The organism is Mycobacterium colombiense, from assembly GCF_001953985.1.
Classification (GTDB): Bacteria; Actinomycetota; Actinomycetes; order Mycobacteriales; family Mycobacteriaceae; genus Mycobacterium; species Mycobacterium colombiense_B.
The window spans coordinates 1-55,905 of the sequence record NZ_MBEI01000049.1 but is presented as its reverse complement, the minus strand read 5'-3'; the positions used below and the strand labels follow the sequence as shown (position 1 = coordinate 55,905).

Below are 55,905 nucleotides of genomic sequence, written 5' to 3'. Positions count from 1 at the left end.
GCTGATGGGCATCATGCTGACCCAGTACCCGGAAAGGTTCGGCGCGCTGGTGTGCAGCGTGCCCCTGCTGGACATGAAGCGCTATCACCTGCTGCTGGCCGGCGCCTCCTGGGTAGCCGAATACGGCGACCCCGACAACCCCGACGACTGGGCCTTCATCTCCGAATACTCGCCCTACCAGAACATTTCGGCGACGCGCCGGTACCCGCCGGTGCTGATGACCACCTCTACCCGCGACGACCGGGTGCATCCGGGTCATGCCCGCAAGATGACCGCGGCGCTCGAGGCCGCCGGTCATCCGGTCTTCTACTACGAGAACATCGAGGGCGGGCACGCCGGCGCGGCGGACAACGAGCAGGTGGCCTTCAAGTCGGCGCTGACCTACTCGTTCCTATGGCAGATGCTCGCGCGGCCATAGGATCATCGACGTGTCCGCGATCCAACGCATCGAACTCACCCTGCTCGCGACCGGATTGATTTTCATCCTGGTCTCGGCGGCGCAGGCGCGCTATCGCTTCGTCAAGCACCGCCGGGCCGGTCGGCGGTTCTACTGGGCGACCGCGATCATCGGCATCGTCTGCTTTGCGTTCGGAACCGGCCAGCTCTGGCCGAACGGCGTCGCGGCGGCGGCGGTCTTCTCCGCCATCATCGCGTTCTCGGCCTACCTCACCACGCCGTATCTGAAGATCGGCGGGCGAATCTACGCGTCCTCGCCGGAGAACCGCCAGCCCGACCCCTGAGGAAGCTATGCCAACCAGCGACTTCCAGACGCTGCTGTACCGGACGGCCGGCCCGGTCGCCACCATCACGCTGAACCGTCCGGAGCAGCTCAACACCATCGTGCCGCCGATGCCCGACGAGATCGAGGCCGCCATCGGCCTGGCCGAGCGCGACCCGGCGATCAAGGTCATCGTGCTGCGCGGCGCGGGCCGGGCCTTCTCCGGCGGCTACGACTTCGGCGGCGGGTTCCAGCACTGGGGCCAGTCCATGATGACCGACGGGAAATGGGATCCCGGCAAGGACTTCGCGATGGTCAGCGCCCGCGAGACGGGGCCGACGCAGAAGTTCATGGCCATCTGGCGGGCGTCCAAGCCGGTCATCGCGCAGGTGCACGGCTGGTGTGTGGGCGGGGCCAGCGACTACGCGCTGTGCGCCGACATCATCGTCGCCAGCGAGGACGCCGTGATCGGCACGCCCTACAGCAGGATGTGGGGGGCGTATCTGACCGGGATGTGGCTCTACCGGTTGAGCCTGGCCAAGGCGAAGTGGCACTCGCTGACCGGCCGACCGCTGACCGGCGTGCAGGCCGCCGAGGTCGAGTTGATCAACGAGGCGGTGCCGTTCGAGCGGCTGGAGGCGCGGGTCGCCGAGATCGCGGCCGAGCTGGCGCAGATCCCGCTGTCGCAGCTGCAGGCGCAAAAGCTGATCGTCAACCAGGCCTACGAGAACATGGGGCTGGCGTCCACCCAGACGCTGGGCGGCATCCTCGACGGCCTGATGCGCAATACCCCCGACGCGCTGGCCTTCATCAAGACCGCCGAGGCCGACGGCGTGCGGGCCGCGATCGAGCGCCGCGACGGTCCCTTCGGCGACTACAGTCAGGCCCCTCCCGAGCTGCGACCCGACCCGACGCACGTCATCGTCCCTGATCGCGACTGATACTGAGATGCGCTAGCCAAATCCTGGCAGTGACCTGGGAACTCTTCCAGGCGGGCCAAAAAGTGTTACCGTAATTGCTATGTCTCGGCTGAGTACTGGCCTGCGTGCAGGCGCCGCGTTCCTTGCTCTGGGTATTACCGCTGCGATTTTTCCGTCGACCGCGGTAGCCGACTCCACGGAGGACTTTCCGGTCCCCCGTCGAATGATCAATACGACGTGCGACGCCGAACAGATCCTGGCGGCCTCCCGGGACACCAGCCCGGTGTACTACCAGCGCTACATGATCGACTTCAACAACCACCCGAACGTGCAGCAGGCGACCATCGACAAGGCGCACTGGTTCTACTCGCTGTCGCCGCAGGACCGCCGGAACTACTCCGAGAACTTCTACGCGCCCGTGTCCGATCCGCTGTGGGTGGCCTGGCCCAACCACATGAAGATCTTCTGGAACAACAAGGGCGTGGTGGCCAAGGCCACCGACATCTGCAACCAGTACCCGCCCGGCGACATGTCGGTGTGGAACTGGGCGTAACGCCTTCGAAAAATCCGCGCGTCCCTGAGGAAGGACGCGCGGATTTTTTTGTCTGCGCGCGGCGGCGGTAATGCGCCGCCGGGAGCCGATCGACGTCCACGCGCCACGCAAGATCAGCGCGGTTGTACCACTCCGCCCGGCGGGTGCTGGTCGACGTCGTTGAGGATCAGCTCGCGCACGGCGGGACGCGGTCCGTATGGCCGCAGCATGGTGCTGGCCGGCCGTGGTCGCACGTGCTGCGGCCACCAGAACCAGCGCCCGAGCATGGTGGCCAGCGAAGGTGTCATGAACGACCGCACGATCAAGGTGTCGAACAGCAGACCCAGCGCGATCGTCGTACCTACCTGGGCCATCACCAGCAGTGGGCTGAACATGAACGTGGCCATAGTGGCGGCGAACACCAGACCGGCGGAGGTAACCACCGAACCCGAACCGGCCATCGCGCGGATCGTCCCGGTTTTGAGCCCGGCGTGGATTTCCTCTTTGAACCGCGATATCAGCAGCAGGTTGTAGTCCGAGCCGACCGCCAGCAGCAGGATGACCGCCATCGCCAGCACCATCCAGTGCAACTTCATACCCAGGATGTACTGCCACAAGAGCACGGAGAGTCCGAATGAGGCGCCCAGCGACAGCAACACCGTCCCGACGATCACGACGGCCGCCACGACGCTTCGGGTGATCACCAGCATGATGATGAAAATCAATGTGGCTGCGGCGATTCCGGCGATCATCAGGTCGATGTTGGAGCCGTCGTGCATGTCCTTGTACGTCGCGGCGGTGCCGCCGAGGTAGACCTTGGCGCCCTCCCAGGGGGTGCCCTTGATCGCCTCGTGCACCGCCTGCTTGATCGGTTCGATGTGGTTGATGCCTTCAGGAGTCGCCGGGTCGCCTTCATGGGAGATGATCAGCCGGACGGCGTGCCCGTTCGGCGAGATGAACTGTTTGAGACCCCGCGCGAAATCCGGGCTCTTGAACGCCTCCGGCGGAAGGTAGAACGTGTCGTCGTTCTTCGCTTTGTCGAAGGCATCGCCCTGCGCGGTGGCGTTGTCGGACTGCGCTCTCGCCTGTTCGTTAAGACCCTGTGTGATCGCATAGTTCGACATGATGGTGTCGAGGTTGCGCTGCTGGCTCTCGATCTGCGGCGGTATCAGCGCCACCAGCTTGGGCTGGATCCGATCCAGCTTGTCGAGGTTCGCGCTGAGGTTCACGATGTTCTCGGCCACCTGGTCGATGCCGTCGAGCGCGTTGAAGACCGAGCGGAGTGCCCAGCAGACCGGGATGTCGTAACAGTGCTTCTCCCAGTAGAAGTAGCTGCGGATCGGCCGAAGGAAGTCGTCGAAGTTCGCGATGTCGTCGCGCAACTTCTCGGTGATCTGCACGGTTTCCTTGGTGAGCCTGGTGGTTTCGTGCGTGGTGTTGCTCAGATCCTGGGTCACCTGCATCTGCTCATGCAGCGTTGCCATCGTCTTGTGCAGCTCGTCCGCCTGCTTGAGCAGGTTTGCCGCCTGCTCATCCTGATAGTGCTGGGTCTGGATCCGGCCCGCAGCTTGCGCGCCCATCTGAAAGCCGAGGGTGCTGTGGTCGAGCGGCGTGCCCAATGGTCGGGTGATGGTCTGCACCCGGCCGATGCCGGGGATGTGGAAGACCGCCTTGGCGACCTTGTCCAGGACGATGAAGTCGGCCGGATTACGCAGGTCGTGATCCGTCTCGATCATCAACAGCTCAGGATTGAGCCGAGCCTGGTCGAAGTGCCGGTCCGCGGCGGCATAGCCGACATTGGCGGGGGTGTCCGCCGGCAGGAAGTGGCGATTGTCGTAGTCCGTCTTGTAACCGGGCAGGGCGAGCAGACCCACCAACGCGATCGCGATGGTCACCGCGAGCACCGGTGCGGGCCAGCGGACTACCGCGGTGCCCATGCGACGCCAGCCCTGGGTCTGCAGCTTGCGCTTCGGGTCCATGAGCTTGAAGAAGGAAGCCACCGTCAGTATTGCCGGAGCCAGCGTCAAAGCCGCGAGCACCGCGACCAGCATGCCGACCGCACAAGGCACACCCAGCGACTGGAAGTACGGAAGCCGGCAGAAGCTCAGGCAGTACATCGCGCCGGCGATGGTCAGGCCCGATCCCAGCACGACATGCGCGGTGCTGTGGAACATGGTGTAGAACGCTTGTTCGCGGGTCTCGCCCAGCCCACGGGCCTCGTGATAGCGGCCGACCACGAAGATCGCGTAATCCGTCCCGGCGGCGATCGCCATCAGCACCAGCATGTTGTTGGCGAACGTCGACAGCCCCATGACGCCGTAGTTACCGAGCGTCGCGACGACACCGCGGGCCGCTGCCAGCTCGATGAACACCATGGCCAGCATGATCAGGACGATGCTGATCGACCGGTAGACGAACAGCAGCATCACGATGATCACCAAAAAAGTGACGAGCGTGACCTTCGCGACGCCCTTCTCACCCGCGTGGGACTGATCAGCGAACAGCGGCCCCGCGCCGGTGACGTAGGCCTTGATTCCCGGCGGCGCGGGCACCGAGTCCACGATCTTGCGGACGGCCGCGGCGGACTCGTTCGCCAGCCCGCCGCCCATGTTGCCGGCGAGGTAAACCTGGACGTACGCGGCCTTTTGATCGTGGCTCTGGGAACCCGCCGCCGTCAACGGATCACTCCAGAAATCCTGGACGTGCTGAACGTGCTTCTTGTCTTGCTCGACGCGCCTGACGATCTCGTCGTAGTAGCGGTGCGCTTCGGCCCCGAGTGGCTTGTCGCCCTCCAGCAAGATCATGGCCGAGTTGTCGGAGTTGAACTCTTTGAACGTCGATCCGACCTTCATCATCGACTGAAAGGACGCCGCGTCAGTCGGACTCATCGACACCGAGTGGGTTTTGGCGACGACCTCCAGCTGCGGGGCCACCGTGTTCGTGACGAACACGATGGCCAACCACACCAGGAGGATCGGCAGGGCCAGCCGATGGATCATCCGCGGCAGGAACGGCGGGATCAGCGGCTGGTCGACGCGCGGCGGAGCCGCGCTTGGCTCGGTCATGCGGACTTGTCCAGGCAATAGACGAAGGCGTTCACGGTCTGGTTGGGATCTGAGCGATTCGGAGTCTTGATGACGTCACCGCTCCCGTCGTGCTTGTTCACCACGAATTGGCAGGCGATCCAACTGCCGTCGCCTTGGGCCACCAGGTTTGCCGGGATGCCGGGCTTCGTTGAACTCAATACTTTGCTCCAGGGCAAGGGCACGTTGAGGGCCTGCTGCGGATGGGAGTTTTCGTCGAGGTAGTTGATGGTTGCCGTGCTGCCCGGTGGACCCCAGACCTGCAGCGTGATCGTCTTGGCGTTGAACTCGTCGAGGACCTCGCCCGAGGTGCCGCCGCCGAACGAACCGCGGTGAACGCCGAAGACGCCGTGCAATCGGTACACCACGAATCCCGACAGCGCGACCACAGCCGCGATCGTGAGCACCAGCCAGAAGCGGCTCAGCAACCCCTTCTTCTTGGCGCGCTGTGGGGCAGCCTTATTGCCCTCGCTGCCCGTGGAGCCCTGCTTCATTAGCGGCTCCGTCCTTGGCTCAGTCGTCGTCATGGGTGCTTCAAGTCCTTCACCACGGGCGAAACATTAAATAGCCTATGTATCACGTTAGCGACGACCCGCAAACTCGTGTTCGCGTTGGCCACCGCCGTCCCCCTTCGGCCGCCTTCCTTCACCCGGGCGTCGCCTCCTTCTGCGTTCATGAGGATTCCGAGATCAGGCCGATGCACGTGGCCGTCAGCAGTCGGGTAAGGGCGGACGCGAAGTCCAGATTCCACTCGGGCGGAACGACTTCGGGCTCCTCGGCGTAGACATCGGTCAGCTGCTCCGGCGGGTTCGCGACTTGCCACAGGGTGGCCGCCAGCGAGTATGCGGCCAGCAAGATGTCGAGCGAGCCCGATCGTCCGAGCTCGGGCAGCGCGCTCCCGATCGAATCGGCCAGCGACAGTGTGGCCGCGGTACTGATCCGCCTGACCTCGATGACCCGCTCGGCGTCCACCTCGTGTTCGAGGTGCAGGTGCAGGTTGGCCAGCAGGTCGCAGAACAACGGGTCGTCGGCCAGGGCCTCGGCCAGCGTCTCGGCGATGCGCGAGGGTGACTTCGCGCCGGGCTCGGCCAGCTTCTCCGACACGGTATTCGACCACCGCACCCAGCCCTCGGCGGACAGGTGGAGCAGGACTTCCTTGTGGGAGGTGAAGTAGCGGCGCACCGCCGAGTAGTGGATTCCGGCGCGGCTGGCGACCGCGGTCAGGGTGACCGACGCGACGCCCGTTTCCATTGCCAGCGAGCGTGCGGCTTCCACGAGGGCCTCCGCACGTTGGCGCTTCTTTTCCTCTGTGCGGGCGCGCTGGAATGTTAGTTGCGCCACCGGCTGAGCGTAACGCACATTATGTGATTTGCATAACGCACGCCGCGTGATTTGTGGACGGGTCACTCGGGGCGTGAGAACAGGTAAAGGTGTAACCATGCTCATCGTCCGGCGCCCGTCGAGCCCCTCCGAGTAGCGCGTGCAGACCATCGCCCTGATCGGGTTTCTCGGTGGGCTGATCACCGGTATCTCGCCGTGCATCCTGCCGGTGCTTCCGGTGATTCTGCTGTCCGGGATGGACAGCAGCCGAGCCGACGCCCGCAGCGTCAAGTCCGCGACGCGGCCGTACCTGGTGATCGCCGGCCTGGTGTGCAGTTTCAGCCTGGCCACGTTGATCGGTTCCGCGCTGCTGACGACGCTGCACCTGCCGCAGGACGCGATCCGATGGGCCGCGCTGGTGGTGTTGGTCCTGATCGGCCTGGGACTGATCTTCCCGCCGGTGCAGCACCTGCTCGAGCGGCCGTTCGCGTATTTTCCGCAGCGCCAAATCGGCTCTGGGACAGATGGTTTCGGCCTGGGCCTGACACTGGGCGCCCTGTACGTGCCGTGCGCGGGTCCGGTGTTGGCCGCCATCGTGGTGGCCGGCGGGACGTCGTCGATCGGGCCCGGCGCGCTGGTGTTGACCGCGACGTTCGCCATCGGCAACGCGTTGCCGTTGCTGGCCTTCGCGCTGGCCGGGCGGCGCGTCGCCGAACGAGTGGCCGCGTTCCGCCGCCGCCAGCGCGTAGTCCAGATCGCCGGCGGGATCGCGATGATCGTGCTGGCCGTGGCGCTGGTGTTCAACCTGCCGGCGATGCTGCAGCGCGCCGTCCCCGACTACACGACGGCAATGCAGAATAAGCTGGGCGCCAACGAAATCGAGCGCAGCCTTGGACCGGGTAGCACGCCGCCGCCGAACCAGGGCGGCGGGCTGCAGTTGGATCAGGGCAAGACCAGCAACGGTCTACTGACCAACTGCACCGACGGTTCCGCGGAGCTGCAAGAGTGCGGGCAGGCACCCGCCCTCAGAGGCATCACCGGTTGGCTGAACACCCCGGACGGCAAGCCTCTCGACCCCGCCGCGGTGCAGGGCAAGGTGATCCTGATCGACTTCTGGGCCTACTCGTGCATCAACTGCCAGCGCGCCATCCCGCACGTAATCGATTGGTACAACCGGTATCGCGACAACGGATTCCTGGTCATCGGGGTGCACACGCCCGAGTACGCCTTCGAGCGGGTGCCCGAGAATGTGGCCAGCGGCGCCGCCGACCTCCACATCACCTATCCCATTGCACTGGACAACGACTACGCGACGTGGAACAGCTACCAGAACCTGTACTGGCCGGCCGAGTACCTGATCGACGCGAACGGGACGTTGCGGCACACCAAGTTCGGCGAGGGCGATTACGACGACACCGAAACCCTGATCCGCAAGCTGCTGACCGACGCAAGTCCCGGCACCCAGCTACCAGCCGGGGTGCACGGGGTCGACACCACCCCGCGGACCATGCTCACCCCCGAGACCTACCTGGGTGTCGGCAAGAGCGGAAACTACGGCGGCAGCGGCGATTACAAGTCGGGCACCTTGAGCTTCCCGCCGAACCTGGCCGACGACAAGTTCGCCCTGCGCGGCCGCTGGACTTTGGACGACCAGGCGGCCACGGCCGACGGCGACGACTCCGTCGTCCGGCTGAACTACACCGCGAAAGACGTGTACGCCGTCGTCGGCGGCACCGGCACGCTCACCGTGACCCGCGACGGAAAGACCACCACGACGACGATCGGCGGAGCGCCCACGTTGCACCGGATCGTCGCCGACGACTCCGCACATCGCGATCAGCTGGACATGCAGGTCAGCAAGGGCCTGCAGGTGTTTTCGTTCACGTTCGGCTAGGCGCGGGGCTCACGACTTCTTCGCGAGGCTGCCCAGCATCGCCACGACCACGCCGAGCCCCACCAGCGCGGCGCCGGCGAGCAGCGTGACGTCGAGCCATTGGTGCAGACCGGCTTCGGCGTGGTCGACCATCACCTCGGCGACACCGCGGACGTTGCCGGTGGTGCGGTTGAGCGCATCGTTGACGTAGCGCCCGGCGACCTCGATGCCCGCCCATCCGCCCGCACCGACGAGCAGCGCCGAGACGCCCAGGCTACTCAACGCCTTGCCGCGGCGCCGCGCGGCGGCCACCGTCAGCAGCGCGCAAACACCGCACAGCGCCGCCGCGCCCACACTCACCCACGGGCCCCAGGTCGACAGCCGGCTCAGCCGACCCTGGCGCATCGAGTGCGGTACCGAAACAGTCAGCGGGACAGTGAGTTTCGCGGGGACGGTGACGTTGTGACTGCGGAGCAGCGGCTGAATCGCGCCGTCGTTGAGCATCGGTGCCACGTCGACCGCCCATTGGTTGCCGTCGTCACCGGCCGCCGGGTCGCCGAACAGCCAGCCGTGCGCCGCCCGGTTGGCCCGGGCGAACAGCGGCGGAAACTCCGGGCCCGCGGTGAAGGCGCGGGCCGCGTCGTGCACCTCGGAACTGTCGACCGGAGAGCGGCCCCCGCTGTGCTCGGCGATGAGAGTCATTGCCCGGGTGGTCAATTCGGATGCCATGGCCGCTTGCACCGCCGGGTCGGTCGCCGCGTGCTGCGCCAGCGCGGCGTAGCCGTCGGCGTCAACGACGTGCAGTTGCGTCCACGCCGCGGGGATCGCGACCGCCAGCGCGAGCGTGGTGATGAGCCACAACAGCACGGTCGTCGCGAATCGCACGCCTGCGAATCTACGCAATCCCCCGCACGTACGCGGCCTGCCCGAGGTGCTGGGCGCAGTCGTCGATGATGCTCACCAGCCGTGCGCTGGCCGTCACCGGCGGGTCCCAGTTGGTGTCGACGACGCGGGCCAGGTCCTCGGCGGTGACCCCGGCGATGTATTCGAGGGTGAGCTTGTGCACCGCATGGTAGTAGCCGGACAGCAGGTCCGCGGGGGCCTGCACCTTGGCTACGTCGTCGGGCTTGTGCCCATAGCCGGTGTCGTCGCGCGGCAGGTCCAGTCCGAACCGGTCCACCCAGCCGTCGCGGAACCACACCTGCTCCACGCCGGCCACGTCGGCCAGCTGGACGTCCTGCACCCGCGCGCTGTGCCAGAGCAGCCAGGCGATGCTGTTGGCGTTCGGGGCCGGCCGGTAGCCGGACACCTCGTCGGTCAACCCCTCGGCGATCTGGTCGACGTGCTCGATCAACCGGGTGAACGCGTCGCGCAGGAGCTCTTGGAGAACGGCGGCATCATCGGCCATACTCGCGACCCTACGGGAGGATCCCGTGGAAGACCGCTTCGATGTTGTTGCCGTCGGGGTCGCGCACGAAGGCCCCGAAGTAGCCGGCGTGATACTCCGGCCAGAGCCGCGGCGCGTGCAACGGCTCGGCGCCCAGCTCGACGGCCGTCTGATAAAAGGCCCGCACCGCGTCCTCGTCGGCGGCCTCGAAAGCCAGGTGGACCTCCCGGTTGGGTCCCCCCGGCGCGGCCGAGATCCAGAATGTCGGCTTGCCCGCACGCCCGTACCCGATCGCGCGACCCACATCCAGCTGCCGGGAGAACCCCAGCGTCCCCAGCACCGCGTCGTAAAACCGTTGCGATTTGGCATAGTCGGCACAGTTGATTCCCACGTGGTCGATCACGGAGAAGATCCTGGCACGACCCACCGCAACGGTCGTAGATTGTTTGAATGACTTACGACCTCATCATCCGTAATGGCACCATCGTCGACGGGCTTGGGGGTGAGCCGTACGTCGGTGACGTGGCCGTGAAAGACAACGTCATCAAAGCCGTGGGCGCGATCAACGGCGCGACCGCCGCGCGGGAGATCGACGCCACCGGGCTGCTGGTCACGCCCGGCTTCGTCGACCTGCACACCCACTACGACGGCCAGTCCATCTGGTCGGAGCGCCTGACTCCGTCTTCGGCGCACGGGGTGACGACCGTGGTGATGGGCAACTGCGGGGTCGGCTTCGCGCCCTGCCGCCAGTCCGACCACGACGTGCTGGTCGACGTCATGGCCGGGGTGGAAGACATTCCCGGCGTCGTGATGACCGACGGGCTGCCCTGGACGTGGGAGACGTTCCCCGAATACATGGACGCGCTCGAGTCGGGCAAGCGCGACATCGACGTGGCCGCGTACCTGCCGCACTCACCGCTGCGGGTGTACGTGATGGGCCAGCGCGGCGCCGACCGCGAGCCGGCCACCGAGGAAGACCTGGCCAAGATGCGGGAGCTGGCCAGGGAGGCGATCGAGGTCGGCGCGCTCGGCTTCGCGTCGTCGCGGCTGACCATCCACAAAACCGAAAGTGGTTCGCCCATCCCCAGTTACGAGGCCGCCCGGGAGGAGATCGAGGAGATCGCCCGCGGCGTCGTGGACGGCGGCGGCGGGCTGCTGCAGTTCGTTCCCGACATCCCGTCGGGCGGCTACCAGCCCGTGCTGCAGACCGTGTTCGACGTCGCCGAGGACGTCGGGCTGCCGGTCACCTTCACCCTCGTCGTCGCCAACGCCGGCGATCCGACCTGGCCGGACGCCATCACGATGATCGAGAAGGCCAATGCGGCCGGCGGCGACGTCACCGCGCAGCTGCTGCCGCGGCCGATCGGTCTGATCATCGGGTTGCAGCTGTCCGCCAACCCCTTCGTGCTCTACCCCAGCTACCGCGAGATCGCGCACCTGCCGCTGGCCGAGCGGGTCGCCGAGATGCGCAAGCCCGAGGTCCGGGCCCGCATCCTGGCCGACAAGCCCGGTCAGGGTCACCCGATTCTGTTCGTGGCGCAGATGTGGGATTGGATCTTCCCGCTGGGTGACACCCCCGACTACGAACCCGACCCGTCGACCAGCATCGGGGCCCGGGCCCGCGCCCGCGGCGTGGATCCGATGGAGGAGGCCTACGACCGGCTGCTCGATGACGAGGGCCGGGCCATGCTGCTGGTCGCGACCAGCAACCTGCAGAACAACTCGCTGGACACCGTCGGGGAGCTGCTGCACCGCGAGGACGTCGTGCTCGGCCTCGGCGACGGCGGCGCGCATTACGGGATGATCTGCGACGCCAGCTACTCCACCTACTTCCTGACGCACTGGGCACGGGACCGCAAGGCCGGGCGGTTCACCGTGTCCGAGGCGGTTCGCGAGCTCACGTCGGTGCCCGCCCGCATCGCCGGGCTGGCCGACCGCGGCCGGATCGCGGTCGGGTACAAGGCCGATCTCAACGTCATCGACCACGCCGCACTGCGGCTGCACAAGCCCATCATCAGCTACGACCTGCCCGCCGGTGGGCGGCGCCTGGACCAGACCGCCGAGGGGTATGTCGCCACGATTGTGGCCGGGGAAGTCATCGCCGAGAACGGCGTTCCCACCGACGCCCGGCCAGGCAAGTTGGTCCGTGGTCGCCAGCCTGTCCCCGCAGCCTCGCGATAACGCCACCAAAAGTGGCATATACCAGCTAAGTTGGGTCCGTGACGAACCCGCATTTTGCGTGGTTGCCGCCAGAAGTCAACTCGGCACTAATTTTCTCCGGTCCTGGTCCCGGGCCACTGCTTGCTGCCGCGGCGGCGTGGGACGGCCTGGCCGAAGAGTTGGCATCGTCGGCATCGTCATTTTCTTCGGTGACGACAGATCTGGCCAGCGGGTCCTGGCAGGGGGCGTCGTCGGCGGCCATGATGTCGGTGGCCAGTCAATACGTGAGCTGGCTCAGCGCGGCCGCCGCGCAGGCCGAAGAGGTGTCGCACCAGGCGTCGGCCATCGCGACCGCCTTCGAGGTGGCCCTTGCCGCCACCGTGCAACCGGCCGTGGTGGCGGCCAACCGCGCCCTGGTGTCGGCGTTGGCGGCAAACAATCACCTGGGTCAAAACACCCCGGCCATCGCCGACATCGAGGCGGCCTACGAACAGATGTGGGCCTCCGACGTCGCGGCGATGTTCGGCTATCACGCCGACGCGTCGGCGGCAGTGGCAAAGTTGCCGCCCTGGAACCAGGTGCTGCAGAACCTCGGCTTCTCCAACACCAGCACCGCCGTCACGCGCCCGGCGAGCTCCGGCGCAGTAGCCCGCGGCTATACGTCGCGCATCGCCGGGTTCCTGCGGCCCTCGGCGCCCCAATAGCGCCGGAACCCCGCGCCTATCCTGGAAGGTCATGCGCACCAAGAAGAAGGTCGATCTCAAGGCGCTGGCCGACGCGCTGGCCGACTACCCGTATGCCTACTTGATCACGGTCGACGACGGATACCGGGTGCACACCGTGACGGTCGAGCCGCAGCTGCGCGAGGCCACCCTGGACGTCGGGCTCATCGGCGGGCGGACCCGCAACAACCTCGCCCAGCGCGCCGACGTGACCCTGCTGTGGCCACCCGCCGAACCCGGCGGCTACTCACTGATCGTCGACGGCACCGCCGAAGTGAGCGAGGCCGGCGCCGAGACCGCCCGCCTGACCGTGGCGCCCACCCGCGCGTTGCTGCACCGCGATGCCGACTCCCCCGACGCCGCCAAGGGCTGCCTGCACGACTGCGTGGTGTTCTCGCTGCCGGCCTAGCGGCGATCGCAAGCGCGGCTGTGGCGATCGCAAGCGCGGCGGAGCCGGGCGCTGCGGGTCGCCGCCATCGGGCAAGAGTCGTACAGTCTGATCCGTGAGTCGCGTCGCACCGCTCGCCCCGCCGTGGAGCGAAGAAGATGCCACTGGCATCAACAGCTGGGGTCACCCGGACCGCACCTACGAGCCGCTGCTCTTGGTGCGTTGCCTGCAGCGTCATCCGGCGCTGGCCTCCCGCCTGCGCAAGCTCGGCGAATCCCTTTATATCGCAGCGCTTTTGCCGGGCCGGACGCGGACCATCGCCATCCTTCGCATCTGCGCGTTGGTGGGCTGTGCATACGAGTGGGGCGGGCAGGCGGCATTCTGGGGCCCGATCGCGGGCGTCAGCGACGACGAGTGCGACGCGCTGGTCACCGGCGGCCCCGACGATCCGCGGTGGAGTCCGGCCGAGCGGACGCTGATCGAGGCGGTGGACGAACTCGAGCGCACCGGCTCGTGGTCGGAGGCGACGTGGATAGCCCTGGGTCGCTTCCTTTCCGACGAGCAGCGCATCGAATTGCTCACGGCGGTGGGCTGGTACCGCACCATCTGCACGCTGTGCAACGCGCTCGCGCTTCCGGTGGAGGGCTGGATGCGGCCCTGGCCCGGGTCAGCGCGCTGAGCGGTCCCTGCGCAGGCTGGGATGCTGATTCTTCAATAGCGGCAACAACACTCGCCGCGGCATGAACTGAAACAGGCGGGTGCTGACCTGGCTCGGCAGCCCGGGTATCACCGTTCCGCGGTCGCGGTCCAGCGCGTCGACTCCGGCGCGCGCCACCTCACGCGACGGCTTCCACATGAACTTCGGGAACGCATCGGCGAAGTCTCGCTCGTCCATGCCGGCGCTCTTCACGAACTCGGTGCGCACCGGCCCCGGGCACAGCAGCGCGACGGTGACACCGGTGCCGGCGAGTTCACCGCGCAGCCCCTGTGTGTAGTTGTTGACGAACGCCTTGGTGGCCGCGTAGCCGATCTGCCCCGGAAAGGGTTGGTAACCCGCGGTGGATCCGACGTTGAGGATCGCGCCGCGGCCGCGCGGCACCATCTGCTGGACCGCGCGGGTGGTCAGATCGATGACGGCCTCGACATTGACCCGCACCTGGGCGATCTCGTCGTCGACCGGCGTTTTGGTCACCGAGCCCATGGTGCCGATGCCGGCGTTGTTGACCAGGATGTCGGCGGTCAGGCCGCGGCGCTCGACCTCCGCGAAAAGGCCGGCACGGGCGGCGGAATCGCCGACGTCACAGGCGATCACCTCGACGCGCACTCGGCCGGCGAGTTCGTCGGCCAGCTCGCGCAGCCGCTCTTCGCGGCGGGCGACCAGCGTGACGCCGTGGCCGCGGTCGGCCAGCTCGCGCGCGATGTCGGCGCCGATGCCCGACGACGCGCCGGTCACGACGGCGGTGCTGGTGGGTGCGGGGGTCGGAAGGGCCACGCGTTTACCCTAGAGCGCCCAGCGTGACGGTGCCGCGCGCGGTCGTATCGGCCATCACCCCACCAGGGCAATAAGCGAATTGCCCGCCTCTGAGCGACAATTCGGCCTGTCGCTGCGAGGCGGGCAAAACCATCACCGATTCCGCCGGGGACGGGTGGTGCCAGTGGGGCGCCAGGTCCCAAACCGGACGCAAGAGCACCGCAGACACGAAAAAGCCCGGCCCCTTGTGAGGGCCGGGCTTTCCCGTAGGTGAGTCGTGGACTTAGAAGTCCATGCCGCCCATGCCACCGGTCGGGTCGCCCGCGGGTGCGGCCGCCTTCTCCGGCTTGTCGGCGACGACGGCCTCGGTGGTGAGGAACAGGCCCGCGATGGACGCCGCGTTCTGCAGCGCCGAACGGGTCACCTTCACCGGGTCGGCAACGCCGGCCTTGAGCAGGTCCTCGTACTCACCGGTGGCGGCGTTCAGGCCGGTACCGGCGGGCGAGTTGCGGACCTTCTCGGCCACAACGCCGGGCTCCAGACCACCGTTGAAGGCGATCTGCTTCAGCGGAGCCTCGAGCGCAACGCGGACGATGTTGGCGCCGGTCGCCTCGTCACCGGTGAGCTTCAGCTCGTCCAGCGACGGGGTCGCGTGCAGCAGGGCCACGCCACCACCGGCGACGATGCCCTCCTCCACGGCGGCCTTGGCGTTGCGCACCGCGTCCTCGATGCGGTGCTTGCGCTCCTTGAGCTCGACCTCGGTCGCGGCCCCGGCCTTGATCACCGCAACACCGCCGGCCAGCTTGGCCAGGCGCTCCTGCAGCTTCTCGCGGTCGTAGTCGGAGTCGCTGTTCTCGATCTCGCTGCGGATCTGGGCCACCCGGCCGGCGATGGCGTCGGAGTCACCGGCGCCCTCGACGATGGTGGTCTCGTCCTTGGTGACGACGACCTTGCGGGCCTTACCCAGCAGGGCGACGTCGGCGCTCTCCAGCGACAGGCCGACCTCTTCGCTGATGACCTGACCACCGGTAAGGATGGCCATGTCCTGCAGCATCGCCTTGCGGCGGTCACCGAAGCCGGGGGCCTTGACGGCCACCGACTTGAAGGTGCCGCGGATCTTGTTGACGACCAGGGTGGACAGCGCCTCGCCCTCGACGTCCTCGGCGATGATCAGCAGCGGCTTACCGGCCTGGATGACCTTCTCCAGCAGGGGCAGCAGGTCCTTGACGGTCGAAACCTTGGAGCTGACCAGCAGGATGAAGGGGTCCTCGAGGACGGCTTCCTGACGCTCGGCGTCGGTGACGAAGTAGCCCGAGATGTAACCCTTGTCGAACCGCATGCCCTCGGTGAGCTCGAGCTGCAGGCCGAAGGTGTTGGACTCCTCGACGGTGATGACGCCCTCGTTGCCGACCTTGTCCATCGCCTCGGCGATCAGGTCGCCGATCGACTGGTCGCCCGCGGAGATGGCCGCGGTGGCAGCGATCTGGTCCTTGGTCTCGACCTCCTTGGCCGACTTGAGCAGGGTCTCGGTGACCTTCTCGACGGCCTTCTCGATGCCGCGCTTCAGACCCAGCGGGTTGGCGCCGGCCGCGACGTTGCGCAGGCCCTCGCGGACCAACGCCTGGGCCAGAACCGTGGCCGTCGTCGTGCCGTCACCGGCAACGTCGTCGGTCTTCTTGGCGACTTCCTTGACCAGCTCGGCGCCGATCTTCTCGTAGGGGTCCTCCAGCTCGATCTCCTTGGCGATGGACACACCATCGTTGGTGATCGTGGGGGCACCCCACTTCTTCTCCAGGACGACGTTGCGGCCCTTGGGGCCCAGCGTCACCTTTACCGCGTCGGCGAGGGCGTTGAGTCCCCGCTCGAGGCCGCGACGGGCCTCTTCGTCGTACGCAATTGTCTTGGCCATTGCGAAGTGATTCCTCCGGATTGGGGATGACACGTTCTGGCCGGGTGCAGTGCCCGCGACGGACGACCGCAGCTGTCTTCTGGCTAGGTCTCACCGTCCCGACCTAGCACTCGCTGGTCGCGAGTGCCAAGTCATTCTTAGCACTCGCCTATGTCGAGTGCAAGAAGAGGTCAGCCCTATCGCCCAGCGCGTAAACCGTCGACGACGACGTCGGTCACCCGCTCGGCCAAGTCCGGGTTGTAGGCCTCCGCCGCCTGGCACCCGACCATGATCGCCTTCACTTCGCGCACCCCGATGTCCTGGCGCGCGGTGCCCGCCCGCTGCGCGGCCCGCAGCAACTCGTCGAGCATCGCCAGGAACGCGTCCTCGGCGTCGGGCGCGGCGGTGGCGATGTCGATCCCGAATCCGGCGAGCGCATCGACCAGGCCGCGATCCGCCGCGCCCCAGTGCAGCACCATCGACCGCAGCAGGGCGAACAGCGCCTCGCCGGGTCCGACGGATTCGAGCAGGGCCCGCCCGTCGTCGACCAGTCGCTGCATCCGGTCCTCGATGACCGCCTGGAACAGCGCCTCCTTGGTCGGGAAGTGCCGGTAGACGGTGCCGGCCCCGACGCCGGCCCGGCGCGCGACCTCGTCGATGGGCACCGAGAGGCCCTCGGCCGCAAAGATTTCGTAGGCGACGTCCAGCACGCGCGCACGGTTGCGCGCCGCGTCGGCGCGCAACCGGCGTTCGGGCTGCGCCATCTGTTCACCCCTCAGCGGTTGACAAAGCGGGGCGTGCGTTCCGTATAGTGACATTCAACCGGAGCGCTCGCCCCGTTTACTCTACAAGTTCGAGGAGCCTCTCATGGCCAAGTGGACCACCGCGGACATTCCCGACCAGACCGGCCGGGTCGCCGTCATCACCGGAGCCAACACCGGCCTGGGCTACGAGACCGCCCTGGCGCTGGCCGACCACGGCGCCCACGTGGTGCTGGCGGTGCGCAACCTGGACAAGGGCAAGGACGCGGCGGCCCGGATCACCGCCCAGAGCCCGCACGCCGATGTCGCGCTGGCCGAGCTCGACCTGACGTCGCTGGCATCCGTCCGCACCGCGGCCGAGCAGTTGCGGTCCGCGCACGACCGCATCGACCTGCTGATCAACAACGCCGGGGTGATGTACACGCCGAAGTCCAATACCAAGGACGGCTTCGAGCTGCAGTTCGGCACGAATCATTTGGGCCACTTCGCCTTCACCGGCCTGCTGCTGGATCGCCTGCTGCCGGTCGCCGGCTCGCGGATCGTCACGGTCAGCAGCGTCGGCCACCGCATCCTCGCCGACATCCACTTCGACGATCTGCAGTGGGAGCGCCGCTACAACAGGGTCGCCGCCTACGGACAGGCCAAGCTCGCCAACCTGCTGTTCACCTATGAACTGCAACGACGGCTCGCCCCGCACGGCACGACCATCGCCGCCGCCGCCCACCCCGGCATGTCGGACACCGAGTTGATGCGCAACATGCCCGCCCCGCTGGTCGGCGCCTTCGCGCGGATCGCACCGCTCGTCGCCCAGAACCCGGCCATGGGTGCGCTGCCCACCCTGCGCGCGGCCACCGACCCGGCGGTGCTCGGTGGTCAGTACTACGGACCCGACGGCCTCGGCCAGACGCGGGGCTATCCCAAGATCGTGGGGTCCAGCGCCAAGTCGCACGACGTCGACCGGCAGCGCCGGCTGTGGGCGATTTCCGAGGAGCTCACCGGGGTGGTCTATCCCCTCGACTAACCCAGGTCGAGCAGCTGCTCGTAGAAGCCGCCGAAGCCGCGCGGGCGATCGACGAGGTGGATCTCGAGGATCCAGTGGCAGATGCGGCCGCGCGGATCGGTGCGGCGCATCGGCTTGTTCGATCCGGGCATGATGATCCACTCGACGCCGGGGCCGGCGATCTTCTTGTGCGGGAATTCGCCGATCAGATGGCCCGCGATCCGACTGCCCCACTCGAAGCCCTCGGCGCGGGCCACCCCGACGACGTAGTCGAACAGTTCGGCGCCGGTGATCTCGGGATGGCCGGCGAAGTGGTCGCGGCCGGCCTCCCAGACCCGGGGCAGCGCATCACGAAGGGCCGTCTTGTGCGGGTCGTCGCCGAGCACGAACGTCCGCCCGAAATCGGCCTCCCACTCCTCGAAGATGGGGCCGAGATCGAGGAACACGATGTCGTCGTCGACGATCGTCCGATCCGGCGGGCGCTCCTGAAACGGCTGCAGCGTGTTCTCCCCGGCCCGCACGATCCGCCGATGCCAGTGCCGGGTCACCCCGAACATCTCGCCGGCGAGGTCGTGGATCTGGTCCGAGAGTTCCTTCTCGGCCAGCCCGGGGCGGATCATGGCCCGCCGCTCGATCTCGTCGAACAGTTGCGCGGCTTTGCACTCGGCATCCAGCAGCCGTTGCACGCGAACATCTTCGGCGGTCGATCCGTCCACAACAGCGATGCTATGCGCACACTGGAACCATGTCCCTCGTCGTGCCGCCCTACCCGCCCGCCCGATACACCAAAGACGAACCGGAGATCAGCGCCTGGCTGAAGCGGGCCGATCAACCACCCGACTATGAGACGTCCGGGGTCAAGTACCACTACCTGGCCAACCAACAGGACACCGCCGGCGACTATGGCCTCTACCGGGTCGACATCGCCCGCGCCGGCGGCGGGCCCCCGGCGCATTTCCACCGCGCCATGTCCGAGGCGTTCTTCGTCCTGTCCGGGACGATGAAGCTCTACGACGGCACGCAGTGGGCGGACGGCCATCAGGGTGACTTCCTCTACGTGCCGCCCGGGGGTGTGCACGGTTTTCGCAACGAGGCGGACGAGCCGGCATCGATCCTGATGTTGTTCGCACCCGGCGCACCCCGCGAGGCCTACTTCGAAGGCTTTGCGGCCCTTGCCGACATGACCGACGACGAACGCCGGGAGTGGTTCATCCGGCACGATAATTTCTGGGTGCAGTAAACCCTTGCATTAACGCGAAATTTCCTCTGCCGTAACGTTTCTGCGCTTTGTTCCGACCCCGGCAACGGTGGGCGTAGGGTGTGGCCGTGCGGACGAGAAAGCAGTCGAAGCGGGCTGCGGCCTGGATGCGGCAAAGAATCGATTGGTCGATGAGCGCCCCGGTGATGATCAGTCTGCGGATCAAACGCCCAAAACCCCGGAGCACACCGGATTTTCGGCCGCGTCCACCGGCGGCGGTCGCCGTGCCGGAACGCGGCACCCGCGTGAGCGGCTATCAGCGGGGCGGGCGGGGATACCGTGATCGGGCCCGGGCACGTCTGTCCCTCGCACCGCCCGCGATGGCTCGACGGGCCCGCGTGGCACGCCCTTCGGGCCGACGACCGCGCACACCGTCCGTCGCTACGTCGCGGGTGTCAGGTCGCCGTTGACGTAGCGCTGCAGGCTCGGGCCGATGGCCGCGACGGCCTCGTCGTCGGTCATCGACGCGATGGGCTCGATCTTCCAGACGTAGCGCATCAACGCCAGACCGATCGTCTGTGACGCGATCAGGCCGCTGCGGATCAGGCGCTCGTGTTCGTCGACGCCGAGCTGCGCGGCGCCCATCAGGCTGCCGGCGACGACGCGTCGCAGCTTCTCCCGCGTGGTCGCGTCGTGCGCCGCGGTCTGCAGGATGGCGTGCAACGTCGGCCCGACCTCCTCGTCCTGCCAGCTGGCCAGCATCAGGCTCAGCACCGCGGCGCCGAGCTGCTCCACCGGTGTGCCCCAGACCTTGGCGACGTTGTCCAGCCACTTCTGCGGCGGGTTGGTCGCCGCATCCAGCAGCTTCTCCTTCGACCCGAAGTAGTGGTACACCAGCGCGGGATCGACGTCGGCGGCCCGCGCGATCGCGCGGATGGTGGTGCCGGCCCAGCCGTGTTCGGCGAACTCGTCGCGCGCGGCGGCCACGATCCGGGCGGCCAGCACCCCGCGTTCATCTCGCGGACCGGGAGTTGTCGATCTCTTCGCCATGAGTTTCATCGTAGCGTGAATTTCCCCTTGCGTTGAGACTAGTTTCATCGTAGCGTGAGACTAGTCTCAACAGGCCGTGAAAATGAGGGGCAGGCCACCATGTACACCTACGACATCGACGCCGCGGCCATGTTCGAAGACCGCACCGATCAGTTCGCGAAGTTCGGCATCCCGCGCGACGACATCGAGCGGGTCCGCTCGGCCGTCGACGACATGTGGACCGACGCACCCGGCGGCTGGGTCTATGAATGGTCAAGTCTGGCAGGCGAATACGCCGAGCGCGGCGAACACCGGATGGCCTCCCTGATCTACGGGTGCGCCAAGTTTCCCTGCCTCACCGACCCGGCCCGGGCCAAGGCGATGCAGCACCAACTCGAGCAATTTCAATTGGCGGCCAGCGGTTTTCCGGTGCGCTTCGAGCGGCGCATCATCACCGTCGGATACCGCGGCGGCTCCGTCGAGGTGCCGGTGCACCTGTACTCGACCGACGGCGACTACCCGGCCCGGCCGGTGCTGATCGCCAGCGGCGGTGTGGATACCTGGAAGATGGACATCCACCCCTGGTGGGTCGGATTCAGCCAGGGCGCCGGCGTGACCACGATGGCCTTCGACCACCCCGGCACCGGTGAGACCGCGATCCCGCTCGACGAGCACGCCGACGAGGTGATCCGCGGGTTGGCCGGCTACGCCCGCACGCTCGGCGACGGGCGGGTCGCTCACTTCGGCGCGTCGTTCGGCGGCAACTTCTCCGCGATGTCCGGGCTCTCCGGAATCGTCGATGCCGCAGTCGATCTCGGCGGCCCGGTCGTCGCCGCGTTCGGTCCGGAGAATCTCGCGAGGCTGCCCTACGGCATGCACGACATCCTGGGCAACGCCATGCACCGCGACCACTCCCCCACCCTCGACCAGCTCAGCGCCGGCATGGAACGGCTGAACCGCGCGAATCTACTTGCCCAGCAGAAGAATTCGGCGATGCTGGTGATCAACGGGGCCGACGACTACTTCATCCCGCAGTCCGACACCCTGGACTTCCGCGGCCGCCGCGACACCGAGGTGCACCTGATCGAGGGCACCGGCCACGTCGCCATGAGCAAGGCTCCCGAGGTGGTGCCCAAGATCATCGCCTGGGTCCGCGGGCAAATGGCGACGCCGGTGTGACGCACCCCGCTCGTTTGCCGAACGCCAGGAAATCGCCGTCCGGATAACGGTTTTCTTCGCAGGATCAGCCCAACCGGGGCCGCCGGGACGCCACCGCGAGGCCGTCGCCCAACCCGGCGCCGTCCGCCGCCGATGAGTATGTTTTGGGCCATGGCTTCCAACGACACAGAGAACCGCAATTGGTCGGAGGGCGACGTCCCGGATCAGAGCGGCCGCGTCGTCGTCATCACCGGCGCCAACACCGGCATCGGCTATGAGACGGCCGCCGTGCTGGCCTATCGCGGCGCGCACGTCGTGCTGGCGGTGCGCAACCTGGAAAAGGGCAACGCGGCCCTGGCGCGCATCGTCGCCGCCAGCCCGCGCGCGGATGTCACGCTGCAGCAGTTGGATCTGACCTCCCTGGACGCGATCCGCTCGGCGGCCGACGCGCTGCGCTCGGCCTACCCGCGCATCGACCTGCTGATCAACAACGCCGGGGTGATGTGGACGCCCAAGCAGGTCACCGCGGACGGCTTCGAATTGCAGTTCGGCACCAACCATCTCGGCCACTTCGCGCTGACCGGCTTGCTGCTCGACAACCTGCTGGTGGTGCGGGACTCGCGGGTGGTGACGGTCAGCAGCCTCGGCCACCGGCTGCGGGCCGCGATCCACTTCGACGACCTGCAGTGGGAACACGGGTACGACCGCATCGCCGCCTACGGGCAATCCAAACTGGCCAACCTGCTGTTCACCTACGAGCTGCAGCGCCGGCTGGCCGCCAAGGCCGACGCGAAGACCATTGCGGTCGCGGCGCACCCGGGCGGATCCAACACCGAGCTGGCCCGCAACCTGCCCGGCGTCTTCCGCCCGGTGAAGGCCGTGCTGGGACCGGTGCTGTTCCAGAGCCCGGCCATGGGCGCGCTGCCGACGCTGCGGGCGGCCACCGATGCCGCCGTGCAGGGCGGCCAGTACTACGGCCCTTCCGGCTTCCTCGAGCAGCGCGGCCGCCCGAAGCTGGTCGAGTCCAGCGCGCAGTCCCACGACGAGGAACTGCAGCGTCGGCTCTGGGCCGTCTCCGAAGAACTCACCGGCGTCAAGTTCCCCGTCTGACGCGCGGATAATGGCTCCGATGCGCTCAGTCGCCGAACATCAGCGGGTCGTCACCGAGTTGATTCGCGCGCGGCCACCGGTCGCGGTGCCGCTGGCCGAGGCCCAGGGCCTGGCCCTGGCCGAGGACGTGGTGGCGCAGCTGGCATTGCCGGTCTTCGACAACTCCGCGATGGACGGCTACGCGGTGCGCGCCGAGGACACGTCGGGCGCCACGCCCGAACAGCCGGTGATGCTGCCCGTCGCCGAGGACATTCCGGCCGGGCGCACCGACGAACTGACGCTGCGGCCCGGGACGGCGCACCGCATCATGACGGGCGCGCCGCTGCCGGCCGGGGCGACGGCCGTCGTGCCGGTGGAGGACACCGACGGCGGCGTGGACGTGGTGGCGATCCGCGCGCCCCGCGACGCCGGCAGGCACATCCGCCGCGCCGGCGAGGACGTCTCCCCCGGCACCACCGTCCTGCGCCGGGGTCAGGTCGTGACGCCGGCCGTGCTCGGCCTGGCGGCGGCGCTGGGCATCGCCGAGTTGCCGGTGATCCCGCGCCAGCGGGTGCTGGTGATCTCGACCGGCTCGGAGCTGGTGACGCCGGGCACCGCGCTGCTGCCGGGGCAGATCTACGAGTCCAACTCGATCATGCTGGCCGGGGCCGTCCGGGATGCGGGCGCCGATCTGGTGGCCGTCGCGACCGCGGAAGACGAAGTGGCGCAATTCAGTTCGATCATCGACCGATACGCGGATGACGCCGACCTGATCATCACCAGCGGCGGCGTCAGCGCCGGCGCCTACGAGGTGGTCAAGGACGCGTTCGGACGCGAGGGCGACCAGGGCGTGGAGTTCGTCAAGGTCGCCATGCAGCCGGGCATGCCGCAGGGCGTCGGCCGGGTGCGCGGCAAGACGATCGTCACGCTGCCCGGCAATCCGGTCAGCGCTCTGGTGTCCTTCGAGGTGTTCATCCGGCCCGCGCTGCGCAGGGCGATGGGCCTGCCGGATCCGGACCGCCCCCACCGCACCGCGGTGCTCGCCGAGGCGCTGACGTCACCGCGCGGCAAGCGCCAGTTCCGGCGCGCGGTGCTCAACGACGACGCCAGCACGGTCACCAGCTACGGCCCACCGGCGTCGCATCACCTGCGCTGGCTGGCATCGGCGAACGGACTGCTGGACATCCCCGAGGACGTCGTCGAGGTGCTCGAGGGCACCCAGCTGCAGGTGTGGGATCTGCGCTAGCCGGCGGGCGTGGCCACGTCCCGGTGGAACTCGTCGGCCTTATCGAAGGCCGGGGAGCAGCGGATCGCGATGCCGACGATCGCCATCATCACCGGGATGGTGACCAGCGCCGCCGACAGCCCCACCCAACCGGACAGGTGGCCGATCAGCGGCGGCCCCAGCAGGTAACCCAGCCAACCGGTCGCGGCCACGATGGCGATCGCCGATCCGGCGCCGCTCGCGCCGTAGGCCGCGCTGAAGGCGGTGGGCACCAGCAGCGCCACACCGACGCCCAGTGCGGCGAAACCGAGCACGCTGACCCAGGCGCTGGCGGCCACCAGCGTGACGCTCATGCCCGCGACGGCCACCAGCGCCAGCGACGGGAGCAGCCGGCGGCTGGACACCCGGGCGTGCAGCCGGGGCGCGCCGAACCGGGTGATCACCATCGTCAGCGTGTAGGCGGCGTAGCTCAGCGCGGCCACGCTCGGGCCGGCGCCGATCACGTTGCGCAGGTAGTTGGCCGACCAGTCGGTGGCGGCGCCCTCGCAGAGAAACGACGCGAACGACACGGCCGCCAGGATCGCCACCGCCGGCGTCATCCAGGCCCGCTTGCCCCGGTCCGGTTCCGGCGACGCGGCAACGGAATCGGCGGCGTCGGGCAGCAGGCGGCGGGTCAGCGGTTCCACCACGATCAGGACGACCAGCCCCAGGACAGTCAGCTGACCGGTCAGGCCGACACCGGCGCCGACGCACGCCGCACCGATCAGGGCGCCCACCAACGCCCCGACGCTCCACATGCCGTGAAACCGCGCCATGATCGGCGCCCTGGCGAGCCGCTCCACCGTGCCCGCCTGGGTGTTCATCGCGACGTCCAGCGCCCCCTGGAACAGCCCCCACAGCGCCAGCGCACCGAACAGCGCGGCCGCGGATCCGGACAGCCCCACCGTCGCCCCGGCCGCGACATAGCCGGCCACCGTGACCGGGATCAGCCGGTGGCTGCCCCAGCGCGGCAGCGCCCAGTGGCTGAGCAGCGTGGCCACCACCGAGCCCAGCGGCGCGCCGAACAGCGCCGTGCCGAGCGCTGCGTCGGAGAGGCCGAGCTCGGCCTTGACGTGGGGAATGTGGGCGGCCCACGACGAGAAGACCAGGCCGTGCGCGACGAAGACGGCGGTGACCGTGGCTTTCGCCCGGCGCAACTGTGTTGCCCGCCGATCGGCGCTGTGCGGTTGCATGTCGAAGGTGGGCGTTCCCTCTGCGGGCGTCTACGAATCAGCCGCGCGCTCCGTAAGATGGCCGCGTGGCACGACGCCCCCGCACTATCGGCCCCTCTGCTCAGGACCCGGGCTTCAGCCCGCAACACGCGCTGGAGTTGGTGCGCTCCGCGGTGCCACCGGTGCATCCGGCGGGCCGACCGTTCATCGGCGCCGGCCTGGCACTGGCGCTTCTCGGCCGCAGGCATCGATGGGTGCGACGGGCGGGCCTGCTGGCCGCCGGGGCCTGCGCGGGGTTTTTCCGTCACCCGCCGCGGGTGCCACCCACCCGGCCCGGCGCGATCGTCGCACCCGCCGACGGCGAGATCTGTGTGATCGACTTCGCCGCCCCGCCCGCCGAACTGAGCATGGGCGACGCGCCGCTGCCGCGGGTCAGCATCTTCCTGTCGCTGCTGGACGCCCACGTGCAGCGCGCGCCGGTCAGCGGCGAGGTGATCGCGGTTCAGCACCGGGCGGGCCGATTCGGCTCGGCCGACCTGGCCGCAGCGAGCACCGAGAACGAACGCACCAGCCTGCACCTGCGCACCGCCAGCGGCGCGGACGTCGTCGCGGTGCAGGTCGCCGGGTTGCTGGCCCGGCGCATCATCTGCGACGCGCACGCCGGGGACAAGCTGTCGATCGGTGACACCTACGGGCTGATCCGGTTCGGCTCCAGGCTGGACACCTATCTGCCGCCGGGCTCCGAGCCGCTGGTGAAGGTCGGCCAGCGCGCGATCGCCGGCGAGACCGTCCTGGCCGAGCTGCCATGATCAGCAAGCCGCGCGGACGGCCGGCGGTCAACCTGCAGATCCTGCCGAGCGCGATGACGGTGCTCTCCGTGTGCGCGGGGCTGACCTCGATCCGGTTCGCCCTCGAGCACCAGCCCAAGGCCGCGATGGCGCTGATCGCCGCGGCGGCCATCCTGGACGGGCTCGACGGGCGGGTGGCCCGGATCCTGGACGCCCAGTCCCGGATGGGCGAGGAGATCGACTCGCTGGCCGACGCGGTGAACTTCGGCGTGACCCCGGCGATCGTGCTCTACGTGACGCTGCTGACCAATTCGCCGGCCGGCTGGGTGGTGATCCTGCTCTACGCGGTCTGCGTGGTGCTGCGGCTCGCGCGATTCAACGCATTGCAGGACGACGGCAGCCAGCCGTCCTACGCGCACGAGTTCTTCGTCGGCATGCCGGCGCCGGCCGGCGCTATCTCGATGATCGGCCTGATCGGGCTCAAGCTGCAGTTCGGTGACGGCTGGTGGACGTCGCCGCTGTTCCTGTGCATCTGGATCACCGGGACCTCGATCCTGATGGTCAGCAAGATCCCGATGCGCAAGATGCACGCGGTCGCGGTGCCACCGAGTTGGGCGGCGCCGCTGCTGGCGGTCCTGGCGATCTGCGCGGCGGCGGCGGTGCTGGCGCCCTATGTCTTGATCTGGGTGATCATCGTCGCCTATCTGTGCCATGTTCCGTTCGCCATCCGCAACTCGCGCTGGCTGGCCGCGCACCCCGAGGCGTGGGACGACGCACCCAAGCAACGCCGCGCCACCCGGCGGGCGATCCGCCGGGCACAGCCCAATCGCCGGTCGGTGGCGCGGCTTGGCCTGCGCAAGCCGGGCAGGCGCGTGCCGTGAGTCGCTCCGGCGACGATGTACACCGCGCCGGCTCGGCCCGTCAGCTCACGCTGACCGCCCGGCTGAACACCTCCGCCGTCGACTCCCGCCGCGGCGTCATCCGGCTGCATCCGAATGCCATTGCGGCGCTGGGTATTCGGGAATGGGACGCGGTGTCGCTGATCGGGTCGCGCACCACGGCGGCCGTCGCGGGCCTGGCCGGCCCGGACACGCCGGTCGGCACCGTGCTGCTGGACGACGTGACGCTGTCCAACGCGGGGCTGCGCGAGGGCACCGCGGTGGTGGTGGGCACCGTCACCGTCTACGGTGCGCGGTCGGTGACGCTGTCCGGTTCGGCGCTGACCACCCAATCGGTCACGCCGGTCACTTTGCGACAAGCCTTGCTGGGCAAGGTGATTACCGTCGGCGACGCCGTGTCGCTGCTGCCCCGTGACCTGGGCCCGGGCACCTCGACGTCGGAGGCCACCCGCGCGCTGGCCACCGCGGTCGGCATCAGCTGGACCTCGGAGCTGCTGACGGTCACCGGCGTCGACCCGGAGGGGCCGGTGAGCGTGCAGCCCAACTCGCTGGTCACCTGGGGCACCGGCGTGCCGTCCGGTGCCGGGGCCACGCCGCGGATTTCGGTCGAGGTCGCCAGGCCGGAGATGGTCGTCGAGGAACTGAAAGGCACTCAGCCGCAGGCGGCCAAGCTCGTCGAATGGCTCAAGCTCGCACTCGACGAACCGCACCTGCTCAAGACATTGGGCGCCGGAGCCAACCTCGGCGTGCTGGTGTCGGGCCCGGCCGGGGTGGGCAAGGTGACGCTGGTGCGCGCGGTGTGCGGCGACCGCAGGCTGGTCACGCTGGACGGCCCGGAGGTCGGCGCGCTGGGCGCCGAGGACCGGCTCAAGGCCGTGGCTTCGGCGGTGCAGACCGTGCGCGACGGTGGCGGCGTGCTGCTGATCACCGACGTCGACGCCCTGCTGCCGGCCACCGCCGAGCCGGTGGCCTCGCTGATCCTGGGTGAGCTGCGTACTGCGGTCGCCAGCGAGGGTGTCGCCCTGATCGCCACCTCCGCGCGACCCGACCAGCTCGACGCCCGGCTGCGGGCCCCCGACCTGTGCGACCGCGAGCTGGGCCTGCCGCTTCCCGACGCCGGCACCCGCAAAGCGCTGTTGGAGTCGCTGCTGCGCAACGTGCCCACCGCGGATCTCGACCTCGACGAGATCGCTTCGCGGACACCGGGTTTCGTCGTCGCCGACCTGGCCGCGCTGGTGCGCGAGGCGGCGTTGCGGGCGGCGTCGCGGGCCAGCGCCGACGGCCGGCCGCCGGAACTGAAGCAGGAGGACCTGGTCGGTGCGCTCACCGTCATCCGGCCGCTGTCGCGCTCGGCCAGCGAGGAAGTCAGCGTCGGCAACATCACCCTCGATGACGTCGGCGACATGGCCGAGGCCAGGCAGGCGCTGACCGAGGCCGTGTTGTGGCCGTTGCAGCATCCGGACACGTTCGCCCGGCTGGGTGTCGAGCCGCCGCGCGGGGTGCTGCTGTACGGGCCGCCCGGCTGCGGCAAGACCTTCATCGTGCGGGCGCTGGCCAGCACCGGGCAGCTGTCGGTGCACGCCGTCAAGGGCTCCGAACTGATGGACAAATGGGTCGGCAGCTCGGAAAAGGCTGTGCGCGAACTGTTTCGGCGTGCCCGGGATTCGGCGCCGTCGCTGGTCTTCCTCGACGAGGTGGACGCGCTGGCGCCGCGTCGTGGGCAGAGCTTCGATTCGGGGGTGACCGATCGAGTGGTGGCCGCTCTGCTGACCGAGCTCGACGGCGTCGATCCGCTGCGCGACGTGGTCGTGCTGGGCGCCACCAACCGGCCCGATCTCATCGATCCCGCGCTGCTGCGCCCGGGCCGCCTGGAACGGCTGGTCTTCGTCGAGCCGCCCGACGCCGCGGCCCGCGGCGAGATTTTGCGCACGGCAGGTAAATCCATTCCGCTGAGCGCCGACGTCGATCTGGACGAGGTGGCGGCCGGACTCGACGGCTACAGCGCCGCCGACTGCGTGGCGCTGCTGCGGGAGGCCGCGCTGACCGCCATGCGCCGATCCATCGACGCCACCGACGTGACGGCCGCCGACCTCGCGGCGGCGCGCGAAAACGTCCGTCCCTCTTTGGATCCCACGCAGGTCGAGGCGCTACGGGCGTTCGCCAAAGCTCTGTAGCACGGCCAGGGCCGACGCCGCCACGTCCTTTTCCAGCCAGCTCGGCATCGGGTCGTCGTGCGCGTGGCGCCGCACCACGGCGTACGGCAGGTCGGCCACCGCGCGCGCGACGGCGTCGACGGAGCGCGGCTTGGTGTTGCCATACAGTTGGCGGGCCAGCGCCGCGACGCGCTGCGTCAGCGGGGCGTTCATCGCGGCGAGCGTCCGCTGAAAGGCCGCGTCGGGCTCGTCGTCCAGCAGGTCGCCGGGCCGGATCGTCAACAGCAGCCGCGCATCGTCGGGCAGGGCGCGCGCGAAGCCGACGGCGGCCACGGCCATCGCCACGGCGCTGGCCGTCGGGGTATCGCCCTCGGCGGCCAGCGCGCGCGCCTGGAAGCGTTCGAGGGCCCGCAGCCACGCCGCGGTCAGGATGCCGTCGCGGTTGCCGAACCGGTGATACAACGTGCCCGCCGGCGCGCCACTGGCTTTCGCGATGGCCGCCACGCTGGCCGCGCGCGGGCCGCCGTCGAGCACCAGCGCGCGGGCGGCGTCGAGAATCACATCGGTTTCATGCTTCCGCGGAGGTGCCATGATCTAGTACATTCCTTCTATATGGAACGATTACCCTATATCGATGAGCATGCCATAACCATCGACGCCAACCGCGACGACACGTGGGCGGCGCTGCTGCGGGTGATGTGCCGCGACCCGCGCGACCCGTCGACCGTGCCCTTTGGCTTCGTCCTGGACGAGGCCCGACCACCGGCGCGATTCGCGCTCAAGGGCCGCCACTGGTTCGCCGTCTACCGATGGGTCTTCGAGCTGGACGCGCTCGACGGCTCCGCGCGCACCCGGCTGCGGGCGGCCACCTGGGCGGACTTCCCCGGCATCCACGGCAATGCGTACCGCGCGCTGGTGATTGGCACCGGCGGGCACCGTGTCGCCGTGCGGCGAACCCTGAAACGTGTTGCGGCAGCGGTGCTCGACGCGCGGGCCCGGACCGGTGAGACCGCGGCCGATTACGTGGACGTCTTCGAAGTGCCGATCACCGCCGGCGACGCGCGCACGGCCGAACAAGCCTTCCGCGACGGCCTCGGCGACAGGACGGGCGCGGGCGGAAAGCTCGTGCTGTGGATCCACCGCCACGTGCTGCGGTTGCACCTGGGCCCGGCCCGCTCCGAGGGTCACCTGATCGGCTGGCCGATCGTCCGGTCGGACGCCGACGAACTGGTGTTGGCGACGGGCGGCCCGTTGATGCGCGGCGAGTTGACGCTGCGCCGCCTGGACGGCCGGCGGGCGGTGCTCACCACCCGCCTGCACTACCGCCGCCGCATCGCCGCCCGGGCGGTCTGGGCGTTCATCGGCCCGCTGCATCGAATCGTGGCGCCACGGCTGATGCGGCGCAGCGCGAGCCGGGGTCGCGCGCCGGCGGTGCGTACCTAGATTTTGCAGTTTACTGCAATCTTGCTTATAACTGCATATTGTGGCTATCGTGGCCATCCAGGGCGGCAACGAATCGAGGGATCCCTGATGACGGCCACGGAAAACACGGCACTTCCCGTGCACGCGTTCATGAACGACCCGATCGGCTTCTTCGGCCAGTCCTACACGCAGATGCACAGCATCGGCCGCCTCGAGCTGGAAGAGCTGCAGCGCCAGGCCATGCGCATCCGTTTTGCGGAGCATTACCAAAGCATCGAGATCCTGCGCAAGCTAGCCGACCGACTGGACATCAGCGAACTCGATGAATTCAATGATGTTGTGCCGCTGCTGTTCTCGCATACCTCCTTCAAGTCCTACCCGGCGGCGCTGATCGACAAGAAGCGCTTCGACCTGATGACCAAGTGGCTGGACAAGCTCACCAGCTACGACCTGGACGGCATCGACACCACCGGCTGCGCCGGGATCGATGACTGGATCGACCGTCTCGACGCTCAGACTCCCCTGGAGGTCATCACCTCCAGCGGCACCACCGGCACCATCTCGATCCTGCCCAAGGACAAACGCGGCGCCGAAGAAGGCATGACGCTGTGGAAGATCTGCCTATTTCAGACTTTTGGTCACGAACCGACGGAGGCGGAGCTCAACCCGTCGGTCGATGTGGTGTGGCCGAACTTCGCCAGCGGCAAGCTCGGTCATCTGCGCATCGCCGACATGATCAAGCGGGGTTTCACCGGCGGCGACGAGACCAGATTTCACGCGCTGTATCCCTTTGCGGTGGACACCGACCTGATGTTCCTGGCCTCCAAGATGCGGGCGGCGGCGTCGCGTGGCGAACTCGATCGGCTCGAGATCGATCCGGCACTGGCCGCCCGCAAGGACGAGTTCATCGCCATGCAGGCGCGCCAGGCCGAGGACATGGATGCGTTCTTCACCCGCATTACCGACCAGCTGCGCGGGAAGCGGGTGTTCATGCTGGGCACCTACCACCTGATGTACGACATCGCCAAGGCCGGGCTGGACCGCGGCGTGCGCAAGGTCTTCTCTCCCGACTCGGCGATTCTCACCGGCGGCGGCATGAAAGGCGTTGCGCTGCCGGACGATTTCATGGACATCATCAAAGATTTCCTCGGGGTCGACCGCATCCAGGTCGGTTACGGCTTTTCCGAATCGAGCACCTTTCACTGGGGATGCAGCCAGGGCCGCTACCACGTGGCGCCGTGGGTCATCCCATTCGTGCTGGATCCCGACACCAGCGAGCCGCTGCCCAGGACCGGTGTCCAGACCGGCCGCGCCGCCGTGTACGACATCCTGCTGCGCGCCCACTGGGGCGGCGTCATCTCCGGCGACGAGGTCACGATCGACTGGGATCTGCACTGTCCGTGCGGGCAGGCCAGCGTCGCGTTCGAGAAAGACATCATCCGCTACAGCGAGAAGCAGGGCGTTGAGGACGACCGGATCACGTGCGCTGCGACCCAAGAGGTGCACGACGAAGCGGTCAACTTCATGAAGGGCGTGGAGCTGTGATCGCCTACACCGTCCCGCTGTTCTTACGCGGCCAGGTCATCGCCGACGATCTCGTGCCATTCGACACCCGGATCGGCGCCTCGCAATTCCAGGCGCCGGAAATGAGCAAGTACGTCGAGCTCCTACCGCTGAAAAGCCCCGGCCAGATGAGCGACCTCTACGAGCTGAGCTTCGACGAGATCCTCGATGTCCTCGCCGCCCTCGGCGACGCGCTGAACTTCGAAACGAACACCCACCTGCAGGAGGCCTACGAGGCCTCGCTGGTGGCCAACGTATTGCCGGCGGAGATGCTCAAGAACAGCTATCGCGTTCTGCCGCCGCTGTTTTCCCGCGCCAATGTCACCGAAGTCGCCGACACCCAGGTCGGGCTCGATTACTTGAACGGTTGGGTGCCGCACACGCTGAGCGACGGCCGTGAATTGCGGGTGCGTGCGTTCGGGTCGCGCGTGCTGCACATCCCGGCCGGTAACGGCGGCCTGGTCTCGGCGGTGACCATCCTGCGTTCGGTGATCACCCGCTCCGACGTCATCATCAAGGCACCGTCCAACGACCCCCTCACCGCGATCGCCATCGCCCGCACCCTGGCCGATGTCGCGCCGGAGCACCCGATCACCAGGCATCTGGCGGTCGGCTACTGGAAGGGCGGCGATCTGGCCGTCGAGGAAACGCTATACCAGCCTCAGCACATCGAAAAGATCGTGGCCTGGGGCGGATTGGCGTCGGTCAGGCACGTGACCCGCTACATTCAGCCCGGTCTGGAGCTGATCGCGCTGGACCCCAAACGCAGCTCGACCATCATCGGTGCCGAGGCATTCGCGGACGACGAGACCTTGCGCGAGGTGGCCCGCCGCGCGGCGACCGACATCGGCGTGGCCAACCAGGAAGGCTGTGCCAACGCCCGGGTCATCTACGCGCTCACCGGAACCGACGCCGCGGGCCTGGCCAACGCCAACCGGCTCGGCGAACTGATCTACCGCGAACTGGTCAGCCTGCCCGCGGTCGTCAGCACCGCGCCGCGCTATCCCAACCGCGAGCTGCTCGACCATGTCGAGGCCTCGCGGATGGCCGAGGACTTCTATCGCGTCGTCGGCGGCGAACAACGCGAGGGTGCCATCGTCGTCTCTCAAATCGACGAACCGGTCGACTATTCGCCGATGTTGTCAGGTCGTGTCGCCAACATCGTCCCCGTAGATAGCATCGACAAGGTGACCGCCGCGGTGAATGCCTATACGCAGACCATCGGCATCTATCCCGAATCGCTCAAGCGCCGGCTGCGCGACACCTTGCCGTTGTTCGGCGCACAGCGACTGACCAGCCTGGGGTATGCCTGCAGCGTGGCACTCGCCATGCCGCAGGACGCCATCGAGCCGATCCGGCGGATGTGCAAATGGATCGTCGACGAGGAATGCGATCCGAGCGTCGTTGTCCCGCTGTGGCAGGCCGCACCGGCATGACCGACGACCGTCCAACCGCGCTTGACGTCGTCGACGGGATCGACCTGTCCGGCAAGACTTGTGTCGTCACCGGCGCGTCGTCGGGGCTGGGCCGCGAATCGGCCCGGGCGCTTGCCGCCGCGGGGGCGCACGTCATCCTGGCCGCGCGCAATCGGGATGCGCTCTCGGAGGCGGCCCAGTGGATCGCGGCCGAGGTACTCGGCGCCCAGACCTCGACGGTGCAGCTCGACCTCACCGCGCTGTCCTGCGTTCGCGCGGCGGCAAGCGCGATCGGTGACATCACGCCGGTGGTGCACGTGTTGATGAACAACGCAGGCGTCATGTTCACCCCGTTCGGCCGCACCCGGGACGGCTTCGAACTGCAGATCGGGACAAACCATTTCGGGCACTTCGAACTCACCCGGCTGCTCGTCCCTCAGCTCGCCGCCGCCGGCAGCGCCCGGGTGGTGATCCTGTCCTCGGGCGGCCATGTGATGGGTGACGTCGACTTCGACGATCCCAACTGGGAGCGCCGCGAGTACGACAAGTTCGTCGCATACGGCGCCGCCAAGACCGCGAATATCCTGCACGCGGTGGAAGCCGACCGACGCCTGCTCGACTTCGGGATCCGCTCCTACGCAGTGCATCCCGGCACGGTGGCGACCTCGCTCGCGCGGTACATGTCCCGCGAGGACTTCTCGCAGCTGCGTAAGTTCACCGCCGACAACAGCCCCGAGCCCTCCGACGGCTTCCTCGACTTCGTCATGCCCGAACAAGGCGCGGCCACCCAGGTGTGGGCTGCCATCAGCCCCGAACTGGCCGGCCGCGGCGGCCTCTACCTGGAAGACTGCGCGGTCAGCGCCGCGGCACCGCACGCCCGCGACGAGCGGCGCGCCGCCGAGCTGTGGGATCTCTCCGAGAAGCTCTGTGGCACAACATGAGTAGGATCGAGCGGCGAAAGCGCGAGGTGCGGGAGCGGATCCTCACGGCCGCCTTCGATCTGTTCTTGAATCACGGTGTCGGAGCCACCACCATCGAGGAGATCTGCGAACACGCCGACGTGGCGAACCGGACGTTTTTCAATCATTTCGCCACGCGGCAGGACATGATCCGCGCGCTGGCCGAGCAACGGTTGGTCAACCTGCACGATGTGGTGTTCGATCGTGCCGACGAGGCGATCCCGGCGCGGCTTGTGGGTGTGTTCGACGACATCGCCGAGACCCTGGCCGGATCGGGCGACACCTACCGCGAGATGATCGGGGAAATGCTGGCCACCAGTGGCTACGGCATCCAGCGCGGATCGAATCTGCACGACACCTTTGTCGAGCTGGTCAAGGAGGGGGTGGCGCGCGGAGAGGTGAGTGCGCGCCACGACGCACAAACCTTGGCGGACATCATGGTTGGCGCCCTGACCGGGGGCATCCTCAACTGGACTCTGGACCGGGCCTATTCGCTGGACACCAACCTGCACAACCTCGGCGTCGCAGTGGCCGAGTTGCTCACCGCCGACTCCGGTTCATAGCTCGGGAAGCGGCGACCAGTCACGCGACAGCTGTGCGGTGAAACGCGGCGCACGACGTTCGCGGAATGCGTCGACGCCCTCGGCGGCGTCGTCGCCGCCCATCACCCGCTCGTGCAGCAGAGTTTCCAGCGCGGCGACCTGTCGCGGCGTGTAGTGATTGATCGCGCTGTCCCACAGCAGGCGTTTGCACAGCGCCGCCGACATCGGCGCCACGTTGACCGCGATGTCGCGGGCGACGGTCAGCGCATGGTCGAGCACCCGCTCGGCGGGCAACGCGCGGTTGGCGACCCCGAGCGCGGCGGCCTCGGCGCCGCCGAACGTGCGCCCGGTGAGCAGGATGTCGGCGGCCACCCCCAGGGTGGTCAACTGGGTCAGCGTCCAGTGCGACATGCAGTCCGGCAGCACACCCCGGCGAACCTGCACCACACCGTATTTCGCGTCCTCGGCGACGATGCGGATGTCGGCCTGCAGCGCGATGGTCAGCCCGATGCCGATGGCGTGGCCGTTGACCGCGGCGATCACCGGTTTGCGCAACTCGAACGCCGCCGGGGTGATCGGCGAGGCCGAGAACGTGCCGTCGCTCGCGGGTGCGTCGAACGGGCTTGCGTCGCCGGAGAAATCGGCGCCGGCGCAGAAGGCGCGCCCGGCACCGGTCAGCACGATGGCCCGGACATCGTCGTCCCCGTCGCACTCGCGGTACGCGCTGCCCAGCAGCTCGCCCATTTCGGCGGTGTAGGCGTTGAGATGGTCGGGCCGATTGAGCGTGAGTACCGCGACGCCCGAATCGATTTCGACGGTCAGGTCGGGGCTCATGGCAGCGCGGGCACCCGGTGCAGTGCGCCGATCATGTCGGCGACGTCCGCCGGGCGCGCGGTGTAACCCGGGAAGTAACAACACACCTCGTCGGCGTGCTCTCCGAACCGCGCGGCGATCTGCTCGGCACACTGCTCGGGCGTTCCCACGATGCCGATCCGGGCCACCATCTCGTCGGTGATCAGCCCGCGCATCTCGCCGAAGCGGCCCTGCTTGGACAGGGCGTTGAGTTCGGGCTGGACGTCGTCCCAATCCTCGACCTGCAGCACGGGCAGGTACGCCGGCGTGGAGCCGTAGAACGCGATGAGGGAGGCCACCCCGTTGATCGCGGTCGCCAGGTCGGCCTCGTCGCGACCGACGGCAACCATGGCCTGGGCGATGATCTGAAATTCGCTCAACGTCCGCCCCGAGCGGCGCAGCCCCTCACCGATAGCGGGCACGGTGCGCTCGGCGAAGTGACGGGCACTGTTGAACGGCATCACCAACAGGCCGTCGGCAACCTCGGCGGCGGTGCGCGTCATCACCGGGCCCAGCGCACCCAGCAGCACCGGGGGCGGTCCGAACGGGTTGGGGCCGGGGTTGAAGTTGGGCGCCATGATGGTGTGCGTGTAGAACTCGCCGCGGAAGTCCAAGCGGGCCTTGCCTTCCCACGCGGCGAAGATCGCCTTGATCGCGCCGATGGCTTCGGCCATCCGCGGCGCGGGCCTGCCCCAGCTGCTGCCGTAGCGTTTCTCGATGTGCACCTTGATCTGGGACCCGAGGCCGAGCCGGAACCGGCCGCCGCTGTAGAGCTGCAGGTCGTAGGCGGAGTGCGCCATGTGTAACGGGCTGCGCGGCGGGGCGATCGCCACATTGGTCATCAGGTCCAGGCCGGTTGTCCCGGCGGCGATCAGCAGCGGGAAGAAGACGTCGTGCTGGCCCTCGAAGGTGAACAACCCGTCCGCGCCCGTCGCGGCGATCTCGGCGGCACTCGCCGCCGCCTGCGCCGGTGAACCGCTGACCTGAAGCTGTACCTTCATGCACCCATCCTTACCCTGCCCGGTCATTCGGAAAGCTGAAACTCGACCACCTCGGCCACCGCGTCCACGGCCTCACGCAACGCGACGAGGCGGGCGGCGGCCGTCGGCGCCGACAGCACCGAATAGCGGTCGGCCGTGCCGATCGGGATGCGAGATGCCAACGCGAACAGGCGTTTTCCCGCCGGACCGCCCCGGCCGTCGCCCAGGATCACCTCGCGGCCGGGGAGCTTGATGTCGCGCGCCTGCGCGATCCGCTCGAACAGCGCCATGGCCCGGTCTTCGACGTCGAGCAGCTGAACGTCCGTCACCGCACCGCCGGGTTCGTCGGGCCACGGCGTGATCGTCGCCCGGGGATACGGGTCGTCGGGCAACCACTCGGACACCCGAATGCGGTCCCCGGTACGGCAATTCAGCACGTAACGCCCGCCGCCCTGGTCGACGCATTCGATGATCCGGGACAGGACGCCGACGTCGCAGCGCGCATCGCCGCCACCGACCTCACGCCCGCGCGAGATCAGTACCACCCCGAACGGGTCGCCGGTGTCCATGCAGTGCCGCACCAGCGCGCCATAGCGCGGCTCGAAGATCCGCAACGGCAGGTCCTGGTCGGGCAGCAGCGCCGACTCCAGCGGAAACATCGCCAGCTCAAGGGGTTCCGTCATCAGATGTCCAGTTCGGCCACCAGTGCATCGACGACCGCCCGCAGGTCGCCGTCGTGTTCCTCGGCCACCCGGCGCTGCCGCTGATAGGAGGCGCCCTGCCGTGGGATGTCGGCCACCGCGGCCAGCTCGTCGACGCAGTTCAACTTCTTGGCCACCGGCTCCAGCCGGTTCAGCACGTCGTCGAGATCCTCGGTGACCAATCGCTCGTTGCTGTCGGCGTCCAGGATGATCACCGCGTCCAGGCCGTAGCGGGCGGCGCGCCACTTGTTCTCCTGGTTATGCCAGGGCGGCATGCTCGGCAGCGACTCGTCGGCTTCCAGCCGGCGATCCAGATCGACCACCAGGCAGTGCGTCAGCGCGACCAGCGCCCCCAGCTCGCGCAGGTTGGACACGCCGTCGCAGATCCGCATTTCGAGCGTGCCCAGGTGCGGGGAAGGCCTGATGTCCCAACGCACTTCGTCGACGTGGTCGATGATGCCGGTCTTCTTCTGGTCGTAGACGAAGCGTTCGAATTCCGCCCATGTCTGGAATTGGAACGGCAGCCCCGCGGTGGGCAGCTGTTGAAACATCATCGCCCGGTTGCTGGCGTACCCGGTGTCCACAGCCGTCCACCACGGCGACGACGCCGACAGCGCCAGCAGGTGCGGGTAGTAGTTCAGCAGCGACGTCATGATCGGCATCACCTTGTTCGGCGACGAGATGCCGACGTGCACGTGCACACCCCAGATCAGCATCTGCCGCCCCCACCATTGGGTGCGCTTGATCAGTTCGGCGTAGCGCGGTGCGTCGGTCAGCTTCTGAGAAGTCCACTGCGCGAACGGGTGTGCGCCGGCGCAGAACAGCTCCATGCCCCGCTCCCGCACGACGCGGCGCGCCGGGCCCAGGGTCTGCCGCAGATCCTCCATGGCCTCGCCCGCGGAGCGGCAGATGCCGGTGACCACCTCGACGGTGTTGCGCAGCAATTCCTTGTGTACACGCGGGTTTTCGCCGATCTCGGCGATCACCGCGGTGGCCTCGTTGCTCAGGTCGCGGGTGTGCGCGTCGACGAGGGCGAACTCCCACTCGACCCCGAGGGTCGGCCGTGCCGAACGGGCGAAGTCGATGTGGGTGTTGGCCCTGTTAGCCGGCACCGATGACACCGCACGCCACCCGCTTGCCGGGGTCACCGGTACTCATCGTCATGTCGTTGGGGCCCGGATTGGTCTGGTTGTTGCTCGCGGATGTTGGGGTGTTGGCGGAGTTGGCCGCACCGGCGTGAATGATGATCGCGGTCTTCTGCCCGGTGAGCAGATCCTGCATGGCGAACGCGTCGGTGGTGGTCATCAGCGTTCCCGAGCCGTCCTTGCGCACCTGCAAGGAGGGTAGGGCTCCACTGGCGGGCTCGGCGGTGTGCCCGGGCGCCTGGAAGTGGTCACCGGCGGACAGGAAGTCGCCGGGCGCGCCGCCGGTCGGGGCGACCGAGTTGGGCTCGCACTTGCCGACCTTGTGGATGTGCACGTCGTGGAACCCCGGCGTGAGCACGCCGTCGGCGGTCGTCTCGATGGTGACGGTGGCGTAGCCGTTGTTGAATTCGAACCTGGCGGTGGCCACCTCGGTGCCGTCGGGCGCCTTCAGGTGCGTGATGATGCTCGGCGCCGTCGCGGGCCCGGGCTCCGCAGCTTTGGCGGCCGACGGCGACGGTGATCCGGTCCAGATCGCAGGGGTGGTGCCCGGAACCGACGACACGTGCTCGGGTGACGAGCAGGCACCCAGCAGCACGACGCCACCGGCCAGAACCAGAGGCAGCTTACGCATAGCCAGCAGCCTATCGCCTAGCTAGCCCGCGACAAGGACGATGACACCCGGCGGCTCGCCGCTGAGTGCGGGGATTCGCGGTTCGACGGGCGCGCCCAGATTCTTGCCCACCGCATCGGCGGTGGCGTGCTCGTCGCCGGCGTCGGTGTAGTAGACCGTGGTGGCCGAGACGTCGGGTACCGCCATGTTGTCCACCTTGGTGACTTTGAACCCGGCGGACGTCAGCTGGTCCTTGGTGCGCGCGGCGACACCCTCTTTCGAGGAGATGTTGTAGATCTGCACTTCGGCCTGGGTGCTGGCCGGCTTGTTGGTCGGTGACGCCGACGCCGTGCTGGTGGCACTCGCGCTGGACCCCGCCGACGCCGAATCGTCGTCAGAGCTCCCCGACGAACCCAGGGCCTGCCAACCGAGCAGCAGGAAAATGACGCCGAGGAACAGCAGCACCATCACCATGGCCCGGAGGGGCAGCCCGGTGGAGTCGGGAACTCGTTCTTTCATCGAGCCCTACTGTAACGAGTCAGGTCACCTCGAAGCCGAGGCGCCGCGCCGCACGTGCCTTCTGCCTGCTGGCGCGCAGCCGGCGCAGCCGTTTCACCAGCATCGGGTCGGCGGCCAGCGCTTCGGGCCGATCGACGAGCGCGTTGAGCACTTGGTAGTAACGCGTCGCCGACATGGAGAACAACTCCTTGATGGCGTCTTCCTTCACACCGGCGAACTTCCACCACTGGCGCTCGAAGGCCAGGATGTCGTGCTCGCGGCGGGTCAGCCCATCTGCGATCTCAGAGTCGTCCCCCGATCGATTTGCCCGCGCCATGGCGCTGTCCATATCGCTTCCCCTGGACCCTTTCGGCGAATTCCGAACTGCTCGAATGACTTGACTTAGCTAAGGGCGTCTTTCGGCGAATATTGAAACACGCGCCAAACCCTCAAGCCGTCATCCAGACCCGCGAGTCGGCCGATTGGCCAAGATTGCCCAGACTGCGATCGCAGGCTGGGCGGCCCACGGGCGTGCGGTAGCTTAGCCGACCATGGCAGTCGTTCCGATCCGCATCGTGGGAGATCCCGTCCTGCATACCCCGACACAGCCGGTGCCGGTCGCTGCCGACGGTTCACTGCCGGCGGATCTGGCCGAGTTGATCGCGAACCTGTACGACACCATGGACGCCGCGCACGGGGTGGGCCTGGCGGCCAACCAGATCGGGGTCGGCCTGCGGGTGTTCGTCTACGACTGCGCCGACGACCGGGGCCTTACCGAGCGCCGCCGCGGTGTCGTCGTCAACCCGGTCCTGGAAACCTCCGAGATTCCCGAGACCATGCCCGACCCCGACAACGACGACGAAGGCTGCCTGTCGGTGCCCGGCGAGTCCTTCCCGACCGGCCGCGCCAAGTGGGCCCGCGTCACCGGACTCGACGGCGACGGCCAACCGGTCTCCATCGAAGGCAACGACCTGTTTGCGCGGATGCTGCAGCACGAGACCGGGCACCTGGACGGCTTCCTCTATCTGGACCGCCTCATCGGCCGGCACGCCCGCAGCGCGAAACGTGCCGTCAAATCCCACAACTGGGGCGTTCCCGGCCTCTCCTGGATGCCCGGCGAGGGACCGGACCCGTTCGGTCACTGATGGTTTCGTGGCCCGACCCCGGAACCCGGGTGACGGTTCGCTACCGCCGCCCGGCCGGTTCGGTGCCGCCGTTGACCGATGCGGTCGGTCACCTGCTGGCGGTCGACCCGATGGTGCGGGTGCAGACGAAGACCGGCGCGGTCGTCGAGTTCGCGCCCTCCGACGCGGTCGCGCTGCGGGTGCTCACCGACACCCCCATCCGCACCTCGCAGATCCGCGCGCTCGAGCATGCCGCAGCCGCGGCCTGGCCGGGCGCGGAGCACTCCTGGCTGGACGGCTGGCTGCTGCGGGCGGGCCGCGGCGTCGGGCTCGCCGCGAATTCCGCGGTGCCGCTGGATCTTTCGGCCCAGGTGAGCACCGTCCCGGCGATCGTCGACTGGTATGAACGCCGGGGCCTGACGCCACGACTGGCCCTGCCGGATCGGGTGCTGCCGTTGCCGCCCGGGCTGACCGGCGAACACACGGAACGGGTTGTGGTGCGCGATCTTTCCGACGCGCAAGCCCACGATGCCGGTCCGTCGGTTGCCGTGTCAGCGCGCCCCGACGACGCCTGGCTGCGGGCATCCGGCGGCGACATTCCGGTCGACGTGCTCACCGCGGTCGTCGACGGTGAGCTCGCGTTCGCACGGCACGGCGACGCGGCGGTAGCGCGCGCCGCGGTGACCGGCGCACCCGATGGTGTGCGCTGGGTGGGCATCTCGTGCGTGCGCTCCGCGGATGGCGCCGACGAGCGGACGGTGGTGGACCTGTGCGAGGCGTTGCTGGCGTGGGGCGCCTGGCGCGGCGCGACGCGCGGCTACCTGCGGGTCCCCGACACCGGCGCGACGACGCTCGCCGCGGCGCTGGGATTCCGGCTGCACCACCGCCGCCGCTACGTCCCGGTGCGCCCCGGCGGCTGGGATAGCGTCTAGCCATGCCCGACGGAACGACTGACGGCGGCGACCCGTCGCGCCTGCGGCTGGCCACCTGGAACGTCAACTCGATTCGCTCCCGGCTGCCCCGCGTCATCGACTGGCTGGCCCGCGCCGAGGTCGACGTGCTGGCGATGCAGGAGACCAAATGCTCCGACAGCCAGTTCCCCGCCCTGCCGTTCTTCGAACTCGGCTACGAGGTGGCCCACGTCGGTTTCAATCAGTGGAACGGCGTGGCGATCGCGTCGCGCGTCGGCCTCGACGATGTGCAGATCGGATTCGACGGCCAGCCCAGCTGGAGCAGCAAGCCCGAAGTCGCCGCCGCCGCGGAGGCCCGCGCCCTGGCCGCCACGTGCGGTGGTGTCCGGATGTGGAGCCTTTACGTTCCCAACGGCCGCGCCCTGGGCGACCCACACTACACGTATAAGCTCGAATGGCTTGCGGCACTGCGTGATTCGGCGCACGGCTGGTTAAGCGACGATCCCAACGCCGCGATCGCACTGGCCGGCGACTGGAACATCGCCCCGCAAGACGACGACGTCTGGAGCATGGAGTTCTTTGCCGGCGCCACGCATGTCTCGGAGCCGGAGCGCCGCGCGTTCCAGGCCATCGTCGAGGCGCAATTCGCCGACGTGGTGCGCCCTTTCGCGCCAGGTCCCGGGGTCTACACCTATTGGGACTACACCCGGCTGCGGTTCCCGAAGCGACAGGGCATGCGCATCGATTTCATCCTGGGCTCACCGGCTTTGGCGAGCCGGGTGACCGACGCGCAGATCGTCCGCGAAGAACGCAAGGGCAAGGCGGCCAGCGATCACGCTCCCGTGCTCATCGATGTGAGGCGCGACTAGCCACGCCCATCACGCCACGGCGCCACATTAAGCTCGGGCAAATTCGGTGCGGCTTCTCGTTGTCTGCGCGATGGCTTGGTGGCAGGCTTTAAAAATCAGTAGCAAGAGCAGGGAGTCATCATGAGTGTCATCGGCGGAGCAGTCCGAGGCGTGAGTCAGGCGGTGAACCGCGCGGCGACCGCGACGACCGCGGCCGCCGGTGCCGTGGGTGGCGCGGCGGTCAACGGAGTCATCGGCGGCGTCACCGGCGCCGCGGAGGGCGTCAAGCGCGGGATGAACAGCGGTAGCCACTCGGCGCCCGCGGCCGCGCTGGCCTTCGGCGCGCTGGGCGTCGCCGGATTGGTGGAGTGGCCGCTGCTGCTGGCGGTCGGCGGCAGCGTCCTGCTGTTGCAGAAGCTGAGCCGCAAGGAGGAGGCCGAGCCCCGCGCGGTCAAGGCGAACCTCAAAGCGGTGCCGGCGGAGTCGGCGCCGCGGAAGTCGACGCCGGCGAAAGCCCCCAGCAAGTCGACGGCCAAGAAAACGGCCGGACGCCGGGCGGGCTCCACGGGGCTGCGCAGCACCAATTAGGCGAACCGGCTATTGATCAGCCGATCGCTTCGATCTACACCGCCGAAGCCGCGTGCGGCAACGGCCAGCGCACCACGCGACGATCTTTGGCGTGCGCGGACGGGTTCGGGCAGATCGGCCCCCGAACCACCCGGGGGCGTGCGTTCGCGCCGCGACGAGGCGCCCGATCGCTGTGCCGAATCTCGACAACCCCCACGCGCCACAAGAGCGCATAGAGTTCGACTAGCGGCACCTTCAGCACCGAAGCAACCGACGAAACTAGCGGATCGCCCCCGGTGTCGGTCATCGTCGACATAAGTCCGACGGTGGACGCGCGACCCAGCGAGACGGGAAACCCTTCGTTACCGAAAGGCAAATGATGGCGGAAAAGAAGTCGCGGCGCGGCACGACCCAGCGCGAGGCGGTGGAGAAGGTCCGCGAGGGCGAGACATTTGTGGTTAACCTGCCGGCGGTCGGTCAGGTGGAAATCCCCAGGCCAGAGCAGCTGGCCTACTTCGGCGGCCTGGCGGCCCTGGCGGCTCTCGAACTCATCGACTGGCCGGTGGCCCTGGTCATCGCCGCCGGGCACTTCCTGGCAAGCAACCACCACAACAAGGTGCTCGAGGAGCTCGGCGAGGCGATGCAGGACGCCTAGCCGGTCAGTTCGCCGCCGGACTCCCCGCGACCGCGTGCTCGAAGCGCAGGCTGACCCGAGTGCCGGCCGGGGTACGCAGCGTTTCCACGTCGTCGGCCAATGCGCTCATCAGCCTGAGCCCGCGTCCGCGGCGGCGGCTGCGCAGGCTGGCCGACGAATCGCCGACCCACTGGCCGGTGTCGCTGACGGTGATCACGATGGCGTCCAAATGCAGGAAGGCCTCGATGGATACCGTCTGGCGTGGCTCGTTGCGGCTGCCGTGTTCGATCGCATTGGTGACGGCTTCACCGGTCGCCAACAGGATGTCCGTTTCCCGGCACGGCGCGACGACGATGGTGTTCAGCCAGTCCCGCAGCTGTTCGCGCGCGACGGGAATCTGCGCGGGTGCCGCCGGCACCACGGTGGCGAAGCTGCCCGCGGCTAGGTGGCTGGGCCGTAGCGCGAGCACCACGACGTCGTCGCGGTAGCCGGACGGCGGGGCCATCCGGGCCAGCAACTCCGCGCAGATCTGCTCCACCGGCAGCCCGGCGCACTGCGCCGCGACCGCCCGCAGGCGATCGAATCCGTCGTCGAGCGACTCGCCGGACCGTTCGATGAGTCCGTCGGTGTAGAGCAGGATCAGCCCGCCGGCCGGCAGCTCGGCCGTCGCGGTGTCGCCGGGCGGTTCGCCCGCCGTGTGGTGCGCGCCGTTTCCCATCACCGACACCGGGGCGCGCCGCCCGGACTCCAGATAGACCGCCCGCCCGTCGGGCAGCACCAGCAGCGGGTACGGGTGCCCGGCGCAGCTGTAGCTGACGGTGGCGACGCCGTCGCGGGCTTCGGTGTCGATCTGCGCGTACGCCACCGTCGCGCAGCGCGCGCCGTCGACGCTGGCGGCGTATCGGTCCAGTGCGCCCAGCACCGCGTCCGGCTCGCCCGCGGTGAGCGCGGAGGCGGCGACCGCGGCGCGCAGCCTGCTCATCACGATCGCCGCGGCCAGGCCGTGGCCGACCACGTCGCCGACCGATATCGCGATCCGGCCGGGGTGGTCCAGCGGGGTGACCGAGTACCAGTCGCCGCCCACCCGCATCGCCTCCCCCGCCGGCTGGTAGACGGCCGACACGACCGCGGCGGTCGAGCCGCGATCCAGGTCGAGCAGGTGCTCCTGAAAGTCGATCGCGATTTCGTGTTCGCGGGCCATCAGCCGTACCCGCTCCAGGGCTGCCGACGTCAGCTCGGCCATCCGGGCGAAGGCGTCGAGTTCTGCGGCGTCGAAGTGGCGCGGCGCCGGCCACAACAGCGCCAGCACACCCACGATGCGGCCGGAGCCGTCCCGCAGCGGGTGAGCCACGCAGGCCCGGATGCTCGCCGCGCTGTCCTGCACGGCGTGCTCGTAGCGCGGCGGCAGCTCGAACGTGTCGGCGACGATCATCGACTCACCGGTGCGCGCGACATCGGCACCGATCAGCGGGGCTTCGAGTGCGACGACGTGGTAGCGGTCGCGGAACTCCGCGGGCAGATCGCCGGCGTATTCGAACCGCAGGTAGTGCTCGCCGTCGATGACTCCGATCGCGACCGCACCGGCGTCTCCCGAGCCGAAGGAGGAGCCCAGCAGGGCGTCCATGATTTCGCCGACCGAGCCGGCGCCCTGCAGCGCCGAGTCGAGCTGCACCAGGTCGGAGGCCAGGCGCGACTGCGCCTCGCGGCGCTGCCGGTCCCGCTCCCGGTCGACCGCGGCCAACCTCGACGCCAACCGATCGATCAGCTCTTGGGACCGGAACGGCTTGGGCAGGTAGTCGTCGGCCCCGCCGGCGTAGCCCTCGTCGACGGCGTCCGCGCCGGCCCGGGCGGACAGCATCACGATCGGCGTCGCCGCCAATTCCGGGTCGGCGCGCACGGCGGCGACGAATCCGAAGCCGTCGAGCCCGGGCATCATCACGTCGGTGACGATCGCGTCGGGGCGCAGCTTCCGCGTCGCGGCCAGCGCCGCCTCGCCGTCGCCAACCAGAACCGTCTCCCATCGCGCCGACAGCACCCGGTCCAGGTGTGCCCGCATGTCGGCGTTGTCGTCGGCGATCAGCACCAGCTGGCGGGTCGTGCCGGGCGCGGCGGCAACCGGTTCGGCGGCCGTCATCACCCACTGACTGGCCTCGGCGACATACGGATTGGTCTCATCCAGCCCGGCGCGCGACGGCTCGACGACCGCGCCCGAGACCGATCGCGGCACCCGGATGGTGACGGTCGTCCCGCGGTCCAATTCGCTGTCGATCGCCACCGTGCCGCGCTGCAGTTCGACCAGCCCCCGGACCAAAGACAGCCCGATCCCGGTGCCTTCGACGCTACGGCCACGAACGTTGTCGGCCCGGTAGAAGCGCTCGAACAGCAGCTTCTGGTCCTCGGCGCCGATTCCGACCCCGGTGTCGCGCACGGCGATTACGCACTCCCCGGACTCGGCTCGCACCCGCACCGAGATCGTGCCCCGCAGTGTGTATTTGACCGCATTGGACAGCAGATTGAGGACGATGGTCTCCCACATGCCGGGATCGACATCGGCCAGGGCCGGCGCGCAGTCCAGCTCCAGCTCGAGCCCCGCCCGGTGGCACAGCTCGGCGAACGACGACGCGATCTGCGCGGTGAGCGCGCCGACGTCGGTGCGCATCAGGTTCGCGTTGGCCCGGCCGGCCTCGATGCGGGAGAAGTCGAGCAGCGAGTCCACCAGGCGCTGCAGACGGCGCGCGTTGCGTCCCGCGGTGGTAAGCCGCTCCGCGAGAACGCTTTCCGGCGCCGCGTCGGACAGTGCGTCGTCCAGCGGTCCGAGCAGCAGGGTCAGCGGGGTGCGGAACTCGTGGCTGACGTTGGTCAAGAACGCGGTCTTCGCCCGGTCCAGTTCGGCCAGCGCATCGGCGCGATGCCGTTGCTGCTCGTAGGAGACGATCGACGCGAACGTCGACGTCAACTGGTCGGCCAGCAGCTGGCAGAAACCCTGAAACTGCGTGTCCAGGGGGCGCCGCGGGCTGGCGCCGATCACCAGCGCTCCCGTGGTCGAGGCCTCCCCGAGCGGCAGCACCAGAGCCTCCTGCGGACAGTCGGCACCCAGGACGTCGTCGATGCCGGGGATCGCGGCCGCTACGTCGTCGATGACCTTGACCTCGGCACGGGAACGCGCCGCATCCCACTCGGTCAGCTGCGCCAATTCGCCCGGCAGCAGCGCCCGCACCGACGGCGTCGCGCCGCGCAGCGTGATGTCGCCCGTCCCAACGTCGGCGTAGACGGCGATGAACGACAGGTCGGCGGGCTGCGATGCGCATACCCCGACCGCGACACCGACCGCGTCGTCGAGGCTGCGGCTCCCGACTATCGCGGAGGCGACCGTGTTGAGCAGGTGCAGGCGGCGCTCGCTCAGCACCCGATCGGTGGTCTCGTAGGAGGGACAGAAGATGCCGAAAGGCTTGCCGTCGGCGCCCATCAGCGGGCTGTAGGTGAAGGTGAAGAACCGCTCGACGCGCCGCCCGGCGGTCACCATCGGCAACATCAGGTCTCGCGACCAGGTCGCCTCGCCGGTCGCGATGACGCCGGCCAGCATCGGGCCGATCGAATCCCAGATGTCCCACCACACGACGCGCCCGGGCTGGGCAAACGAGTCGGGCTTGTCGCCGAGGATCTCGATGTAGGCGTCGTTGTACACCACGAACAGGTCCGCGGTGTCCAGCCACAGCACCAGCGGGAACCGCGAGGCCAACGTCGTGGCGACGGCCGCCCGCATCTCGCCCGGCCAGTCCCGCGGCGGTCCCAGGGGGTGAGCGTCCCAGTCGAATTCGGCGAACCGCCGGCCCATCTCGCCGCCCAGGGAAACAGCAGCGGCCAGGTCGGCCGGCAGTCGCGAGTCCATCACTGGCGTCTTCGTTGCAATGCAGCCGACAGCGTCGGATAGATCTCGAAGATCCGATCGAGCTCGGTGACCTGGATCGGCCGCAGCACCTGGTCGTGGTCGGCGACCAGTCGGACCGCGGTCCCGCCGGCTGTCGCATCCTCGTGACAGTCGAGCACCGCGTTCAACGCCGCGCTTCCGAAGAAATCAACCGCCAGCAAGTCGATCACCACCGGGCGCACCGGCTGCGTCGAGGCCAGCCCGAGCGCGGTGGTCAGGTGAGCGGCCAGCTCACCGACGGTACTGGAGTCGACATCGCCTTTGACGCTCACGATCACTACGTCGTCGTGGGCCTCGTGTTCGACCGCCAACAACTTCATGCCTTTCGCCGCAGCCTACGTTGGGATCTGCAGCCGCTAAGCCCGATGACGCGGCGGGGATGCGCGGTCGCGCATCGCAGATACCCGAGACTAACCCGTACCCGAACTGCTCGTTTATCGATTCGCTGGTTACCCGGTGTGCTCGGGCGGAATCCTCTCGTGCACGGTCAGCAGCAAATGGTCGAACTGACTCTGCAGGGCGGCAGCCGGCGACGGCAGGGTGGCCACTTCGGTGAGCAGCTGCTTGGCCAGCGCACGCAATTTCACGTTGGTCTCCTGCGACCGCCACTGCAGCACGCGAAACGCCTGCTCGGCGCTGACCCGGTACACGTACATCAGCACGCCCTTGGCCTGTTCGATGGCCGCGCGGCTCTCGAACAGGTCCGGCAGCGCCTCGTCGAGCACCTCTCGGCGGGTCTCGTCGAACGTGTTGGTGAGGTCGATGTAGTAACCCTCGGTGCCCAGCACGGCGCCCGACTCGTCCAGCATGCGGTCGGCGACGACTATCGCGTCGTGCACCGCGCCCGCGGTGTCGATGAACCGGTGCCGGCTCGAGAACGACTCCTCGGACTGCAGGGCGTGGTCGAGCAGCTCCTGCACATGCGCGCGGTCGTCGGGATGCTTGTGCGACATCAGCAGTTTGGTCGTCGGCACGACCTCCCCTGGCTCGTAGCCGTGCATCCTGGCGACCTCGTCGGACCATTCCCAGCGTTGCCCCACGAACCAGAAGCGGAACGCGCCGATGTTCAGATATCCGGGGGCCGGCTCGATCGGCTCGGAGAATCGCACGCCGCCCCCATCGGATGACGATTCCCCTGTCCGCCTGCGCTCTTGCACGTTTGCATTTTTCCACTACGGGAATGCCCTCGGCTACTGCCCCGGCGGAAAAGGCTGTCAACCATGTCCCTTGGTCCGGGGTGGGGGTAACGTCGCGTGCGGACCCATCCATATGACGCGGGAGCGCACGCCGAGTGCGCTGAGAGGACGGCTCGGGGCCGTCGACCGTACGAACCTGACCGGGTAATGCCGGCGTAGGGAGATGAAAAATGACTGATGTCCTTTCCGGAACTGTCGACGCGTCGGTGACCACCGGCCCGATCTGGGGCAGCAGTAAGGCCTACCGCGAGATCGAGGGTCCGGACGGCGTGACCCTGCGGGTGCCGCTGCGGCGCGTGCACCTGTCCACCGGTGACGACTTCGACCTGTACGACACCTCGGGGCCCTACACCGATCCGGACGCGACGATCGATCTGAGTGCCGGGCTGCCGGCGCGGCCCGGCGTGGTCCGCGATCGCGGCACCCAGCTGCAGCGCGCCCGCGCCGGCGAGATCACCGCCCAGATGGCCTTCATCGCCGCCCGCGAGGGCATGCCCGCCGAGCTGGTGCGCGACGAGGTCGCGCGGGGCCGCGCGGTGATCCCGGCCAACCACAACCACCCCGAGATCGAGCCGATGATCATCGGCAAGGCATTTGCGACCAAGGTGAACGCAAACATCGGCAATTCGGCGGTGACGTCCTCGATCGCCGAGGAGGTCGACAAGATGGTGTGGGCCACCCGGTGGGGCGCCGACACCATCATGGACCTGTCCACCGGCAAGAACATCCACGAAACCCGCGAGTGGATCCTGCGCAACTCGCCGGTGCCGGTCGGCACCGTGCCGATCTATCAGGCGCTGGAAAAGACCAAGGGCGACCCGACCGAGCTCACCTGGGAGCTCTACCGCGACACCGTGATCGAGCAGTGCGAGCAGGGCGTGGACTACATGACCGTGCACGCCGGCGTGCTGCTGCGCTATGTGCCGCTGACCGCCAAGCGGGTCACCGGCATCGTGTCCCGCGGCGGCTCGATCATGGCGGCCTGGTGCCTGGCGCATCACCGGGAGTCGTTCCTCTACACCAACTTCGACGAGCTTTGCGAGATCTTCGCCCGCTACGACGTCACCTTCTCCCTCGGCGACGGGCTGCGGCCGGGCTCGATCGCGGATGCCAACGACGCCGCGCAATTCGCCGAGCTACGCACCCTGGGCGAACTCACCAAGATCGCGAAATCCCATGGCGTGCAGGTGATGATCGAAGGGCCGGGACACGTCCCGATGCACAAGATCGTCGAGAACGTGCGGCTCGAAGAGGAGTGGTGCGAGGAGGCCCCGTTCTACACGCTGGGCCCGCTGGCCACCGACATCGCACCGGCCTACGACCACATCACGTCGGCGATCGGCGCGGCCATCATCGCCCAGGCCGGCACCGCGATGCTCTGCTACGTGACCCCCAAGGAACACCTGGGGCTGCCGGACCGCAAGGACGTCAAGGACGGGGTGATCGCCTACAAGATCGCCGCGCACGCAGGCGATCTGGCCAAGGGGCACCCGCACGCGCAGGAGCGGGACAACGCGCTGTCGACGGCGCGGTTCGAGTTCCGGTGGAACGACCAGTTCGCGCTGTCGCTCGACCCGGACACCGCGCGCGAGTACCACGACGAGACGCTGCCGGCCGAACCCGCCAAGACCGCGCACTTCTGCTCGATGTGCGGCCCGAAGTTCTGCTCGATGCGTATCACCCAGGATGTCCGCGACTACGCCGCCAAACACGGCCTGGACAGCGAGGAAGCGATTGAGGCGGCCATGTCCGAGGGCATGGCGGAGAAGTCGCGCGAATTCGCCGAGCACGGCAACCGGGTGTATCTACCGCTGGCCCAGTGACATTCCTGCCGCTGCCTGCGCCGGGCACGACGCCGCGGCGTGTGCTGTCCATTGCCGGATCCGACTCCGGGGGCGGCGCGGGCATCGAAGCCGACATGCGCACGATGGCGCTGCTGGGCGTGCACGCATGCGTCGCGATCACCGCGGTGACCGTGCAGAACACGTTGGGCGTGCAGGGTTTTCACGAAGTGCCCGGTGATGTCGTCGCCGGCCAGATCGAAGCCGTGGTCGGCGACATCGGCATCCAGTCCGCCAAGACCGGGATGCTGGCGTCGCCGCGCATCATCGACACCGTGGCCACCACCTGGCGCCGGCTCGGGCTGACGGTTCCGCTCGTCGTCGACCCGGTGGCCGCATCCATGCACGGCGATGCGCTGATGGCGCCGGCCGCCCTGGATTCGCTTCGCGACCAGCTGTTTCCGTTGGCGACGCTGGTGACACCGAACCTGGACGAGGTGCGGCTGCTGGTCGACATCGATGTGGTGGACCCGGCGACGCAGCGGGCGGCCGCCAAGGCGCTGCATGCGCTGGGCCCGCAGTGGGTTCTGGTCAAGGGCGGTCACCTGCGGTCATCGGATCGCAGCTGCGATCTGCTCTACGACGGCGCCGATTTCCACGAGTTCGACGCCGAGCGGATCGCGACCGGCAACGACCACGGCGGTGGCGACACGCTCGCCAGCGCCGTGGCGTGTGCGCTGGCGCACGGCTTCACCGTGCCCGATGCCGTCGAGTTCGGCAAGCGATGGGTCACCGAATGTCTGCGTGCCGCGTACCCGCTGGGCCACGGCCACGGCCCCGTCTCCCCACTGTTCCGGCTGTCGGCGGGCGCATGAACCTCGATCAGATCGCGGGCATCGCGCACCAACCCGACGGCGCACCCAAAGGCGTGGTGGTCTTGACCCACGGCGCCGGGGGCAACCGGGATTCCGGTCTGCTGCAAGAGCTTTGCGACGAATGGGCACAGCGCGGCTGGCTTGCGGTGCGCTACAACCTGCCCTACCGCCGTCGCCGCCCCGCCGGCCCGCCCTCCGGTTCGGCCGCCACCGACCGGGCGGGCATCGTCGAGGCCATCACGTTGTGTCGCGGCCTGGCCGACGGTCCGCTGGTCGCCGGTGGACATTCCTATGGCGGGCGGCAGACGTCCATGGTGGTTGCGGCCGGGGAGGCGGCGGTGGACGTGCTGACGCTGTTCTCCTATCCGGTGCACCCCCCGGGCAAACCCGAACGCGCCCGCACCGAGCACCTGCCCGACATCACGGTGCCGACGGTGTTCACGCACGGCACCTCGGATCCGTTCGGCACGCCCGACGAACTGCGTGCGGCCGCCGCGTTGATCACCGGAACGACCGCCGTCGTCGAGATCGCCAGCGCCCGCCACGATCTGCGATCCAAGACGCTGAACGTGCCGGCGTTGGCTGTCGATGCGGCCCTACAGCTCCTCGGACGCGATTAGACAGTTAGAACTGGACAGTTTCGGCTGTCTAATTTAGGCTGGTGTCGTGGATGGTGTCAGCGACTCCGCCGTAGCGGCGGCACGCGATATCCGGGTGGTGTTCAGCCGGCTACGGCGCCGGCTGAAGGACATCGCGGTCGACGGTCTGACACCGTCGCAGACGGCGGTGCTCACCCGGCTGTGGAAAGACGGCCCGTCGTCGGCCAGCGCTTTGGCCGGCGCGGAAAAGGTCCGCCCCCAGTCGATGGCCACCATCTTGGCCGCCCTGGGCCAACGTGGGCTCGTCGCGCGCGCACCGGACCCGAATGACGGTCGACGCCAAGTGGTCTCGCTGACCCCGGCGGGCAAGAGGCGGGCCGAAAGCGACCGCCGTGCGCGCGAGGAATGGCTGGCCCGCACCATCCAGGAGCGCTACACCGAGCCCGAGCGGCGCATCATCGTCGATGCGCTGTCCCTGCTCGAGCGCTTGACCGAACAATGAAAGTACAGGTGCCACAATGGAAGTAGGACTGCACTTCATCGACTTTCTACCCGGAGACCCCGCCACGCTGGGCCCGACGCTGGCCGACGCGGCCAAGGCCGCCGAGCAGGGCGGCGCCACGCTGTTCACCCTTGCCGACCACCTTTTCCAGATGGAACAGCTTGCGCCCGCGGAGAATCCGTTCCTCGAGGGCTACACATCGCTGGGCTTCCTGGCCGCGCAGACGACCACGATCGATCTGGCCCTGCTGGTCACCGGCGTCACCTATCGCTATCCCGGTTTGTTGGCCAAGGCGGTCACCACCCTGGACGTGCTGTCGCAGGGCCGGTCGATGTTGGGTTTGGGTGCGGCCTGGTACGAACGCGAGCACACCGCCCTTGGCATTCCGTATCCGCCGCTGAGCACCCGCTTCGAAATGCTGGAAGAGACGCTGCAGATCTGTCGGCAGATGTGGAGTGCGGACGACGGGCCCTACACCGGCGCGCATTACCGGCTGAACGAGACGATCTGTGAGCCGCAACCGATTCGGCGGCCCCCGATCCTGATCGGCGGCGACGGTGAGAAGAAGACGCTGCGCCTGGTCGCGCAGTACGCCGACATCTGGAACAGCATGTCGAACGACGTCGGGGAGCTCGAGCACAAGATCGAGGTGCTGAACCGGCACTGCGAGGCGGTGGGCAGGGACCCGGGTGAGGTCCGCAAGACGTCCGGCGGCCTGGCCGGCGCCGACCCGTTCGACGACACCGACGAATTCTTGAAGACCGTCGAACGCTACGCCGCGCTGGGTGTCGACATGATCAATATCGGCCCGATGCCTGGCAATCCGGATCCGGTCGGCTTCGTCCGCCGCCTGGGCGACGAGATCATTCCGCGGCTCGCCGAAATAGGCTGATGCCGTATGCGTTTCGTTATCCGGGATAGCGGGAGTAACAGGCGTCCGCGTTCCCGGTCACGCCACCGCGGAACGCCGCGATCCGGGTGAAGCCGGCCGGCACGCTGGTGCCGTCCGCGTCACTGGCCACCAGATGGTTGGTGAGCAGGCCGGCGACCGCCTCGTCGAGATCACCTGCGGTCAAGAGCAATTGGTTGTGCGAGGGCAGGTCGATCGGCTCGGCCATCTTGCGATGCGCCGCCCCGGTCAGGCATGCGGTCCGCAGCGCGGTCCACGGGCTCTGCATCGGCAGGCCGTGCTCGTGCTGCACCGCCAGTGCATATCTCGACATCACGACGGACAGCGCGGTGTCGTCGCCTTGCGGCAGGGTCTGTTGCTTTTCGTCGGCGACCGTGCCCATGGCGGCGAGCCCGGGCAGGTCGATCACGATGGTGTTGGTGGCCGGACAGTAGGACGCCGGCGGGGTGGCCTTGGCGTCCGGGCAATCGGCGGGTTGGTAGGACAGGGCCGGCGGGCTGGTCGGGGCGAAGATCTTTCCGAGCAGCTCCATCAGATTCGACATGGTGTCCTGGTTGATCGTCACCTCACCGGTCTCCGTTGACCCGGAGTTGTCGACCCGCAAGGCATTTGGCAGATCGCCGCGGCGCTGCTCGATTTCGTGGCGGTTGATCGCCGCACAGGCCGAGGCGCCGTTCAGGAAACCCATCTGGAACGCGCTGATGCGGTCCAGGGCCGACCCGTGCGCGTCGTCGTTTTCGGTCTCGCTGTCCATCACCGGGTCTCGGGTGGTGATGATCCCCGCCAGCACGTGGTCGAGCCCGTCGGCGGTGCTCAGCGTGAAGCGCGGCGACTTGCCGTCGGCGACCCAGTACAGATAGACGCCCGCGAAGCAGTCGGCCTGCTGCTCGCGGACGATGGTCGCGTCCCGTCGGGTCACCAGCTTCGCCATCTGCTGCAGCGCGTGCCCGAATTCGTGTGCCAGCACACCGGTGACGGACATGTCACCGAAGTACTTCTGCGCGATCGGCATGAATACCCCGCGGTCCCAGGCGATCAGGTTGCACTTGCCGGTGTAGAAGGCGTTGACGAGCTTGTAGGTCTCGTTGTGGCACACGATCGGGCTGCGCGGATCGCTGGAGTCGTAGGACACCACCTTGCTGACCGGAACGAACTTGCCCGTCAGCGATTGGTCGTACACCGACTGCCAGTAGTCCTCGATGTCGTTGATCGACAACAGCGCCAGGTTGTCGATCGGCCCGTTGTCGGTGTTGAGCACCTTGCCGGTGCGACGGGGCGCGTTCGAACGGATTCCGCTGGGCCCGTTGGTCGCGGGCAGTCCCCCGACCAGAAACGGGTCGTTGAGCATCGACAGCGCGCGCCCGTCGACGAACGTCGTGCAACCGGCCACCACGAGTACTGCCGCTGCCCACACGATTGCCGACCTGAGCGCAGCGCTATTCATGACCAACCTCATCCCGACCGGCTACAGGGCAGCATCAAGGGAACTCAGTCTAGAGGCAATGACCCTACCGGGCAGCAGGAATCGAGGGACCCAGCAAACATGCACCGTGCGGCAAGGTACTAGAAAGGCGGTGGATCGCCGTCACCTTCGGCCGGCGGACCTGTTTCGCCCACGTGGACGGCTAACCGAGTTCGGCGATTGTGCCGCCGTTCGGCGGCGACGCGGTGAGCCCGGTTTTGGGCGCGGGTGTGCGTGCGCCGGGGCATCATCGCGGTGCGGTCGGCGCAGTAATCCAAGGGTCGCGCCGCGGTCACCCGGACGTCGCCAGTGGGGGCGCACAGCTGGGGAAACAGCAGTGCGCTGCCCGGGGTGGTGACGTACGTCCGCTGGTCGGGCAGCGTCCAGATGATCGTGCCGTCAGGTAGCTGCCGGTCGCGCCAGCCCCAGAACGTCTTCATCAAATGATGCAGGCGGCATAGCGCCTTGAGGTTCGAGGCGTGCGTCGGGCCGCCGTCGGCGTAGGGGATCGTATGGTCGAGATCGCAGTCGGTGGCCGGACGGTCACAGCCGGGGGCTCGACAGGTCAGATCCCGGCAGCGCACGAAGTCAGCCAGTTTGGCCGACGGGGTGTAGCGGTCCTCGGCGCCGGCCGGGGGCCGCAGTGGCACCAGCCGCGCCGAGGTGGCCAACTCGGCGACCACCTTAGCCGGAATGAGGCCCTCGATGCCGGGCGACACCGCCGGCGTCGACGCCTTGCCCTCCACGGTGGCCTGCTCAGCGATCACGTGGATCACCACGTTGCCCCTGGGCGCCGGCGCCGCCGCGGCGCACTCGGCACGCCCGCAGCCGCACACCAGCCGCTCGCCCCCGGCGGCCAACGCCCCCAACGCATCCGCGCGCCGCTGTGTGACGGTGCGCGGATCGGC

The 55,905-nt window shown here is 68.4% G+C and carries 57 protein-coding genes, 1 pseudogene and 1 riboswitch (1 of these 59 only partly in view); of the genes and pseudogenes, 32 read left to right on the top strand and 26 right to left on the bottom strand.

The genetic code is table 11. The features are described from left to right. The 4 genes from A5732_RS11905 to A5732_RS11890 all read left to right on the top strand — a co-directional run. Positions 1–418 carry the final stretch of a prolyl oligopeptidase family serine peptidase gene (locus tag A5732_RS11905; protein WP_076102295.1) on the top strand. It extends 1,625 nt beyond the left edge of the window, so 418 of the gene's 2,043 nt are visible here — the last part of the coding sequence; its start codon lies beyond the left edge, outside the window; the stop codon is at positions 416–418. 10 nt (positions 419–428) lie between these two features. Continuing rightward, on the top strand, positions 429–740 hold the full coding sequence (locus A5732_RS11900; RefSeq protein WP_065055238.1) for a hypothetical protein: 312 nt from the start codon (positions 429–431) through the stop codon (positions 738–740). Between the two features lie 7 nt (positions 741–747). Next, on the top strand, positions 748–1,659 hold the full coding sequence (locus A5732_RS11895; protein WP_076102294.1) for a crotonase/enoyl-CoA hydratase family protein: 912 nt from the start codon (positions 748–750) through the stop codon (positions 1,657–1,659). Between the two features lie 79 nt (positions 1,660–1,738). After that, positions 1,739–2,191: a DUF5078 domain-containing protein gene (locus A5732_RS11890; RefSeq protein ID WP_076052448.1), complete on the top strand. Its 453-nt coding sequence runs from the start codon at positions 1,739–1,741 to the stop codon at positions 2,189–2,191. Between the two features lie 113 nt (positions 2,192–2,304). Here A5732_RS11890 and A5732_RS11885 read toward each other — a convergent pair whose 3' ends face one another. From A5732_RS11885 to A5732_RS11875, 3 genes are all read right to left on the bottom strand, one after another. Next, complete coding sequence (locus tag A5732_RS11885; RefSeq protein ID WP_076052447.1) at positions 2,305–5,235, bottom strand: RND family transporter; 2,931 nt, start codon at positions 5,233–5,235, stop codon at positions 2,305–2,307. Next, entirely contained in the window at positions 5,232–5,780 is a 549-nt protein-coding gene (locus tag A5732_RS11880) for an MmpS family transport accessory protein (RefSeq protein ID WP_076052446.1), read from the bottom strand. The genes A5732_RS11885 and A5732_RS11880 overlap by 4 nt, the downstream gene beginning before the upstream one ends. A gap of 145 nt (positions 5,781–5,925) precedes the next feature. Further along, positions 5,926–6,612, bottom strand: a complete 687-nt coding sequence (locus A5732_RS11875; protein ID WP_139334622.1) for a TetR family transcriptional regulator — start codon at positions 6,610–6,612, stop codon at positions 5,926–5,928. Positions 6,613–6,733: 121 nt separating this feature from the next. On the opposite strand from A5732_RS11875, the gene A5732_RS11870 reads away from it, so the two are divergent. Beyond that, on the top strand, positions 6,734–8,467 hold the full coding sequence (locus tag A5732_RS11870; RefSeq protein WP_076102293.1) for a cytochrome c biogenesis protein DipZ: 1,734 nt from the start codon (positions 6,734–6,736) through the stop codon (positions 8,465–8,467). A 9-nt stretch (positions 8,468–8,476) separates the two neighbouring features. On the opposite strand, the gene A5732_RS11865 is transcribed toward A5732_RS11870, so the two are convergent. Genes A5732_RS11865 through A5732_RS11855 form a run of 3 tightly spaced genes read right to left on the bottom strand, consistent with a single transcriptional unit; the run spans position 8,477 to position 10,236 of the window. Continuing rightward, positions 8,477–9,331 (bottom strand): hypothetical protein, encoded by an 855-nt coding sequence (locus A5732_RS11865; protein WP_076052444.1) that lies wholly within the window; start codon positions 9,329–9,331, stop codon positions 8,477–8,479. A gap of 10 nt (positions 9,332–9,341) precedes the next feature. Next, positions 9,342–9,854, bottom strand: coding sequence for a mycothiol transferase (locus tag A5732_RS11860; protein ID WP_065056664.1), 513 nt, complete (start codon positions 9,852–9,854; stop codon positions 9,342–9,344). A gap of 10 nt (positions 9,855–9,864) precedes the next feature. Next, positions 9,865–10,236 (bottom strand): VOC family protein, encoded by a 372-nt coding sequence (locus tag A5732_RS11855; protein ID WP_076102363.1) that lies wholly within the window; start codon positions 10,234–10,236, stop codon positions 9,865–9,867. A gap of 47 nt (positions 10,237–10,283) precedes the next feature. On the opposite strand from A5732_RS11855, the gene A5732_RS11850 reads away from it, so the two are divergent. The 4 genes and pseudogenes from A5732_RS11850 to A5732_RS11835 all read left to right on the top strand — a co-directional run bounded on the left by A5732_RS11850 (position 10,284) and on the right by A5732_RS11835 (position 13,782). Further along, positions 10,284–12,014, top strand: coding sequence for an N-acyl-D-amino-acid deacylase family protein (locus tag A5732_RS11850; RefSeq protein WP_076052443.1), 1,731 nt, complete (start codon positions 10,284–10,286; stop codon positions 12,012–12,014). Positions 12,015–12,052: 38 nt separating this feature from the next. Then, positions 12,053–12,589, top strand: a pseudogene (locus A5732_RS11845) (PPE family protein); the annotation flags it as partial. A gap of 139 nt (positions 12,590–12,728) precedes the next feature. Next, positions 12,729–13,124, top strand: coding sequence for a hypothetical protein (locus tag A5732_RS11840; RefSeq protein WP_076052441.1), 396 nt, complete (start codon positions 12,729–12,731; stop codon positions 13,122–13,124). 94 nt (positions 13,125–13,218) lie between these two features. Continuing rightward, positions 13,219–13,782: a carboxymuconolactone decarboxylase family protein gene (locus A5732_RS11835; RefSeq protein ID WP_076102292.1), complete on the top strand. Its 564-nt coding sequence runs from the start codon at positions 13,219–13,221 to the stop codon at positions 13,780–13,782. Here the strand turns inward: A5732_RS11835 and A5732_RS11830 are convergent. The 3 genes from A5732_RS11830 to A5732_RS11820 form a co-directional block, all read right to left on the bottom strand. Then, entirely contained in the window at positions 13,771–14,595 is an 825-nt protein-coding gene (locus tag A5732_RS11830; RefSeq protein ID WP_076102291.1) for an SDR family NAD(P)-dependent oxidoreductase, read from the bottom strand. The two genes, A5732_RS11835 and A5732_RS11830, sit on opposite strands and share 12 nt — an antisense overlap. Before the next feature lie 262 nt (positions 14,596–14,857). After that, entirely contained in the window at positions 14,858–16,483 is a 1,626-nt protein-coding gene (gene groL / locus A5732_RS11825; RefSeq protein WP_007768358.1) for a chaperonin GroEL, read from the bottom strand. Positions 16,484–16,659: 176 nt separating this feature from the next. Next, positions 16,660–17,226, bottom strand: a complete 567-nt coding sequence (locus A5732_RS11820; protein WP_065056042.1) for a TetR/AcrR family transcriptional regulator — start codon at positions 17,224–17,226, stop codon at positions 16,660–16,662. Positions 17,227–17,329: 103 nt separating this feature from the next. On the opposite strand from A5732_RS11820, the gene A5732_RS11815 reads away from it, so the two are divergent. After that, complete coding sequence (locus A5732_RS11815) at positions 17,330–18,244, top strand: SDR family NAD(P)-dependent oxidoreductase (RefSeq protein ID WP_076052438.1); 915 nt, start codon at positions 17,330–17,332, stop codon at positions 18,242–18,244. Here A5732_RS11815 and A5732_RS11810 read toward each other — a convergent pair. Further along, positions 18,241–18,939, bottom strand: coding sequence for a M24 family metallopeptidase (locus A5732_RS11810; protein ID WP_076052437.1), 699 nt, complete (start codon positions 18,937–18,939; stop codon positions 18,241–18,243). The two genes, A5732_RS11815 and A5732_RS11810, sit on opposite strands and share 4 nt — an antisense overlap. A 29-nt stretch (positions 18,940–18,968) precedes the next feature. Between A5732_RS11810 and A5732_RS11805 the strand changes: the two genes are divergently transcribed. Further along, the gene (locus tag A5732_RS11805; RefSeq protein WP_076102290.1) at positions 18,969–19,463 is read left to right on the top strand and encodes a cupin domain-containing protein; all 495 of its coding nucleotides are present in this window, start codon (positions 18,969–18,971) and stop codon (positions 19,461–19,463) included. A gap of 399 nt (positions 19,464–19,862) precedes the next feature. Here A5732_RS11805 and A5732_RS11800 read toward each other — a convergent pair whose 3' ends face one another. Further along, positions 19,863–20,471, bottom strand: a complete 609-nt coding sequence (locus tag A5732_RS11800; protein ID WP_076051149.1) for a TetR family transcriptional regulator — start codon at positions 20,469–20,471, stop codon at positions 19,863–19,865. Positions 20,472–20,570: 99 nt separating this feature from the next. Between A5732_RS11800 and A5732_RS11795 the strand changes: the two genes are divergently transcribed. The 3 genes from A5732_RS11795 to moeA all read left to right on the top strand — a co-directional run bounded on the left by A5732_RS11795 (position 20,571) and on the right by moeA (position 23,943). Beyond that, on the top strand, positions 20,571–21,629 hold the full coding sequence (locus A5732_RS11795) for an alpha/beta hydrolase (RefSeq protein WP_076102289.1): 1,059 nt from the start codon (positions 20,571–20,573) through the stop codon (positions 21,627–21,629). Positions 21,630–21,779: 150 nt separating this feature from the next. Beyond that, positions 21,780–22,718: an SDR family NAD(P)-dependent oxidoreductase gene (locus tag A5732_RS11790; protein ID WP_076053433.1), complete on the top strand. Its 939-nt coding sequence runs from the start codon at positions 21,780–21,782 to the stop codon at positions 22,716–22,718. Positions 22,719–22,737: 19 nt separating this feature from the next. After that, positions 22,738–23,943, top strand: a complete 1,206-nt coding sequence (moeA, locus tag A5732_RS11785; RefSeq protein ID WP_076053425.1) for a molybdopterin molybdotransferase MoeA — start codon at positions 22,738–22,740, stop codon at positions 23,941–23,943. Here moeA and A5732_RS11780 read toward each other — a convergent pair. Beyond that, the gene (locus tag A5732_RS11780) at positions 23,940–25,154 is read right to left on the bottom strand and encodes an MFS transporter (RefSeq protein ID WP_076053423.1); all 1,215 of its coding nucleotides are present in this window, start codon (positions 25,152–25,154) and stop codon (positions 23,940–23,942) included. The two genes, moeA and A5732_RS11780, sit on opposite strands and share 4 nt — an antisense overlap. 65 nt (positions 25,155–25,219) lie before the next feature. Here A5732_RS11780 and A5732_RS11775 point away from each other — a divergent pair, with 65 nt between their 5' ends. The 3 genes from A5732_RS11775 to A5732_RS11765 are packed head-to-tail and all read left to right on the top strand — an operon-like array spanning position 25,220 to position 28,994. Further along, positions 25,220–25,942, top strand: a complete 723-nt coding sequence (locus A5732_RS11775) for a phosphatidylserine decarboxylase (RefSeq protein WP_076053421.1) — start codon at positions 25,220–25,222, stop codon at positions 25,940–25,942. Further along, positions 25,939–26,802, top strand: a complete 864-nt coding sequence (gene pssA, locus A5732_RS11770) for a CDP-diacylglycerol--serine O-phosphatidyltransferase (RefSeq protein ID WP_076053419.1) — start codon at positions 25,939–25,941, stop codon at positions 26,800–26,802. The genes A5732_RS11775 and pssA overlap by 4 nt, the downstream gene beginning before the upstream one ends. Continuing rightward, entirely contained in the window at positions 26,799–28,994 is a 2,196-nt protein-coding gene (locus A5732_RS11765) for an AAA family ATPase (protein ID WP_076053417.1), read from the top strand. Before pssA ends, A5732_RS11765 begins: the two co-directional genes overlap by 4 nt. Here the strand turns inward: A5732_RS11765 and A5732_RS11760 are convergent. After that, positions 28,968–29,564, bottom strand: coding sequence for a TetR/AcrR family transcriptional regulator (locus tag A5732_RS11760; RefSeq protein ID WP_076053415.1), 597 nt, complete (start codon positions 29,562–29,564; stop codon positions 28,968–28,970). The genes A5732_RS11765 and A5732_RS11760 overlap by 27 nt on opposite strands. 21 nt (positions 29,565–29,585) lie before the next feature. Between A5732_RS11760 and A5732_RS11755 the strand changes: the two genes are divergently transcribed. The 5 genes from A5732_RS11755 (at position 29,586) to A5732_RS11735 (ending at position 34,895) form a co-directional block, all read left to right on the top strand. Continuing rightward, complete coding sequence (locus tag A5732_RS11755) at positions 29,586–30,416, top strand: DUF2867 domain-containing protein (protein WP_076102288.1); 831 nt, start codon at positions 29,586–29,588, stop codon at positions 30,414–30,416. Positions 30,417–30,503: 87 nt separating this feature from the next. Beyond that, the gene (locus A5732_RS11750) at positions 30,504–31,940 is read left to right on the top strand and encodes a hypothetical protein (protein ID WP_076053411.1); all 1,437 of its coding nucleotides are present in this window, start codon (positions 30,504–30,506) and stop codon (positions 31,938–31,940) included. Continuing rightward, positions 31,937–33,394 carry an acyl-CoA reductase gene (locus A5732_RS11745; RefSeq protein ID WP_081396031.1) on the top strand — a complete coding sequence of 486 codons (1,458 nt, stop codon included), beginning with the start codon at positions 31,937–31,939 and terminating at the stop codon, positions 33,392–33,394. The genes A5732_RS11750 and A5732_RS11745 overlap by 4 nt, the downstream gene beginning before the upstream one ends. After that, positions 33,391–34,314: an SDR family NAD(P)-dependent oxidoreductase gene (locus A5732_RS11740; RefSeq protein WP_076102361.1), complete on the top strand. Its 924-nt coding sequence runs from the start codon at positions 33,391–33,393 to the stop codon at positions 34,312–34,314. Before A5732_RS11745 ends, A5732_RS11740 begins: the two co-directional genes overlap by 4 nt. Next, on the top strand, positions 34,311–34,895 hold the full coding sequence (locus tag A5732_RS11735) for a TetR/AcrR family transcriptional regulator (protein WP_076053409.1): 585 nt from the start codon (positions 34,311–34,313) through the stop codon (positions 34,893–34,895). Before A5732_RS11740 ends, A5732_RS11735 begins: the two co-directional genes overlap by 4 nt. Here A5732_RS11735 and A5732_RS11730 read toward each other — a convergent pair. From A5732_RS11730 to A5732_RS11700, 7 genes are read right to left on the bottom strand one after another with little or no spacing between them, the layout of a single operon-like run. Beyond that, positions 34,890–35,708, bottom strand: coding sequence for an enoyl-CoA hydratase-related protein (locus A5732_RS11730; RefSeq protein WP_076102287.1), 819 nt, complete (start codon positions 35,706–35,708; stop codon positions 34,890–34,892). The two genes, A5732_RS11735 and A5732_RS11730, sit on opposite strands and share 6 nt — an antisense overlap. Then, a complete protein-coding gene (locus A5732_RS11725) occupies positions 35,705–36,727 on the bottom strand; it encodes a TIGR03617 family F420-dependent LLM class oxidoreductase (protein WP_076102286.1) in 1,023 nt (340 codons plus the stop codon). Before A5732_RS11725 ends, A5732_RS11730 begins: the two co-directional genes overlap by 4 nt. 23 nt (positions 36,728–36,750) lie before the next feature. After that, positions 36,751–37,389 (bottom strand): LON peptidase substrate-binding domain-containing protein, encoded by a 639-nt coding sequence (locus A5732_RS11720; protein WP_076102285.1) that lies wholly within the window; start codon positions 37,387–37,389, stop codon positions 36,751–36,753. Beyond that, a complete protein-coding gene (locus A5732_RS11715; RefSeq protein WP_371915813.1) occupies positions 37,389–38,528 on the bottom strand; it encodes a glutamate--cysteine ligase in 1,140 nt (379 codons plus the stop codon). Before A5732_RS11715 ends, A5732_RS11720 begins: the two co-directional genes overlap by 1 nt. Next, positions 38,509–39,183 carry a superoxide dismutase[Cu-Zn] gene (sodC, locus tag A5732_RS11710; protein ID WP_076053399.1) on the bottom strand — a complete coding sequence of 225 codons (675 nt, stop codon included), beginning with the start codon at positions 39,181–39,183 and terminating at the stop codon, positions 38,509–38,511. Before sodC ends, A5732_RS11715 begins: the two co-directional genes overlap by 20 nt. A gap of 21 nt (positions 39,184–39,204) precedes the next feature. Further along, a complete protein-coding gene (locus A5732_RS11705) occupies positions 39,205–39,681 on the bottom strand; it encodes a LytR C-terminal domain-containing protein (protein ID WP_076102284.1) in 477 nt (158 codons plus the stop codon). A 19-nt stretch (positions 39,682–39,700) separates the two neighbouring features. Continuing rightward, positions 39,701–40,009 (bottom strand): DUF3263 domain-containing protein, encoded by a 309-nt coding sequence (locus A5732_RS11700; RefSeq protein WP_007768412.1) that lies wholly within the window; start codon positions 40,007–40,009, stop codon positions 39,701–39,703. Positions 40,010–40,211: 202 nt separating this feature from the next. On the opposite strand from A5732_RS11700, the gene A5732_RS11695 reads away from it, so the two are divergent. The 4 genes from A5732_RS11695 (at position 40,212) to A5732_RS11680 (ending at position 43,131) form a co-directional block, all read left to right on the top strand. Further along, positions 40,212–40,805: a peptide deformylase gene (locus A5732_RS11695; protein WP_064950674.1), complete on the top strand. Its 594-nt coding sequence runs from the start codon at positions 40,212–40,214 to the stop codon at positions 40,803–40,805. Then, positions 40,805–41,716, top strand: a complete 912-nt coding sequence (locus A5732_RS11690) for an N-acetylglutamate synthase, CG3035 family (RefSeq protein WP_076102283.1) — start codon at positions 40,805–40,807, stop codon at positions 41,714–41,716. The genes A5732_RS11695 and A5732_RS11690 overlap by 1 nt, the downstream gene beginning before the upstream one ends. Before the next feature lie 41 nt (positions 41,717–41,757). After that, the gene (locus A5732_RS11685; RefSeq protein WP_171975012.1) at positions 41,758–42,564 is read left to right on the top strand and encodes an exodeoxyribonuclease III; all 807 of its coding nucleotides are present in this window, start codon (positions 41,758–41,760) and stop codon (positions 42,562–42,564) included. 120 nt (positions 42,565–42,684) lie between these two features. Next, positions 42,685–43,131 carry a hypothetical protein gene (locus tag A5732_RS11680; protein ID WP_076102282.1) on the top strand — a complete coding sequence of 149 codons (447 nt, stop codon included), beginning with the start codon at positions 42,685–42,687 and terminating at the stop codon, positions 43,129–43,131. Between the two features lie 34 nt (positions 43,132–43,165). On the opposite strand, the gene A5732_RS11675 is transcribed toward A5732_RS11680, so the two are convergent. Further along, entirely contained in the window at positions 43,166–43,417 is a 252-nt protein-coding gene (locus A5732_RS11675) for an Rv1535 domain-containing protein (protein WP_076053427.1), read from the bottom strand. A 72-nt stretch (positions 43,418–43,489) separates the two neighbouring features. Between A5732_RS11675 and A5732_RS11670 the strand changes: the two genes are divergently transcribed. Then, positions 43,490–43,765: a hypothetical protein gene (locus tag A5732_RS11670; protein WP_139334679.1), complete on the top strand. Its 276-nt coding sequence runs from the start codon at positions 43,490–43,492 to the stop codon at positions 43,763–43,765. Between the two features lie 4 nt (positions 43,766–43,769). Here A5732_RS11670 and A5732_RS11665 read toward each other — a convergent pair whose 3' ends face one another. The 3 genes from A5732_RS11665 to A5732_RS11655 form a co-directional block, all read right to left on the bottom strand. Then, positions 43,770–47,633: a SpoIIE family protein phosphatase gene (locus A5732_RS11665; protein WP_076102281.1), complete on the bottom strand. Its 3,864-nt coding sequence runs from the start codon at positions 47,631–47,633 to the stop codon at positions 43,770–43,772. Next, complete coding sequence (locus A5732_RS11660) at positions 47,633–47,992, bottom strand: STAS domain-containing protein (RefSeq protein WP_076102280.1); 360 nt, start codon at positions 47,990–47,992, stop codon at positions 47,633–47,635. The genes A5732_RS11665 and A5732_RS11660 overlap by 1 nt, the downstream gene beginning before the upstream one ends. A gap of 129 nt (positions 47,993–48,121) precedes the next feature. After that, positions 48,122–48,781 (bottom strand): PAS and ANTAR domain-containing protein, encoded by a 660-nt coding sequence (locus A5732_RS11655; protein ID WP_142254582.1) that lies wholly within the window; start codon positions 48,779–48,781, stop codon positions 48,122–48,124. 155 nt (positions 48,782–48,936) lie between these two features. Then, a riboswitch (TPP riboswitch) is annotated at positions 48,937–49,047 on the top strand. On the opposite strand from A5732_RS11655, the gene thiC reads away from it, so the two are divergent. The 5 genes from thiC (at position 49,039) to A5732_RS11630 (ending at position 53,517) form a co-directional block, all read left to right on the top strand. After that, entirely contained in the window at positions 49,039–50,691 is a 1,653-nt protein-coding gene (gene thiC / locus A5732_RS11650) for a phosphomethylpyrimidine synthase ThiC (protein ID WP_076102278.1), read from the top strand. (Overlaps the previous riboswitch by 9 nt.) Further along, complete coding sequence (gene thiD, locus A5732_RS11645; protein WP_076053383.1) at positions 50,688–51,524, top strand: bifunctional hydroxymethylpyrimidine kinase/phosphomethylpyrimidine kinase; 837 nt, start codon at positions 50,688–50,690, stop codon at positions 51,522–51,524. Before thiC ends, thiD begins: the two co-directional genes overlap by 4 nt. After that, entirely contained in the window at positions 51,521–52,144 is a 624-nt protein-coding gene (locus tag A5732_RS11640; RefSeq protein ID WP_076102277.1) for an alpha/beta hydrolase family protein, read from the top strand. The genes thiD and A5732_RS11640 overlap by 4 nt, the downstream gene beginning before the upstream one ends. Positions 52,145–52,190: 46 nt before the next feature. Then, a complete protein-coding gene (locus A5732_RS11635; RefSeq protein ID WP_076102276.1) occupies positions 52,191–52,625 on the top strand; it encodes a MarR family winged helix-turn-helix transcriptional regulator in 435 nt (144 codons plus the stop codon). A gap of 16 nt (positions 52,626–52,641) precedes the next feature. Next, positions 52,642–53,517: an LLM class F420-dependent oxidoreductase gene (locus A5732_RS11630; RefSeq protein WP_076102275.1), complete on the top strand. Its 876-nt coding sequence runs from the start codon at positions 52,642–52,644 to the stop codon at positions 53,515–53,517. A 16-nt stretch (positions 53,518–53,533) separates the two neighbouring features. Here A5732_RS11630 and A5732_RS11625 read toward each other — a convergent pair whose 3' ends face one another. Both A5732_RS11625 and A5732_RS11620 read right to left on the bottom strand, forming a co-directional pair. Further along, entirely contained in the window at positions 53,534–54,979 is a 1,446-nt protein-coding gene (locus A5732_RS11625; protein ID WP_076102274.1) for a peptidase, read from the bottom strand. A gap of 119 nt (positions 54,980–55,098) precedes the next feature. Continuing rightward, a partial coding sequence (locus A5732_RS11620) for an HNH endonuclease signature motif containing protein (protein WP_142256592.1) occupies positions 55,099–55,905 on the bottom strand: 807 nt, incomplete at its 5' end.

Bases quoted from the DNA above. Each gene is read 5' to 3' on its own strand.
- A5732_RS11625 (WP_076102274.1), bottom strand. From the start codon at position 54,979: ATGAATAGCGCTGCGCTCAGGTCGGCAATCGTGTGGGCAGCGGCAGTA.
- A5732_RS11695 (WP_064950674.1), top strand. From the start codon at position 40,212: ATGGCAGTCGTTCCGATCCGCATCGTGGGAGATCCCGTCCTGCATACC.
- sodC (WP_076053399.1), bottom strand. From the start codon at position 39,183: ATGCGTAAGCTGCCTCTGGTTCTGGCCGGTGGCGTCGTGCTGCTGGGT.
- A5732_RS11755 (WP_076102288.1), top strand. From the start codon at position 29,586: ATGGAACGATTACCCTATATCGATGAGCATGCCATAACCATCGACGCC.
- A5732_RS11675 (WP_076053427.1), bottom strand. From the start codon at position 43,417: ATGACCGACACCGGGGGCGATCCGCTAGTTTCGTCGGTTGCTTCGGTG.
- A5732_RS11800 (WP_076051149.1), bottom strand. From the start codon at position 20,471: ATGGCGAAGAGATCGACAACTCCCGGTCCGCGAGATGAACGCGGGGTG.
- A5732_RS11705 (WP_076102284.1), bottom strand. From the start codon at position 39,681: ATGAAAGAACGAGTTCCCGACTCCACCGGGCTGCCCCTCCGGGCCATG.
- A5732_RS11630 (WP_076102275.1), top strand. From the start codon at position 52,642: ATGGAAGTAGGACTGCACTTCATCGACTTTCTACCCGGAGACCCCGCC.
- A5732_RS11735 (WP_076053409.1), top strand. From the start codon at position 34,311: ATGAGTAGGATCGAGCGGCGAAAGCGCGAGGTGCGGGAGCGGATCCTC.
- A5732_RS11665 (WP_076102281.1), bottom strand. From the start codon at position 47,633: ATGGACTCGCGACTGCCGGCCGACCTGGCCGCTGCTGTTTCCCTGGGC.
- A5732_RS11720 (WP_076102285.1), bottom strand. From the start codon at position 37,389: ATGACGGAACCCCTTGAGCTGGCGATGTTTCCGCTGGAGTCGGCGCTG.
- A5732_RS11885 (WP_076052447.1), bottom strand. From the start codon at position 5,235: ATGACCGAGCCAAGCGCGGCTCCGCCGCGCGTCGACCAGCCGCTGATC.
- A5732_RS11860 (WP_065056664.1), bottom strand. From the start codon at position 9,854: ATGGCCGATGATGCCGCCGTTCTCCAAGAGCTCCTGCGCGACGCGTTC.
- A5732_RS11700 (WP_007768412.1), bottom strand. From the start codon at position 40,009: ATGGACAGCGCCATGGCGCGGGCAAATCGATCGGGGGACGACTCTGAG.
- A5732_RS11740 (WP_076102361.1), top strand. From the start codon at position 33,391: ATGACCGACGACCGTCCAACCGCGCTTGACGTCGTCGACGGGATCGAC.
- A5732_RS11660 (WP_076102280.1), bottom strand. From the start codon at position 47,992: ATGAAGTTGTTGGCGGTCGAACACGAGGCCCACGACGACGTAGTGATC.
- A5732_RS11795 (WP_076102289.1), top strand. From the start codon at position 20,571: ATGTACACCTACGACATCGACGCCGCGGCCATGTTCGAAGACCGCACC.
- A5732_RS11820 (WP_065056042.1), bottom strand. From the start codon at position 17,226: ATGGCGCAGCCCGAACGCCGGTTGCGCGCCGACGCGGCGCGCAACCGT.
- A5732_RS11730 (WP_076102287.1), bottom strand. From the start codon at position 35,708: ATGAGCCCCGACCTGACCGTCGAAATCGATTCGGGCGTCGCGGTACTC.
- A5732_RS11670 (WP_139334679.1), top strand. From the start codon at position 43,490: ATGGCGGAAAAGAAGTCGCGGCGCGGCACGACCCAGCGCGAGGCGGTG.
- A5732_RS11690 (WP_076102283.1), top strand. From the start codon at position 40,805: ATGGTTTCGTGGCCCGACCCCGGAACCCGGGTGACGGTTCGCTACCGC.
- A5732_RS11895 (WP_076102294.1), top strand. From the start codon at position 748: ATGCCAACCAGCGACTTCCAGACGCTGCTGTACCGGACGGCCGGCCCG.
- A5732_RS11725 (WP_076102286.1), bottom strand. From the start codon at position 36,727: ATGAAGGTACAGCTTCAGGTCAGCGGTTCACCGGCGCAGGCGGCGGCG.
- A5732_RS11840 (WP_076052441.1), top strand. From the start codon at position 12,729: ATGCGCACCAAGAAGAAGGTCGATCTCAAGGCGCTGGCCGACGCGCTG.
- A5732_RS11640 (WP_076102277.1), top strand. From the start codon at position 51,521: ATGAACCTCGATCAGATCGCGGGCATCGCGCACCAACCCGACGGCGCA.
- A5732_RS11790 (WP_076053433.1), top strand. From the start codon at position 21,780: ATGGCTTCCAACGACACAGAGAACCGCAATTGGTCGGAGGGCGACGTC.
- A5732_RS11680 (WP_076102282.1), top strand. From the start codon at position 42,685: ATGAGTGTCATCGGCGGAGCAGTCCGAGGCGTGAGTCAGGCGGTGAAC.
- groL (WP_007768358.1), bottom strand. From the start codon at position 16,483: ATGGCCAAGACAATTGCGTACGACGAAGAGGCCCGTCGCGGCCTCGAG.
- A5732_RS11890 (WP_076052448.1), top strand. From the start codon at position 1,739: ATGTCTCGGCTGAGTACTGGCCTGCGTGCAGGCGCCGCGTTCCTTGCT.
- pssA (WP_076053419.1), top strand. From the start codon at position 25,939: ATGATCAGCAAGCCGCGCGGACGGCCGGCGGTCAACCTGCAGATCCTG.
- A5732_RS11850 (WP_076052443.1), top strand. From the start codon at position 10,284: ATGACTTACGACCTCATCATCCGTAATGGCACCATCGTCGACGGGCTT.
- A5732_RS11750 (WP_076053411.1), top strand. From the start codon at position 30,504: ATGACGGCCACGGAAAACACGGCACTTCCCGTGCACGCGTTCATGAAC.
- A5732_RS11780 (WP_076053423.1), bottom strand. From the start codon at position 25,154: ATGCAACCGCACAGCGCCGATCGGCGGGCAACACAGTTGCGCCGGGCG.
- A5732_RS11805 (WP_076102290.1), top strand. From the start codon at position 18,969: ATGTCCCTCGTCGTGCCGCCCTACCCGCCCGCCCGATACACCAAAGAC.
- A5732_RS11815 (WP_076052438.1), top strand. From the start codon at position 17,330: ATGGCCAAGTGGACCACCGCGGACATTCCCGACCAGACCGGCCGGGTC.
- moeA (WP_076053425.1), top strand. From the start codon at position 22,738: ATGCGCTCAGTCGCCGAACATCAGCGGGTCGTCACCGAGTTGATTCGC.
- A5732_RS11880 (WP_076052446.1), bottom strand. From the start codon at position 5,780: ATGACGACGACTGAGCCAAGGACGGAGCCGCTAATGAAGCAGGGCTCC.
- thiC (WP_076102278.1), top strand. From the start codon at position 49,039: ATGACTGATGTCCTTTCCGGAACTGTCGACGCGTCGGTGACCACCGGC.
- A5732_RS11760 (WP_076053415.1), bottom strand. From the start codon at position 29,564: ATGGCACCTCCGCGGAAGCATGAAACCGATGTGATTCTCGACGCCGCC.